This is a genomic window from Pseudomonas sp. C32 (assembly GCF_030417915.1).
GTDB lineage: Bacteria > Pseudomonadota > Gammaproteobacteria > Pseudomonadales > Pseudomonadaceae > Aquipseudomonas.
The window spans coordinates 56,260-110,109 of record NZ_JAUHUK010000021.1 but is presented as its reverse complement, the minus strand read 5'-3'; the positions used below and the strand labels follow the sequence as shown (position 1 = coordinate 110,109).

Annotated in this window: 49 protein-coding genes (1 of these 49 only partly in view); 32 read left to right on the top strand and 17 right to left on the bottom strand. The window is 58.4% G+C overall.

Going from position 1 to position 53,850, the window contains the following annotated elements; translation table 11 throughout:
* Both QYH43_RS22200 and QYH43_RS22195 read right to left on the bottom strand, forming a co-directional pair.
* Positions 1–1,125, bottom strand: coding sequence for a methyltransferase (locus QYH43_RS22200; protein ID WP_095057198.1), 1,125 nt, complete (start codon positions 1,123–1,125; stop codon positions 1–3).
* Between the two features lie 175 nt (positions 1,126–1,300).
* Positions 1,301–2,014: a LuxR C-terminal-related transcriptional regulator gene (locus QYH43_RS22195; RefSeq protein ID WP_301158098.1), complete on the bottom strand. Its 714-nt coding sequence runs from the start codon at positions 2,012–2,014 to the stop codon at positions 1,301–1,303.
* Between the two features lie 303 nt (positions 2,015–2,317).
* Here QYH43_RS22195 and QYH43_RS22190 point away from each other — a divergent pair, with 303 nt between their 5' ends.
* Positions 2,318–3,094, top strand: coding sequence for a ferredoxin--NADP reductase (locus QYH43_RS22190; RefSeq protein ID WP_301158097.1), 777 nt, complete (start codon positions 2,318–2,320; stop codon positions 3,092–3,094).
* A gap of 46 nt (positions 3,095–3,140) precedes the next feature.
* Here the strand turns inward: QYH43_RS22190 and mscL are convergent, their stop codons facing one another.
* Entirely contained in the window at positions 3,141–3,554 is a 414-nt protein-coding gene (gene mscL, locus QYH43_RS22185; RefSeq protein ID WP_095057195.1) for a large-conductance mechanosensitive channel protein MscL, read from the bottom strand.
* Positions 3,555–4,190: 636 nt separating this feature from the next.
* On the opposite strand from mscL, the gene radA reads away from it, so the two are divergent.
* A complete protein-coding gene (gene radA / locus QYH43_RS22180) occupies positions 4,191–5,558 on the top strand; it encodes a DNA repair protein RadA (RefSeq protein WP_095057194.1) in 1,368 nt (455 codons plus the stop codon).
* A 93-nt stretch (positions 5,559–5,651) separates the two neighbouring features.
* Here the strand turns inward: radA and QYH43_RS22175 are convergent, their stop codons facing one another.
* On the bottom strand, positions 5,652–6,020 hold the full coding sequence (locus tag QYH43_RS22175) for a PilZ domain-containing protein (protein ID WP_301158096.1): 369 nt from the start codon (positions 6,018–6,020) through the stop codon (positions 5,652–5,654).
* Positions 6,021–6,177: 157 nt separating this feature from the next.
* Here QYH43_RS22175 and QYH43_RS22170 point away from each other — a divergent pair, with 157 nt between their 5' ends.
* The 5 genes from QYH43_RS22170 to lanM all read left to right on the top strand — a co-directional run bounded on the left by QYH43_RS22170 (position 6,178) and on the right by lanM (position 13,183).
* Positions 6,178–8,244 (top strand): carbon starvation CstA family protein, encoded by a 2,067-nt coding sequence (locus QYH43_RS22170; RefSeq protein WP_095057192.1) that lies wholly within the window; start codon positions 6,178–6,180, stop codon positions 8,242–8,244.
* Positions 8,245–8,259: 15 nt separating this feature from the next.
* Positions 8,260–8,457 (top strand): YbdD/YjiX family protein, encoded by a 198-nt coding sequence (locus QYH43_RS22165; protein ID WP_003182142.1) that lies wholly within the window; start codon positions 8,260–8,262, stop codon positions 8,455–8,457.
* Positions 8,458–8,579: 122 nt separating this feature from the next.
* Positions 8,580–9,551 carry a GTPase gene (yjiA, locus tag QYH43_RS22160; protein ID WP_095057191.1) on the top strand — a complete coding sequence of 324 codons (972 nt, stop codon included), beginning with the start codon at positions 8,580–8,582 and terminating at the stop codon, positions 9,549–9,551.
* Between the two features lie 343 nt (positions 9,552–9,894).
* Complete coding sequence (locus QYH43_RS22155; RefSeq protein WP_177408783.1) at positions 9,895–10,047, top strand: hypothetical protein; 153 nt, start codon at positions 9,895–9,897, stop codon at positions 10,045–10,047.
* Between the two features lie 55 nt (positions 10,048–10,102).
* Positions 10,103–13,183, top strand: coding sequence for a type 2 lanthipeptide synthetase LanM (gene lanM, locus QYH43_RS22150; RefSeq protein ID WP_301158099.1), 3,081 nt, complete (start codon positions 10,103–10,105; stop codon positions 13,181–13,183).
* 113 nt (positions 13,184–13,296) lie between these two features.
* Here lanM and glyA read toward each other — a convergent pair whose 3' ends face one another.
* A complete protein-coding gene (gene glyA / locus QYH43_RS22145; protein WP_301158095.1) occupies positions 13,297–14,550 on the bottom strand; it encodes a serine hydroxymethyltransferase in 1,254 nt (417 codons plus the stop codon).
* Positions 14,551–14,775: 225 nt separating this feature from the next.
* A complete protein-coding gene (locus QYH43_RS22140; RefSeq protein ID WP_301158094.1) occupies positions 14,776–18,624 on the bottom strand; it encodes an EAL domain-containing protein in 3,849 nt (1,282 codons plus the stop codon).
* 289 nt (positions 18,625–18,913) lie between these two features.
* Here QYH43_RS22140 and ettA point away from each other — a divergent pair, with 289 nt between their 5' ends.
* Both ettA and gdhA read left to right on the top strand, forming a co-directional pair.
* Entirely contained in the window at positions 18,914–20,578 is a 1,665-nt protein-coding gene (gene ettA / locus QYH43_RS22135; protein ID WP_095057187.1) for an energy-dependent translational throttle protein EttA, read from the top strand.
* 368 nt (positions 20,579–20,946) lie between these two features.
* Positions 20,947–22,284 (top strand): NADP-specific glutamate dehydrogenase, encoded by a 1,338-nt coding sequence (gene gdhA / locus QYH43_RS22130; RefSeq protein WP_301158093.1) that lies wholly within the window; start codon positions 20,947–20,949, stop codon positions 22,282–22,284.
* Here the strand turns inward: gdhA and QYH43_RS22125 are convergent.
* The 3 genes from QYH43_RS22125 to QYH43_RS22115 all read right to left on the bottom strand — a co-directional run bounded on the left by QYH43_RS22125 (position 22,281) and on the right by QYH43_RS22115 (position 25,460).
* Complete coding sequence (locus tag QYH43_RS22125) at positions 22,281–22,775, bottom strand: GreA/GreB family elongation factor (protein ID WP_301158092.1); 495 nt, start codon at positions 22,773–22,775, stop codon at positions 22,281–22,283. The two genes, gdhA and QYH43_RS22125, sit on opposite strands and share 4 nt — an antisense overlap.
* Before the next feature lie 108 nt (positions 22,776–22,883).
* Positions 22,884–24,737, bottom strand: a complete 1,854-nt coding sequence (locus QYH43_RS22120; protein ID WP_301158091.1) for a DUF4105 domain-containing protein — start codon at positions 24,735–24,737, stop codon at positions 22,884–22,886.
* 234 nt (positions 24,738–24,971) lie between these two features.
* Entirely contained in the window at positions 24,972–25,460 is a 489-nt protein-coding gene (locus QYH43_RS22115) for a DUF3015 domain-containing protein (protein ID WP_095057182.1), read from the bottom strand.
* 276 nt (positions 25,461–25,736) lie between these two features.
* On the opposite strand from QYH43_RS22115, the gene QYH43_RS22110 reads away from it, so the two are divergent.
* Positions 25,737–28,175 carry a Lon protease family protein gene (locus tag QYH43_RS22110; protein WP_095057181.1) on the top strand — a complete coding sequence of 813 codons (2,439 nt, stop codon included), beginning with the start codon at positions 25,737–25,739 and terminating at the stop codon, positions 28,173–28,175.
* A 313-nt stretch (positions 28,176–28,488) separates the two neighbouring features.
* A complete protein-coding gene (locus tag QYH43_RS22105; RefSeq protein ID WP_095057180.1) occupies positions 28,489–28,830 on the top strand; it encodes a hypothetical protein in 342 nt (113 codons plus the stop codon).
* Positions 28,831–28,836: 6 nt separating this feature from the next.
* Here the strand turns inward: QYH43_RS22105 and QYH43_RS22100 are convergent, their stop codons facing one another.
* The gene (locus QYH43_RS22100; RefSeq protein WP_301158090.1) at positions 28,837–30,666 is read right to left on the bottom strand and encodes a hypothetical protein; all 1,830 of its coding nucleotides are present in this window, start codon (positions 30,664–30,666) and stop codon (positions 28,837–28,839) included.
* 171 nt (positions 30,667–30,837) lie between these two features.
* On the opposite strand from QYH43_RS22100, the gene QYH43_RS22095 reads away from it, so the two are divergent.
* The 3 genes from QYH43_RS22095 to QYH43_RS22085 all read left to right on the top strand — a co-directional run bounded on the left by QYH43_RS22095 (position 30,838) and on the right by QYH43_RS22085 (position 32,572).
* A complete protein-coding gene (locus QYH43_RS22095; protein WP_007970904.1) occupies positions 30,838–31,326 on the top strand; it encodes a TIGR00645 family protein in 489 nt (162 codons plus the stop codon).
* Positions 31,327–31,542: 216 nt separating this feature from the next.
* A complete protein-coding gene (locus tag QYH43_RS22090) occupies positions 31,543–31,833 on the top strand; it encodes a DUF6482 family protein (protein WP_095057178.1) in 291 nt (96 codons plus the stop codon).
* Between the two features lie 121 nt (positions 31,834–31,954).
* The gene (locus QYH43_RS22085; RefSeq protein ID WP_301158089.1) at positions 31,955–32,572 is read left to right on the top strand and encodes an FKBP-type peptidyl-prolyl cis-trans isomerase; all 618 of its coding nucleotides are present in this window, start codon (positions 31,955–31,957) and stop codon (positions 32,570–32,572) included.
* 131 nt (positions 32,573–32,703) lie between these two features.
* Here the strand turns inward: QYH43_RS22085 and QYH43_RS22080 are convergent, their stop codons facing one another.
* The 3 genes from QYH43_RS22080 to QYH43_RS22070 form a co-directional block, all read right to left on the bottom strand.
* Positions 32,704–32,961 (bottom strand): hypothetical protein, encoded by a 258-nt coding sequence (locus tag QYH43_RS22080; protein ID WP_301158088.1) that lies wholly within the window; start codon positions 32,959–32,961, stop codon positions 32,704–32,706.
* Between the two features lie 207 nt (positions 32,962–33,168).
* On the bottom strand, positions 33,169–33,510 hold the full coding sequence (locus tag QYH43_RS22075; protein WP_095057175.1) for a zinc ribbon domain-containing protein YjdM: 342 nt from the start codon (positions 33,508–33,510) through the stop codon (positions 33,169–33,171).
* Between the two features lie 165 nt (positions 33,511–33,675).
* Positions 33,676–34,644, bottom strand: coding sequence for a polyprenyl synthetase family protein (locus QYH43_RS22070; RefSeq protein ID WP_095057174.1), 969 nt, complete (start codon positions 34,642–34,644; stop codon positions 33,676–33,678).
* 240 nt (positions 34,645–34,884) lie between these two features.
* On the opposite strand from QYH43_RS22070, the gene rplU reads away from it, so the two are divergent.
* The 5 genes from rplU to QYH43_RS22045 all read left to right on the top strand — a co-directional run bounded on the left by rplU (position 34,885) and on the right by QYH43_RS22045 (position 38,662).
* The gene (gene rplU, locus QYH43_RS22065) at positions 34,885–35,199 is read left to right on the top strand and encodes a 50S ribosomal protein L21 (RefSeq protein WP_003176051.1); all 315 of its coding nucleotides are present in this window, start codon (positions 34,885–34,887) and stop codon (positions 35,197–35,199) included.
* Positions 35,200–35,234: 35 nt separating this feature from the next.
* Positions 35,235–35,510, top strand: coding sequence for a 50S ribosomal protein L27 (gene rpmA / locus QYH43_RS22060; RefSeq protein ID WP_017340859.1), 276 nt, complete (start codon positions 35,235–35,237; stop codon positions 35,508–35,510).
* Positions 35,511–35,704: 194 nt separating this feature from the next.
* Positions 35,705–36,928 carry an Obg family GTPase CgtA gene (cgtA, locus tag QYH43_RS22055; protein ID WP_053162546.1) on the top strand — a complete coding sequence of 408 codons (1,224 nt, stop codon included), beginning with the start codon at positions 35,705–35,707 and terminating at the stop codon, positions 36,926–36,928.
* A gap of 137 nt (positions 36,929–37,065) precedes the next feature.
* On the top strand, positions 37,066–38,184 hold the full coding sequence (gene proB / locus QYH43_RS22050; protein ID WP_095057173.1) for a glutamate 5-kinase: 1,119 nt from the start codon (positions 37,066–37,068) through the stop codon (positions 38,182–38,184).
* A gap of 13 nt (positions 38,185–38,197) precedes the next feature.
* Positions 38,198–38,662, top strand: coding sequence for a CreA family protein (locus QYH43_RS22045; RefSeq protein ID WP_095057172.1), 465 nt, complete (start codon positions 38,198–38,200; stop codon positions 38,660–38,662).
* A 181-nt stretch (positions 38,663–38,843) separates the two neighbouring features.
* Here the strand turns inward: QYH43_RS22045 and rpsT are convergent, their stop codons facing one another.
* Positions 38,844–39,122, bottom strand: coding sequence for a 30S ribosomal protein S20 (gene rpsT, locus QYH43_RS22040; RefSeq protein WP_020798646.1), 279 nt, complete (start codon positions 39,120–39,122; stop codon positions 38,844–38,846).
* Positions 39,123–39,374: 252 nt separating this feature from the next.
* Here rpsT and murJ point away from each other — a divergent pair, with 252 nt between their 5' ends.
* The 6 genes from murJ to ispH all read left to right on the top strand — a co-directional run bounded on the left by murJ (position 39,375) and on the right by ispH (position 46,955).
* On the top strand, positions 39,375–40,913 hold the full coding sequence (gene murJ, locus QYH43_RS22035; protein ID WP_095057171.1) for a murein biosynthesis integral membrane protein MurJ: 1,539 nt from the start codon (positions 39,375–39,377) through the stop codon (positions 40,911–40,913).
* 129 nt (positions 40,914–41,042) lie between these two features.
* Positions 41,043–41,981, top strand: coding sequence for a bifunctional riboflavin kinase/FAD synthetase (gene ribF / locus QYH43_RS22030; RefSeq protein WP_301158087.1), 939 nt, complete (start codon positions 41,043–41,045; stop codon positions 41,979–41,981).
* A 13-nt stretch (positions 41,982–41,994) separates the two neighbouring features.
* Entirely contained in the window at positions 41,995–44,826 is a 2,832-nt protein-coding gene (gene ileS, locus QYH43_RS22025) for an isoleucine--tRNA ligase (RefSeq protein ID WP_095057169.1), read from the top strand.
* Positions 44,819–45,331 (top strand): signal peptidase II, encoded by a 513-nt coding sequence (gene lspA / locus QYH43_RS22020; RefSeq protein ID WP_095057168.1) that lies wholly within the window; start codon positions 44,819–44,821, stop codon positions 45,329–45,331. Before ileS ends, lspA begins: the two co-directional genes overlap by 8 nt.
* Positions 45,332–45,338: 7 nt before the next feature.
* Entirely contained in the window at positions 45,339–45,776 is a 438-nt protein-coding gene (fkpB, locus tag QYH43_RS22015; protein ID WP_177408785.1) for an FKBP-type peptidyl-prolyl cis-trans isomerase, read from the top strand.
* 231 nt (positions 45,777–46,007) lie between these two features.
* Positions 46,008–46,955 carry a 4-hydroxy-3-methylbut-2-enyl diphosphate reductase gene (gene ispH, locus QYH43_RS22010; protein ID WP_095057166.1) on the top strand — a complete coding sequence of 316 codons (948 nt, stop codon included), beginning with the start codon at positions 46,008–46,010 and terminating at the stop codon, positions 46,953–46,955.
* Here ispH and QYH43_RS22005 read toward each other — a convergent pair.
* The gene (locus QYH43_RS22005; protein WP_301158086.1) at positions 46,924–47,481 is read right to left on the bottom strand and encodes a GspH/FimT family pseudopilin; all 558 of its coding nucleotides are present in this window, start codon (positions 47,479–47,481) and stop codon (positions 46,924–46,926) included. The genes ispH and QYH43_RS22005 overlap by 32 nt on opposite strands.
* Positions 47,482–47,589: 108 nt before the next feature.
* Between QYH43_RS22005 and QYH43_RS22000 the strand changes: the two genes are divergently transcribed.
* From QYH43_RS22000 to thiO, 7 genes are read left to right on the top strand one after another with little or no spacing between them, the layout of a single operon-like run.
* Positions 47,590–48,063 (top strand): GspH/FimT family protein, encoded by a 474-nt coding sequence (locus tag QYH43_RS22000; protein WP_095057164.1) that lies wholly within the window; start codon positions 47,590–47,592, stop codon positions 48,061–48,063.
* Positions 48,060–48,509: a type IV pilus modification protein PilV gene (gene pilV / locus QYH43_RS21995; RefSeq protein WP_301158085.1), complete on the top strand. Its 450-nt coding sequence runs from the start codon at positions 48,060–48,062 to the stop codon at positions 48,507–48,509. The genes QYH43_RS22000 and pilV overlap by 4 nt, the downstream gene beginning before the upstream one ends.
* Positions 48,506–49,213, top strand: coding sequence for a PilW family protein (locus tag QYH43_RS21990; RefSeq protein WP_095057162.1), 708 nt, complete (start codon positions 48,506–48,508; stop codon positions 49,211–49,213). Before pilV ends, QYH43_RS21990 begins: the two co-directional genes overlap by 4 nt.
* 35 nt (positions 49,214–49,248) lie before the next feature.
* Positions 49,249–49,689 (top strand): PilX N-terminal domain-containing pilus assembly protein, encoded by a 441-nt coding sequence (locus QYH43_RS21985; protein WP_095057161.1) that lies wholly within the window; start codon positions 49,249–49,251, stop codon positions 49,687–49,689.
* Positions 49,676–50,092, top strand: a complete 417-nt coding sequence (locus QYH43_RS21980) for a hypothetical protein (protein ID WP_301158084.1) — start codon at positions 49,676–49,678, stop codon at positions 50,090–50,092. Before QYH43_RS21985 ends, QYH43_RS21980 begins: the two co-directional genes overlap by 14 nt.
* A gap of 14 nt (positions 50,093–50,106) precedes the next feature.
* On the top strand, positions 50,107–50,508 hold the full coding sequence (locus QYH43_RS21975; RefSeq protein ID WP_301158083.1) for a type IV pilin protein: 402 nt from the start codon (positions 50,107–50,109) through the stop codon (positions 50,506–50,508).
* Positions 50,509–50,563: 55 nt separating this feature from the next.
* Entirely contained in the window at positions 50,564–51,664 is a 1,101-nt protein-coding gene (gene thiO, locus QYH43_RS21970; protein WP_095057158.1) for a glycine oxidase ThiO, read from the top strand.
* A 58-nt stretch (positions 51,665–51,722) separates the two neighbouring features.
* On the opposite strand, the gene QYH43_RS21965 is transcribed toward thiO, so the two are convergent.
* Positions 51,723–53,054 (bottom strand): sigma-54 dependent transcriptional regulator, encoded by a 1,332-nt coding sequence (locus QYH43_RS21965; RefSeq protein WP_301158082.1) that lies wholly within the window; start codon positions 53,052–53,054, stop codon positions 51,723–51,725.
* Between the two features lie 2 nt (positions 53,055–53,056).
* On the bottom strand, positions 53,057–53,850 hold the 3' portion of the coding sequence (locus QYH43_RS21960; protein WP_301158081.1) for a PAS domain-containing sensor histidine kinase. Its footprint extends 787 nt past the window's final position; the window shows 794 of its 1,581 coding nt (coding positions 788–1,581); the start codon falls outside the window, past its right edge; it ends in the stop codon at positions 53,057–53,059.

Genomic DNA, 53,850 nt, shown 5'->3' with positions numbered 1-53,850 from the left:
TTACTTGCGTGCCTTGAGGATCACGAATTTCGGATTGGCCGCCACTTGCTCGACACCACGGAACAACCGCGCCAGTTTGCTGTGATAGCCAAGGTGACGATTACCGACGATGTACAGCGCGCCACCCACGACCAACGCTTCCCGGGCCTGCTGAAACATCCTCCAGGCGAGAAAGTCGCCCACGACCTGTTGTTGATGGAAGGGTGGGTTGCACAGCACCACGTCCAGCGATTGCGGTTCCTGCCCGGCCAGACCGTCATCGGCGCGCACGATCACTTCCCGGTCACTCAGCGCCGCGCGCCAGTTTTCGCCGGCCGATTGCACGGCCATGTACGATTCATCCACCAGCGTGTAGTGGGCTTGCGGATTTTGCAGGGCGCTGGCGATAGCCAATACCCCGTTGCCGCAGCCGAGATCGGCGACCCGCGCCGTACCCAGGTTTTTTGGCAGGTGCGGCAAGAAGGCTCGCGTGCCAATGTCCAGGCCTTCGCGACAGAACACATTGGCGTGGTTGAGCAGTTCAATCGCAGGCGTTTCGAGTCGATAACGAGTCGGGTAGGGTGAAGTGGCGGGCGCTTTGGTTTCGGCTGTTGCGATCAATAAACGCGCCTTTTTCACCGCCAACGAGGCTTGCACCGGACCGATGTAACGCTCCAGCAAGTCGCCCGCCGCCCTTGGTAAATGCTTGATCATGGCACCGGCAATCACTTGAGCGCCGGGCGCCAATTGGCTTTGCAGGCGGATCAGTTGCTCTTCCAGCAGTGCCAGGGTTTTCGGTACCCGGACCAGCACGCGATCGAACGGCCCGACCAACGCTTCGCTGGCCGGCACGCTCGCCACGGCATCAAACGCCAAGCCGTTGCGTACAAGGTTTTTTTCCAGCCCCTGTGCGGCCAGGTACGAATCACCACTGCTGATCACCTGGACTTTTCCTGCCAGACTGGCGGCCAAAGCGCCGAAGCTGTCGTTGAGCACCAACACCCGGGTGTCCGCTGTCGGTTGCTGTTCGGCCAGATAGTTGAGCAGGTATTCGTCAGCGGCATCGAAGGCTTGCAGCGGTTCGTTTTGCTGTTCCGGCTGACGGATCAGGTCAAGGTTGGCGAAAGGTGTTTCGAGCAAAGGCATGGGGCGGGGCTCTGGGTTGTCAACGGATGTTCCGCAGCCCGAGGGCGTTGAAGCGGGCGGAGCCGTCCGAGTGTATTGCGTCGCGAAAGGATCACGCGTCATCACTCAGGAAGGTCGCAAATGGTACTTTTTTTTCGGTGGGATTACTCGCAGCTTTTCCCGCAGGTGAGCGTTTTCAGATGGCTCCGGACCTGGTCGCGGCGATGACTGCCGCCATTTTGTTGTTAACGCCTAGCTTCTGGATGACTTTGTGTACATGAAAATTGACTGTGCGTTCACTCAAACTGAGAATCTTGGAGATCTCAAAGGCGGTCTTGCCATCGGCTGACAGCCTCAATACTTCTATTTCCCGCACCGATAATGGTGATGTCTCGAGGCAGGGCGATTTTTTCGGGTGTGTCCGGGCTGCCAAGGCGTGCAGGTGGCGGCTGATGAAAACCGTGAACCCCATGTTTTCATACAGCTCAAAGGCTGAAATCGGGCAGTGGCTTCTTGCCAGGCTCAGGATGCTGAGCAATCCTGTTTCTTCATCGTGGATCGCTTGCGACCAGCCGTGGTGCAAACCTTGATGTTGCAGCGTTTGCCAAAGCCGTGGCACCCGGGAAAAAAGCTCTTCGCTCCAGAGAATCGGCAGCTCGGATTGATTGCAATGGGCTACTATCGGGTTTTTGTGGATGACGCTGTTTGGTTCAGGCGGATGACTCCTCATACGAGGGAAATTGTTCAGGTTCACAATATTTAAATCTGCCGCACTGCTGTTAGACGTTACTGAAAATCCACAAAATTCGTATCCGAGATTCCTGATAAAATTAAGCGACAATCGGTAGGCAGTATTGATCTCTTGTGTATGTGAAAGCGTTTTAAGCTGTGATTCCTTCCAGATCTCCATTCTTGCTCTCCATTTGCGCGAGTCCTCTGGGTGCTTTCTTGGATCCGAAATCCGGCACGCCACGAGTGTAGGATAATTCCTAGCGCAACGCTGTGACTTTTTTGCTCTTGTAAATAAGAAAAAGTACACCTCTGGTTCTTAATCAGAAGAGTACTATTGAAATGCCATCTGACATTTAATGTTGTTATCGAAGGTGATAATTCAATATCAATAACTTACAGGCATTAAAGACATTACAAACTATGGGTGGTTACGCTCCGGACTTTGCGGGACACTGCCCGTATCTGTTGAATGGAGCTCCCCATGACCGCCAGCGAAGAGAAATTCACGCGTCAGACCTTGCTCGACGTACAGCCGTTGACGGAGAACCTGTTCACGTTGCGCACCACCCGTGATACAGGCTTCCGTTTTCGCGCAGGGCAGTTTGCACGGCTGGGGGTTATCAGAGCGGATGGCAGTACGGTATGGCGCGCCTATTCCATGGTGTCATCGCCCTTTGATGAGTTCCTGGAGTTCTTTTCCATCGTCGTCCCGGGAGGCGAGTTCACCAGCGAGCTCAGTCGCCTGGGTGTCGGCGATACACTGCTGGTTGACCGCCAGGCCTTTGGTTACCTGACGCTTGACCGTTTTGTCGACGGGCGTGACCTGTGGCTGTTATCCACCGGCACGGGCATTGCCCCGTTTCTTTCGATACTTCAGGACTTCGAGGTCTGGGAGAAATTTGAGCGCATCATTCTGGTCTACAGCGTGCGTGAAACCCGGGAATTGGCCTATCAGGCGCTGATTGCCGGGCTGGCACAACGAGAGTATCTGGCGGAGTACGCACATAAACTGCAATTCATCGCGACGGTCACGCGCGAACTGCATCCCGGAACCCTGAACGGACGAATCACGACGCTCATCGAAAATGGCGAGCTGGAGCGGGCGGCTGGCGTAGCGCTGAGCCCTGAGCACTCGCGGGTGATGCTGTGCGGTAACCCGCAAATGATCGATGACACACGCAAACTGCTCAAGCAGCGCGACATGCACCTGAGCTTGAGCCGACGACCCGGGCAGGTGGCGGTGGAAAACTTCTGGTAAAAAAAACGGCGCCTCACGGGCGCCGTTTTTTATCCAGCCAATGCATTCAAGGCCTGTTGTTCTGGGCCTTCAGCAGGTCGCGGATCTCGCCCAGCAACTCTTCTTCCTTGGTCGGAACCGGCGGCAGGGAAGGCGCCACGGATTCTTCGCGCTTCAGGCGGTTGATGGCTTTGACACCCATGAAGATCGCGAAGGCGACGATGATGAAGTCGATGATGGTCTGAATGAATTTGCCGTATGAAAGCATCACCGCCGGGGCGGCACCGTCCGCAGCTTTGAGCGTAATCGCCAGGTCACTGAAGTCCACGCCACCGATCAGCATCCCGATTGGCGGCATGATCAGGTCGCCGACAAACGACGTAACGATCTTGCCGAAAGCAGCGCCGATGATGATGCCGACAGCCATGTCGACCACGTTGCCTTTGACCGCGAAGGCCTTGAATTCATTGAGCACGCCCATAGGTTATTTCCTTGTTACAGATGAGATTGATGAGCGCAGTGTAAATCAGCTGATCGCTTCTTGCTCGAAACAACCTCTCACAGCATTAGCGTGCTATCAGCCAGGCCATCGGTGAAAAGGGCACAGGGAGTGCTCGAAGATGGGGCCCGGGTTGTGGACGGCCCTGAAGTTTCATCATGAATGTGCCGAGCGATATTCAGCGCTATCTGGCAGGTTCGGCCATTTGTATTTATTAGGCGTTTAGACGGCTAATTATCTAAAGAGTTAATTTGCGCAAGTGTTGTGAGCGGTGCATTGAGTTGTTGCGCCGCGTGAAGGTTGTAATGGAAAGGTATGAGGTTTGAATGTCTTGTTTAAAATAATTTAAACAAGAAGCGTTCTCTCTGGCTAGTTGTGCAGTGCATATTGAACTGGTCAAAGGTTGTATAGGTTTTGTGTGGGATCCTTGGTGATCATCGTCGGGTTTGTATAGGTTCCGATACAGAGAAGTTATACAAGAGTTAATTGCGCAGTGATCGTGTCTCGATAAATGCCAGTTAAACGGATACATCATTGAACTCCAAAACATCAGTCATCATCCTGCCGCGCTGATGGGCTCAACCTGAGCTATCATCGCGTTTTTTTCCGGGAGTTCCGATGGCCAAGGCCAAGCGCATGTACGGCTGCACCGAGTGCGGCTCAACCTTCCCCAAGTGGGCTGGCCAGTGCGGTGAATGCGGCGCCTGGAACACGCTCACCGAAACCATGGTGGAAAGCGGCGGGGCAGCGGCGCCCAGCGGTCGTACCGGTTGGACCGGCCAGCAGGCGCAGATCAAGACACTGGCAGAGGTCAGCGTCGAGGAGATACCGCGTTTCTCTACCGCGTCCAGCGAACTGGATCGGGTGCTGGGCGGAGGCCTCGTCGACGGTTCGGTCGTGCTGATCGGTGGTGACCCCGGCATCGGCAAGTCAACCATTCTGTTGCAAACCTTGTGCAACCTCGCCAAAAGCATGCCCGCGTTGTACGTCACTGGCGAAGAGTCCCAGCAACAAGTGGCCATGCGTGCCCGGCGACTCGGTTTGCCCCAGGATCAGCTGCGGGTCATGACTGAGACCTGCATTGAAACCATCATCGCCACGGCCCGGGTGGAAAAACCCAAAGTGATGGTGATCGATTCGATCCAGACCATCTTCACCGAGCAACTGCAATCGGCTCCCGGCGGTGTATCCCAGGTGCGCGAGAGTGCGGCGTTGCTGGTGCGTTATGCCAAGCAGAGCGGTACGGCGATTTTCCTGGTTGGCCACGTGACCAAGGAAGGCGCTTTGGCCGGTCCGCGAGTGCTGGAACACATGGTCGACACCGTGTTGTATTTCGAAGGTGAGTCCGATGGCCGTTTGCGCCTGTTGCGGGCGGTGAAGAACCGTTTCGGCGCGGTCAACGAACTGGGCGTTTTCGGCATGACCGACAAAGGCCTGAAAGAAGTCTCCAACCCGTCTGCGATTTTTCTTACCCGTGCTCAGGAAGAAGTCCCGGGCAGTGTGGTCATGGCGACGTGGGAAGGCACCCGGCCGATGCTGGTGGAAGTCCAGGCGCTGGTGGATGACAGCCACCTGGCTAATCCGCGTCGGGTCACGCTCGGGCTGGATCAGAACCGCTTGGCGATGTTGCTGGCGGTGTTGCACCGTCATGGTGGCATCCCCACCCACGATCAGGATGTGTTTCTCAACGTGGTCGGTGGGGTGAAAGTGCTGGAAACCGCGTCAGACCTGGCGTTGATGGCGGCCGTGATGTCCAGCCTACGCAACCGTCCGCTGCCACACGATTTGCTGGTATTCGGTGAAGTCGGGTTGTCCGGTGAAGTCCGTCCGGTGCCGAGCGGTCAGGAGCGCTTGAAAGAAGCCGCCAAGCACGGCTTCAAACGGGCCATCGTGCCCAAGGGCAATGCGCCGAAGGAGTCGCCGGCAGGGTTGCAGATCATTGCCGTGACGCGACTGGAACAGGCCCTCGACGCGCTCTTCGAATAAAATACAGTCCCTGGTAGGAGCTGCCGAAGGCTGCGATCTTTTGATCTTTCTTTATAAGGTCAAAAAAATGCAGCCTTCGCAGGTCCTACGAGATCAGATTTCGATCAGTTCGCCCAACTCGCGTTCAAGCGCCTGCTCGTCGGCCAGGTTGAGCTCGATCAGTCGACGCAGGCGCTCAATGGACTCCAGGCTTATGTGCCGGCAGACGAAGCCGATCTGGCCGTGTTCTTCGTGGGTCAGGTGCACATCCATGAAAATGTTGATGTCTTCGCTCAAATGAATGTCGACTGAAAAGTCCTGCTCATCATTGCCCAGCCAAGGTTCAGGTCGCTTGATCAGCAAGCCCTTGAGCGACACATCAATCAACTTCACCGGCCAGATGTACTCTCCCTGGCTCAGTTCGGTTCGGGCATCGAACACGATACGTTTGAAGCGACGGCGATCGGCAGCGTGCTCGCTCATGGCGCAATCCTCTTGATGTTCGCTGACTATAGACCCGCATTGTCGGTACCTGCCAGCCAGGGCAGGGCTCTAGACCAACGTTGGGTATGGCCTTTGTCGTCAGGAGCGCTAAACTCGTTGTGGCTGTCTTCTTGTCCACTCTGGCTGGAATAAAAAAATGAAAAATAATAATAGCCTGCTACGCCATTTACCCTGGTTGTTGCTGGCAATCATAGGTGCGTGCGCGCTGGGCGTTGTGGCATTACGCAGGGGCGAGGCGATCAACGCCTTGTGGATTGTGGTCGCTGCCGTGGCCATCTATCTGGTTGCGTATCGCTACTACAGTCTGTTCATCGCCAACAATGTGATGCAACTCGACCCGCGACGGGCCACCCCCGCCGTGCTCAACAACGACGGTCTGGACTACGTTCCAACCAACAAACATATCCTTTTCGGTCACCACTTCGCGGCCATCGCCGGCGCGGGGCCATTGGTGGGCCCGGTGTTGGCGGCGCAGATGGGTTATCTGCCCGGCACGCTGTGGCTGATCGCCGGCGTGGTGCTGGCGGGTGCCGTTCAGGACTTCATGGTCCTGTTCATGTCCACCCGTCGCAACGGCCGTTCCCTGGGGGACATGGTCCGCGAGGAAATGGGCCGCATTCCCGGCACCATTGCGCTGTTTGGCTGCTTCCTGATCATGATCATCATCCTCGCGGTGCTGGCATTGATCGTCGTGAAAGCCCTGGCCGAAAGCCCGTGGGGTATTTTCACGGTGATGGCGACCATCCCGATCGCGATGTTCATGGGCATCTACATGCGCTACATCCGACCGGGTCGCATCGGTGAGATCTCGGTGATTGGCGTGCTGTTGCTGCTCGGGTCGATCTGGCTCGGCGGGCAAATTGCTGCGGATCCGGTGTGGGCCAAGGTCTTTACCTTTACCGGCATCCAGATCACCTGGATGCTGATCGGCTACGGTTTTGTCGCGGCGGTATTGCCGGTGTGGCTGATCCTGGCACCGCGTGACTACCTCTCTACCTTCCTGAAAATCGGCACCATCGTCGCCCTGGCGATTGGCATTCTGGTGACCATGCCCGAGCTGAAAATGCCGGCGCTGACCCAGTTCGTCGACGGCACCGGTCCGGTTTGGAAGGGCGGCCTGTTCCCGTTCCTGTTCATCACCATCGCCTGTGGTGCGGTCTCGGGTTTCCACTCGCTGATCGCTTCCGGCACCACGCCGAAGCTGCTGGATAACGAAACCAACGCCCGTTACATCGGGTACGGAGGCATGCTGATGGAGTCGTTCGTCGCCATCATGGCCATGGTCGCCGCGTCGGTGATCGAGCCAGGCGTGTACTTCGCCATGAACAGCCCTCCGGCCGTGGTCGGTGGTGATGTGGTGGCGGTGGCGCAAGCTGTCAGCAGCTGGGGCTTTGCGATTACGCCAGAGGCGTTGCAAGCGGTGGCCCATGACATCGGTGAAACCACGATCCTGGCCCGTGCCGGCGGTGCGCCGACCCTGGCGGTCGGTATCGCGCAGATCCTGCACAGCGTCCTGCCGGGTGAAAACACCATGGCGTTCTGGTACCACTTCGCGATCCTGTTCGAAGCGCTGTTTATCCTGACCGCAGTCGACGCCGGTACCCGTGCCGGGCGTTTCATGCTGCAGGACTTGCTTGGCTCGTTCGTGCCAGCGCTGAAACGCACCGAATCCTGGACCGCCAACCTGATTGCCACCGCCGGTTGTGTGGCGATGTGGGGCTGGTTGCTGTACCAGGGCGTGATCGATCCGCTGGGCGGCATCAACACCTTGTGGCCGCTGTTCGGTATCTCCAACCAGATGCTGGCCGGTATCGCGCTGATGCTCGGCACCGTGGTGCTGATCAAGATGAAGCGCCAGCGGTATGTCTGGGTCACCATGTTGCCGGCCGTGTGGTTGCTGATCTGCACCACCACCGCAGGCTTCATCAAGCTGTTCGACGCCAACCCGGCGATCGGCTTCCTGGCCCTGGCGAAGAAATACAGCGATGCCCTGGCCAACGGCCAGATCCTCGCCCCGGCCAAGAGCGTTGAGCAAATGCAACACGTGATCTTCAACGCCTACACCAACGCAACGCTGACCGCGCTGTTCCTGTTCGTGGTGTTCAGCATCCTGTTCTATGCGCTCAAGGTTGGCATCGCCGCCTGGGGCAAAAAAGAGCGTACGGATAAAGAATCGCCATTCCAGGCACTGCCGGACGCGTAATCGAGGATTTGCACCATGTTCAATGACCTGAGTCGCCTCGGTAAATACCTCGGTCAGGCTGCGCGCCTGATGGTCGGCATGCCCGACTACGACAACTACGTCGAGCATATGCAGACCAAGCACCCGGACAAACCGATGATGGATTACGAAGCGTTCTTCCGCGAACGTCAGGAAGCGCGTTACGGTGGCAAGGGTGGGCCCAAGTGCTGTTGAAACAAGGCACTTAGGCAACAATCATCTCTGTAGGAGCCGGCTTGCTGGCGATGGCGTTCTGGAAATCGCCATCGCCAGCAAGCCGGCTCCTACAGTTTTTTCTGCACCTTGGAGACCTTATTGTGTCAGCGCCTATTCCAGTCACAATCCTCAGCGGCTTCCTCGGCGCTGGCAAAACCACCTTGCTGCGCCATCTGCTCAAAGCCGAGCACGGCCTGAAAATCGCCGTGATCGAGAACGAATTCAGTGACGCCGGTATCGACACCCAACTGTTGGGCGACGAGCCGGTACAAGTGATGACGCTGTCCAACGGCTGCGTCTGCTGCACCATTCACACCGACCTGACCAAAGCCTTGTACCTGCTGCTCGAGCGCCTCGACAGCGGCGACATCGCCTTCGACCGCCTGGTGATCGAATGCACCGGCCTGGCCGACCCGGCCCCGGTGGCACAGACCTTCTTCATCGACGAGGAACTGCGTGAGCGCTACATCCTCGACGGCATCATTACATTGGTCGACGCCGCGCACGCCGACGTTCACCTGACCCAGACCATCGCCCAGGCGCAGATCGGTTTCGCCGACCGCTTGCTGGTGAGCAAACGTGATCTGGTCGACGAGCCAACCTTCACCGCATTGAGCGAGCGCCTGACCCGGATCAACCGCCGTGCACCGATCCGCGTGGTCGACCACGGCAAGATCGATTTGGCTGAGTTGCTCGACGTGCGCGGTTTCAACCTCAATGCCGACCTCGGAGGCGGCGTGAGTTTGCGTCCGGTCAGCCAGGGCCCCTCCATCGATCGTATTTCCAGCCTGGTGCTGCGCACCGAAAAGCCGCTGGATATCGACAAGCTCAGCGAGTTCATGAACGAACTGCTCGAGGAGCATGGCAAGCAATTGCTGCGCTACAAAGGTGTGCTGAGCATCCTGGGCGAACCACGCCGCATGGTGTTCCAGGGTGTGCTCAAACTATACGGTTTCGACTGGGACACCGAGTGGGCAGAGGGCGAGGCACGTGAAAGCGTGATCGTGTTCATCGCCGATGATTTGCCGGAAGAAAAAATTCGTGAAGGGTTTGCGCGAGTTGCCGCGGATTAAGTAAGCACGAACCCAATGTAATTCAAATAATTGATATCAAGCGCCCGCCTTAAGCGGGCGTTTTTTATGGGGGTATTTCTGTTCTCTATCTTTTGTTTGATGCTTTTGCTTTTTTGTAAGGGTTGATGTGGGGGTTAGTGTAGGCAGGGTTGGTTTTATTGATATTCGGGTGGTGTGGTTGCATTAAGTGTTGCATTAGATTGAATGAGGGTTTTAATCTGTTTTTGATTGTGCTGGCTGGGCTATTTACATTCGGTTTTAAATGATGGGCTGTACGGATCTTTAGTGAGTGGTAAGTTTGCTGGTGCCAACTAAGGCAATTATTTTTGTCAGGAGAAATACCATGCAAGAGCAAATTATGGATCTGTCCGGTGAGCTGGATTCCGAGTTCGAAGCCTATGTAAGTGCTGGCCAGGCTGACGTCGGTGGTGAAACCATGTGCACCAATATGTCGTGCGGGACCCTGAGTTGCACCGTTCTCGGCTGCGGCTGCTGACCTAACCTGAATACAGGGCCGGTTTTTCCGGCCCTGTCTATTTCGAGTGCTAGCGATGTTGACGGATACTCTGAGTTTCAAACAGCGAAAAACCGGGAGTGTTGCAAACGCTCCAGATCATGAGGCGATGCGCAAGACAATTGATCTTCTACACAAAGATGATAAAGGCGTTCTGCGTTACTTTGGGGTTGATCGGCAAGCATTACTGAATGGGTCTGCATTTTTATCGTTGATGGAATGTGAAGGTGATGATTGTTTGCAAACGAGGCATGAGCAGAATATTGGAGTTCTTGCATCGTTACCTTTTGAAGCTAAAGTAAGTGATTGCGACGATTTCGGTGTCTTTTGTGCTCGTTGGTATAATTATCTGAAACATGTTTTTGAAAGCGATCTAAAATATACGCGAACTTGTGAATGGATTAATGCCGAGTCATTTCTGCCCAGCCTTCGCACGAGCATAATCTCCAGTATCAACTATCTATCCGAGAAGTCGCTGGTTCACCAATTGAACAGCCGGATCGCCGAAAGCCCTGATCTTGATCTGCAGGCGTTCAATCGAGAATTCGCAGGTGAGGCGCTGGCGCCGTTCCTGTCTGCCTACCCGGTGTTGACCGATCTGCTGTTTCAGCGGATCGACGACACGGTGGCTTACCTTTACAAGGTCATCGATCACTTCAGCACCAATATCGAGCGGCTCGGTGCGGCTTTCCCGCTGACCGGCAGACGCATCGATTCAATCGTCCTGGGGCTGGGCGACTCCCACGCCAACGGCGAAACGGTCTGCTTCGTTCAGGTCGGCGATCAATCACTGGTGTACAAGCCCCGCAGCAACCGAGAAGCGCTGTTTTACGGTGTACTGCTTGAAAAATTGCACACCAGTAGCGGTCACGTGTGTTTTGACATTTATTCCCCTGTGATGGTCTCGCTGGACGATCACTGCTGGATCGAAAAGCTCGAAAACCGCGCGTGCGAAAGCGTTGGGGACCTGGCGCTTTTCTTTCAGCGACTGGGTGCTCAGGTTGCGTTGATCCATGCCTTGAACGGCATCGACTTTCACTACGAAAACATCATTGCCTGTGGCAGCAGCCCGGTCATGATCGATCTGGAGTGCCTGTTCACCGCGGCCATGATTGATGTGAGGACGCCACTGGCCACTAGCCGCGCGCTGTTCAAAACCATCAAGCTCAATGCACAGTCGGTTTTTTCCAGTGGCTTCGTGCCTTACACCCCGGATGCCGACAATGACTACAGCGGCCTGAGCCGGCAGCGACACTTCACGGGCAAGAGGAAGCAGTTGGTTCGCGAACAACGCTTCTATCGTTTGAAACCTGTTGAGTTCGAGAGCCACCCAATCATCCGACACTTGCCGATTCTCGATGGCGAGACGCACTCGGTCGCCGGTCACCAAGACGCATTTTTCCTTGGTTTTGACCGTGCTTACGATGAATTGGTGAAGCGTCGGGAAGCCGTGCTTGAGTTGTACGCACAGCATGCCGCCACCCTGAAAACCCGCGTCCTGATCAAAAACACCCAGCGTTATGCCGACTTCATCGCGATGATGCTTCACCCGCGGTTTACTCAGTGCCGCCTCCAGCAGCAATTGCTGTTGGCGACGCTGTGGTCGGACCTGCCAGAGACACTCAACGATTATCAAATTCCCCGGCATGAAATCAGAGATCTGGAGAAGGCCGACATCCCTTGTTTCACCCTGCCTTTATTGTCCAGCCACTTGATCAATGCCCACGGCGAGGTGGTCGCTCCAATGGCGATCGAGCGTCCGTTCGACAGTTGTCGCCGCAAGCTGGAGAGCCTTTCGACCAGCGATAAAGCCTTCCAGCGGCATGTATTGCAAATGTGCCTGTTTCCCGTGGCCAATGAAGCGTTGCCGATGAACCGGGAGCATCATCTCAAAGCCGTGCCGGACCTGAGCTCCCGGCAGTACCTGGACGGTGCGATGAGCATTGCCGAGATCATCACAAAGATGCGCATTGACGGTGAGGAGGGCGATGCTGGCTGGCGGTTCATGGACACGCATCCACGCACGAACCGGCACTTCCTTTCGCCTATGGGATGCGGCCTGTACAACGGCATGGGTGGCCTGGCGATTTTTTACTTGAGCCTGTACCGCGCCACCGGCACAACCCGGTACCTGGAGGATGCCGAACGCATTCTTTGCGCAATGGCCAAGTCCCACGGGCATTTTTCCAGTGAGCTGACGGTCAGTGCCTATTTCGGCCTGACCTCCTATGTGTATGTGCTGGTCAATTACCAACTCATGACCGGCCGCCAGACCTATCAGGCAAAGGTCGACGAGTTATTGAGCAAACTGGTAGATGTTCCACACATCGCCGATGACTTCGATTTCATTCATGGCTGGTGCGGGGCGGTGACCGTACTGGTGAACCTCTATCAACTTGAACGGCGTGAAACTTTGCGCCCCCTGATCGAGCGGTTCTCGCAATCCATTCAATCGGCGGTAACGCTGGAAAACGGATTGTTGCTGTTCAAGACCACAGGCAAGCCGCTGTGGACCGGTTTTTCCCACGGTATTTCCGGCGCGCTGTATGCGTTGGGCAAGGTCTGGGGGGTGACCCGCGATCCGCTGCTGGCGCAATTGATAGCGCAATGGGTGCGCGCCGAAAATCGCCTCACCGTCGAGGGGTACTGGCTTGATTTGCGTGAAATCGCCAAGTCCTCGTCCACCATCAAGTGGTGTCATGGCGACGCCGGTATTCTGATTACCCGACGCTGGTTGATCCGGACGATGGGGGAAGCGCTAGACGCCGAAACCAGGGCCTTGCTAGAGCAGGACGCCGAACGTTGTGAACGCCATCTTTGGGAGCAGGGGCTAGGGTCGGGTTACAGCCTGTGTCACGGTGATTTCGGCAATCTGATGTGCTTGCTGAATCTGTATCGCGACACGGATAACGCGCAGGGCATTGCAAGGGTCAAGCGTGCACTCTCTCAAGTCGCGCATAACTTCTTCAATGAAAACTTCCTGGAGGAGCGCAACGTCCCCGACCTGGGCTTGATGCTGGGGATTACCGGCGTCGGTCAGGCCCTGTTGCAGGCGGTGGATAGTACGTTGCCCGATGTGTTGTCCATGGCGTTTGCAGCGCCAATAGCCGTGGCTTGAGGGTTCTGCTGTGCGCCACAGTAGCGACGTCGTTTCCTCTCGAGGCGTTTAAAGGGCGAAAAAAAACCGGCCATCTCTGGCCGGTTTTTCAAGACTGCGATTTAGCGGGCTGATTAAGCGCCGTACACCGGCAGCTTCTTGCAGATGGTCTTGACCTTCTCACGAACGGCATCGATTACCGCTTCGTTGTTCAGATCAGCCAGGATGTCGCAGATCCAGCCGGCCAGTTCCTTGCACTCTGCTTCCTTGAAGCCACGAGTGGTCACAGCCGGGGTGCCGAAGCGCAGGCCGGAGGTGACGAACGGGGAGCGTGGGTCGTTTGGCACGGAGTTCTTGTTCACGGTGATGAACGCTTTGCCCAGTGCGGCGTCGGCGTCTTTACCGGAGATTTCCTGCTTGATCAGCGACAGCAGGAACAGGTGGTTTTCAGTACCGCCGGACACCACGTCGAAACCGCGCTCGATGAACACGCCAGCCATGGCCTTGGCGTTTTTCACCACTTGTTGCTGGTAAGTCTTGAACTCAGGCTGCAGCGCTTCCTTGAAGCAGATCGCCTTGGCCGCGATCACGTGTTCCAGCGGGCCACCCTGGGCGCCCGGGAATACCGCGGAGTTCAGCTTCTTCTCGATGTCGGCGTTGGCGCGAGCCAGGATCAGGCCGCCACGTGGACCGCGCAGGGTCTTGTGGGTGGTGGTGGTCACGACGTCAGCGAACGGAACCGGGTTCGGGTAGACGCCAGCGGCGACCAGACCGGCCACGTGGGCCATGTCGACGAACAGGTAAGCGCCAACCTTGTCAGCGATTGCGCGGAAGCGTGGGAAGTCGAGGATCTGCGAGTAGGCAGAGAAACCGGCCACGATCATTTTTGGCTTGTTCTCTACCGCCAGGCGCTCGACTTCGTCGTAGTCGATCAGGCCGTTGGCGTCGATGCCGTACTGGATGGCGTTGTACAGCTTGCCCGAAGACGAAACGCTGGCGCCGTGGGTCAGGTGACCGCCGTGGGCCAGGCTCATGCCCAGGATGGTGTCACCGGCCGACAGCAGGGCCAGGTAAACGGCGCTGTTGGCTTGCGAACCGGCGTGCGGCTGAACGTTGGCGTAGTCGGCGCCGAACAGCTCTTTGGCGCGATCGATAGCCAGCTGCTCGACGATGTCTACGTACTCGCAACCACCGTAGTAGCGCTTGCCTGGGTAGCCTTCGGCGTACTTGTTGGTCAGTACCGAGCCTTGAGCTTCCATCACCGCAGGGCTGGTGTAGTTTTCCGAAGCGATCAGCTCAATGTGCTCTTCCTGGCGCTGAGCTTCTTGCTCCATGGCGGCAAAGAGATCGGCGTCGTACTTGGCAATAGTCAAATCACGGCTGAACATGGCGGTCCTCAAGGATCGGGGGCAGAAAAGGGGGGCATTCTACCCCAACGCGTTTTGGAAGGCATATGAAACGGCATCATGTCGCAGACAAGTGGCTTTCATGCGGGGATCAGCGGTGAATGTGGCGAGGGAGCTTGCTCCCGCTGGGCGGCGAAGCGGCCCTGAAATCTTGTGAACGCTGCGCACTCAAGCGGGAGCAAGCTCCCTCGCCACATTGATTGCGAATCAGTCGAGCATCAGGAGCGCATCACTGCTGAATTGCATTTCAAACTTGTTGGCCGGCATCGGGCGTCCGAACAAGTAGCCCTGCACCTCGTCACAGCCGTGCTCACGCAGGAAATCAAGCTGCTCCTGGGTTTCCACGCCTTCGGCGATCACCGCCAGGTTCAGGCTGTGGGCCATGGCGATAATGGCTCGGGCAATCTGCGCATCCTGCTCGCCGGACGGCAGGCCGTCGACGAAGGTGCGGTCGATCTTCAGCACGTCGATCGGGAACTGCTTGAGGTAGTTGAGTGATGAATAGCCGGTGCCGAAGTCATCAACCGCAATGCTCAGCCCGAGGTTTTTCAGACCGTCGAGGATCTGCATCGCCTCGCTGACTTCGCGCATCAGGATACTTTCGGTCAGTTCCAGCTCCAGGCACGCCGGCGGCAGGCCGGTTTCCTTGAGGATGGTGGCGATCCGCATGCCGAGCTGGCCATCGGAGAACTGCCGTGCCGAGATGTTCACCGACACCTTCGGTACGCGCACTTTGGCCTGGTGCCAGGACTTGAGCTGACGGCATGCTTCGCTGATCACCCAGTCACCGACATCCACCACCAGCCCGAGCTCTTCGAGCACCGGAATGAAATCCCCCGGCGGCACCAGCCCGCGTCGCGGATGGCGCCAGCGCAGCAGGGCTTCGGCGCCGGTCAGGTGTTTGCCGTCACCACTGAATTGCGGCTGGTAATACAGCACGAACTCGTTTTGCTCCAGGGCGTGGCGCAAGTCGCTTTCCAGCTCCAGCCGCTCCAGCGCGCTGGCATTCATGTCGGCCTGATAGAACTGGAAGTTGTTCTTGCCGCGCTCCTTGGCGTGGTACATCGCGGTGTCGGCGTTCTTCATCAGTTGACTGAGTTCGTTACCGTCCTGCGGGCTCAGGGCGATGCCGATACTGGCGGTAACGAAGAACTCGCGGCCTTCGAGCACGAAGGGTTTCACGAGGCTGGCGAGAATCTGTTCGGCCACATGAATCGCCCGGTTCAGGGCGATTTCACGGTTGGCCCGCGGTTGCAGGAGCAAGGTGAACTCGTCGCCCCCCATACGCGCCACGGTGTCGTCATCGTCGACGCAGCCAAGCAGGCGCGTGGCCATGTCCTTGAGCATGCGATCGCCCGCCGCGTGGCCGAGGGAGTCGTTGATCGGTTTGAAGCGGTCGAGGTCGAGGAACATCAACACGACCCACGACTTCTGGCGCTCGGCGGCTTGCAACGCGGTGTGCAAGCGATCCTGGAACAACGTACGGTTCGGCAGGTGGGTCAGGGCGTCGTAATAGGCGAGACGGTGAATGCGCTGCTCGCTGGCCTTGCGCTCGCTGATGTCGCTGAAGAAACACACGTAACTGGCCAGGTCGCCCTCGTCATCCAGGACGGCGGTGATGCCGACCCAGGCTGGATAGTGTTCGCCATTGCGACGGCGCAGCCACACTTCACCTTCCCAGGTGCTGTGCTGATTGAGTTGCTTGAGCACGTAACGCAGGTGGGCTTCCTGCTTTTCGTCGACGGTCAGCATGTTCGGCAACTGGTCGAGCACCTGCTCCACGGCGTAGCCGCTGACACGACTGAATGCTTCGTTAGCCTGCACGATGTAACCGGCGGGGTCGGTGATCAAAATCGCCGACGTCGAGTGCTCGAATACCGTGGCGGCCATGCGCAGGTCTTTTTCCGCCCGGCGTTGCTGGCTGATGTCGCGACCGACGCCGAGCACGCCTTCGAACGTGCCGTGTTCGTCCCAGACCAGCACCAACCGCAGTTCGATGGGAATCTTGCGCCCGTCGGCCCGCAGGCAGTCGAACAGGAACAGTTGGGTTTGCACCTGGCTGCGCAACAGGGCAAGTTGATCGGCCGAATCCAGCGCTTTGCTGACCCGGTCCATCAGGCTGTAGATGCCCGTCAACTGCTGCGGGTTGGCGATGGTCGATTGCCAGCCGTTCTGGAAAATCCACTCGGTGTCATAGCCCAGCACCGCTTGCACCGATGGGCTGACGTAGTTGAGTGCCAGCCGGCTGTCGGTGGAGAAAATCACGTCGCTGATGCTTTCGGCCAGCATCCGGTAGCGCTGCTCACTGTCGCGCAGGGATTCGCTGGCTTCGATCTGGTCGGTGATGTCCTTGGCCACGCCGATGATCCGCGTGACCTGATTGTCCTTGTCCCGTGCCAGCGCCTGCTCGCGAATCTCGAAACGTCGCCACCGACCATCCTGATGGCGGAAGCGCAACTGACATTGCATCAACTGACGGTAACCGGCCTGGCGCTGGGCTTGACGTGAGCGGTGGTAGTAATCGGCGTCTTCGGGGTGCAGCAGGATTTCCCAGAAGTACTCGCCCATCTGGTGCAATTCGGTGCGGTTGTAACCCAGCGTCTGGCCCAGGTGGTGGTTGCTGAAGATCATGCGCTGGCTGATCACGTCTTGCACATACAAGTGATCCGGGACAGTGCGCACGACGTCCGACCAGAATCCTTCACGTTCCAGCAGTGACAATTCGATGAGTTTGCGGCTGGTGATGTCGTTGATGCTCAGGATCACCGCGTTGTACTCGGCCTGATCCTCCGGCAGGCGCAACACCAGCCACAGGTGCTGATCCCGGCCATTGGCATTTTGCAGCTTGATTTCCAGCTCAAGCTGTTTCTGCTGGTTGAGCGCCGCTTCGAGCACTTGATTGCCGATGGCGGTGCCGTCGAGCGGGTTGCCATCGATCAGCAGCTTCCAGGCCTTGTCGGAGGAATCGACATTGAGCAATTGCAGCGCGACCTGGTTGACCTCGGTGATGCGCAGCTCCTGGAGTAATCGCTGGCGCTGCCCCGGCACGGCCAGCCATTCGTGCAACTGCTCGCTGCTCTGCAGCTGTGCCTTTTGGAAAGCGTTCTGCAGCCCGGACATATCCAGTACGCACAAGGCGACGCCAGTCCCTTCGAAAATATCCTGATAGCGGCGGCGGCCTTCATGCAACTGGCGTTGTCGGCGGCGCATGTTGAGCAGGGCGATGAACGGCAGCATGGAAAACGCCAGGCCCAGCAGGCATTTACCAATAAATGCCGGCAGCAGTTCTTCAAGTACGCGTTGTCGATCGAACAACCCGCGCAACTGCCAGTCGCTGCTGCTCAAGGGAACGGTCAGCACACTGTTGGCAACATCGTCTTCGGTCAGGGTGCCCGGGTTGACCGAAGGCATCGATTCATCGCGGCTGATGATCTGATGATTGATGCGGTTTTCCACCAGCCACAGCGGACGATCACTGGCTTGTGATTGCTTGGTCAATGATGAAAAGAACGTGGGTGTCAGGCGCAAGGCCCAGTAACCGCGGGAACTGCCGCTGGCCTGGTGCAACAGCAAATGCACCATCGAGCCATCGCTGGCGTTGCTGAAATAATGCGCCTGGGCATGACTGCGACGAACCAGTTCGGCCAGGTAGTCGGTGTCATCGTTGTTGATAGCGCTGTCGCTGATGACCTTGCCCGAGGGGCTGAGCAACGCCAGGCTGCGCAAGTCCGGCAAGGACTGTTGCAGCTTGCGCAACAGCGCCTGCAGTTCATCGGCGTCCTGCGGCTGTTCGATGATCGGTAGCAGGTTGAGCGCGATCTGGGCGTTTAGCGCCATGTTCAGGCTGACTTGAGCGGCCAGATCGGCGGTGTAATCGATGGTGTACTGGCGCTGGTTCTTCTGGGTTTCGCGCAGTTGATCAAACAACTGCCAGAACAGCAGTGCGAGCAGCAGCAAAACGAGAGTTGCCAGGGTACCTTTCAATGTCCCGCGCAGAGGGGAGCCGGGCGCGGTGGTCGGCGCACTGGAAGTCAGGGACGAAGGAACGTTGGACAAGCTGTCATCCTGCGGTTTGGCTGGACTGGCGCGACGTGCACTATAAGCCGGACGCCCGAAGGGCGGTTAGCATGCCTTGAGTTGTGGCGAAGTGCCAGCCCCTGTCCGTCGGCTGGACTGCCACTGGTCAATCAGGTAGCTTTGCCGGTTACGCGGGAGCGTTCCAGCTCCTAGACTCAGACTTTTTCAGCGCGCACGTATTGATAGCCTCAAGCGAGCGACGCGCACGGTCTGGCCGGGCATCCGCCTGCGCACCAATCATTCATCTGTCACTGACCCAAGGTTCTCCATGGCTCAATACGTATTCACCATGCATCGGCTGGGCAAAGTTGTTCCGCCGAAGCGGGAAATCCTGAAAAACATTTCTCTGTCTTTCTTCCCGGGCGCCAAGATCGGCGTTCTCGGCCTCAACGGTTCGGGTAAATCCACGCTGCTGAAAATCATGGCTGGCGTCGACACCGAGTTCGAGGGCGAAGCCCGTCCGATGCCGGAGCTGAACATCGGCTACCTGCCGCAAGAGCCACAACTGGATCCGACCAAGACCGTGCGTGAAGTGGTCGAGGAAGCGGTCAGCGTGATCAAGAACGCCCAGGCGCGCCTGGACGAGGTCTACGCGGCTTACGCTGAAGAAGACGCCGACTTCGACAAACTGGCTGCTGAACAGGCCAAGCTCGAAGCCATCCTGCAGGCCAGCGACGGTCACAACCTCGATCGTCAACTGGAAGTCGCCGCCGACGCGCTGCGTCTTCCGGCCTGGGATGCCAAGGTCGAATTCCTCTCCGGTGGTGAAAAGCGTCGTGTGGCCCTGTGCCGCTTGCTGCTGTCCGCACCGGACATGCTGCTGCTCGACGAACCAACCAACCACCTGGACGCCGACTCCGTTGCGTGGCTTGAGCATTTCCTGCACGACTTCCCGGGCACCGTGGTCGCGATCACGCACGACCGTTACTTCCTCGACAACGTCGCGGGCTGGATTCTGGAACTCGACCGCGGCGCGGGCATTCCTTACGAGGGCAACTATTCGGGTTGGCTCGAAGCCAAGTCCGATCGCCTGGCTGCCGAATCCAAGCAGCAGTCGGCTCACGAAAAGGCCATGAAGGAAGAACTGGAGTGGGTGCGCAAAGGCGCCAAGGCCCGCCAGTCGAAATCCAAGGCTCGTCTGCAACGCTTCGAAGAAATGCAATCGCAGGAATTCCAGAAGCGCAGCGAAACCAACGAGATCTACATCCCGGCCGGCCCACGCCTGGGCGACAAGGTCATCGAATTCAAGAACGTCTCCAAGGGCTACGGCGATCGCGTGCTGATCGACAACCTGTCGTTCTCCATGCCTAAAGGCGCCATCGTTGGCGTGATCGGCGGTAACGGTGCCGGTAAATCGACCCTGTTCCGCATGCTGATGGGCAAGGAACAACCGGATTCGGGCAGCATCGAAGTCGGCGAAACCGTGCAGCTGGCTTGCGTGGACCAGAGCCGCGAAGACCTGGACGGCAGCAAGACCGTGTTCCAGCAGATCTCCGACGGTTCGGACCAGATCCGCATCGGCAACTACGAGATCCCGTCGCGTACCTACGTCGGTCGCTTCAACTTCAAGGGCGGCGATCAGCAGAAGTTCGTCAAGGACCTGTCCGGTGGTGAGCGCGGTCGCTTGCACCTGGCCCTGACCCTGAAAGAGGGCGGCAACGTCCTGCTGCTCGACGAACCGTCCAACGACCTCGACGTTGAAACCCTGCGTTCCCTGGAAGAAGCCCTGCTGGACTTCCCGGGCGCCGCCATTGTGATCTCTCACGATCGGTGGTTCCTTGACCGTGTCGCGACGCACATCCTGGCGTACGAAGACGACTCGCAAGCAGTGTTCTTCGAAGGCAACTACACCGAGTACGAAGCCGACCGTAAAAAGCGCCTCGGCGAAGCCGCTGCACAGCCGCACCGTGTACGGCACAAGAAACTGGCCTGATTTCGGGTTGGTTGCATAGAAAGCGGAGCCTTCGGGCTTCGTTTTTTTTTGCGTTTTTTCAGTGAGACCGGGTTGGATTCATCGCTGGCAAGCCAGCTCCTACAGGTTTTGTGCAATGCCTCGATGGTGTGAGCAACCACAAAAATGTAGGAGCTGGCTTGCCAGCGATGACGGTGTAACTGTTGGTGCATGACTTGGATCTGATCTCCCTATTCAGGTGCAGTAATCTCCAAAAAACCGGTTAATTTATATCCAGCGCACCATTTAATTTCATAAATGCGACGTTCTGCGCTGTTCTTGTGCGTGAATCCTTTGTTACAGTCCGGCCAAATCTCCTCCAACGACAATAAATTTTCCGAGACATTTCCATGATCGAATCCGTCGAGTCCTTCCTTGCGCGCCTGAAAAAACGCGACCCGGACCAACCCGAGTTTCACCAGGCAGTCGAAGAAGTCCTGCGCAGCCTGTGGCCGTTTCTTGAAGCCAATCCGCATTACCTGACCTCGGGCATCCTGGAGCGCATCTGCGAGCCGGAGCGGGCGGTGGTGTTTCGGGTTTCCTGGGTCGACGATCAGGGCAAGGTCCAGGTCAATCGCGGCTTTCGCATCCAGATGAACAGCGCCATCGGCCCGTACAAGGGCGGCTTGCGTTTCCATCCGTCGGTGAACATGGGCGTGTTGAAATTCCTCGCCTTCGAGCAGACCTTCAAGAACTCCCTGACCTCGCTGCCGATGGGCGGCGGCAAGGGTGGTTCGGACTTCGATCCGAAGGGTAAGAGCGACGCGGAAGTCATGCGCTTCTGTCAGGCCTTCATGAGCGAGCTGTACCGTCACATCGGCGCGGACGTTGATGTACCGGCCGGTGACATCGGCGTCGGTGCCCGTGAAATCGGGTTCCTGTTCGGCCAGTACAAGCGCCTGAGCAACCAGTTCACCAGCGTGCTTACCGGCAAAGGCCCAAGCTACGGCGGCAGCCTGATTCGCCCGGAAGCCACCGGTTTTGGTTGCGTGTATTTCGCCGAAGAAATGCTCAAGCGTCGTGGCTTGGCGGTGGAAGGCAAGCGTGTGGCGATCTCCGGCTCCGGCAACGTTGCGCAATACGCGGCACGCAAGGTCATGGACCTGGGCGGCAAAGTGATTTCGCTGTCCGATTCCGAAGGCACGCTGTACTGCGAAAGCGGCTTGACCGAGGAACAATGGCTGGCCGTGCTGGAGTTGAAAAACGTACAGCGCGGGCGCATCCGTGAGCTGGCCAGCCGTTTTGGCCTGGAATTCCGCGCAGGTGAACTGCCGTGGAACCTGAGCTGCGACATCGCCTTGCCATGCGCCACGCAAAACGAACTGGATGCCGATGCTGCTCGCACCTTGCTGCGCAATGGCTGCATCTGTGTCGCAGAAGGCGCGAACATGCCGACCACGCTTGAGGCCGTCGACTTGTTCATCGAGGCGGACATTCTGTTCGCACCGGGCAAGGCGTCCAACGCCGGCGGCGTTGCGGTGAGCGGGCTGGAAATGTCGCAGAACGCCATGCGCCTGCTGTGGACCGGTGGTGAGGTGGACAGCAAGCTGCACGCGATCATGCAATCGATCCACCATGCTTGCGTGCACTACGGCGAAGAAAAAGGCCGGGTCAACTACGTCAAAGGCGCCAACATCGCCGGCTTCGTTAAAGTGGCCGATGCCATGTTGGCCCAAGGCGTGGTTTAAGCCGGTTCGATGCGGATCACTTCAATCAGTTGATCCCCGGCAGGGCGCTGCCACAGCACTTCATCATTGAGTTGTGCTCCCAGCAGTGCCCGACCCAGCGGCGAATCCCAATTGATCAGGTCATGGGCGGCATCGGCCTGATCCTCGCCCACCAGCTGCACCCGGCGCTCGGTGTCGTGTTCGTCGGCAAAGGTCACCCAGCTGCCGATCTGCACCTTCTCGGTCGAGGTCGCGGCTGGTACCACCTGCGCACTGCCCACGCGCTGTTTGAAGTAGCGCAAATCACGCTCCAGGTCGGCCAGACGCTGCTTGTCGGCTTGATCTCCCTTGGCCGATTGCTCGGCATGCAGGCTTTGCAGCTCGGCGACTTTACCCTGCAACAGGCTCAGGCCTTGCGGGGTGACGTAGTTGGGCTGCGCACTGACCTGCCGCTCGACGGGCTGATCGGCTTGTGCGGCGGCATTATCTTCATTGACGAAAGCACGGCTCATGGCTTCCTCCCGTAATAGAGGTTGGGCCATGTTCGCAGGCCTTTGGTTTCACTGAATGTCGCTTAAAAATCCAGAAGTGAAGATCAAAAGATCGCAGCCCAATGTCGATCAATAGTGATACCACTTCAGCTCAAGCATCACTTCGTTCTCGGGCGTGGCCCAATGGCTGAATTCGCGCTGTGCACTCAAGCGTAGCCCGAGGTTACGGGACAACTCCCACTGCTGATTCAGGCTCAAACTGCGGCGCACTTCGCCATTGGTGAAGAAGTCGCCCTTGGCCTCCAGACTGAGGTTGCCCAGCGGGTTTTTCCACAGCACGCCTGTGTTGAAACCCGCCGCCGGGGAAATGAATTCAGCGAAGTCATTGTTGTGCTCCACGCGCACGGTGCCCAGGGCGAAACCGAGCATGTCATCGGCCAATTGCCAGGTGCCGCCACCGCCGCCGTTGACGTGGCTGACCAGGTTTTCGTCATCATGTTTGCCCGGCACCCGCTCCAGGCCGCCGGTGACTTGCCAGGACCACGGTTGCAACAACTCATTGCGCGGGGTCAGCGAGCGGATGGTTGCCAGGTCCAGTTGCTGGACCTGCCAGTCATTGCCTTCGTATTGGCGCAGTTTCAGTTGCAGGATTTCGATCTGCGCGCCGAGGGGAAAGCTTTCGGCGTTGTCATTGAGGTCGTGGTAGGCCATGCGCAGGCCATATTCCCCGAAGGCTTTGTCGCCGCGCGTGCCGACGCCGAGTTGCCAGGTCCTGGACTCATGACCGTCTTCGGGCAGGCCGGGTTGCGGGATGTCCAGCTCCGGCGCCGGGTTCTGGTTGATCGCCCGCAGCAATTCGAAACTGCGCTGGGCGCGTTGCGGATCGCGTTCCTGACCGTTGGCGCGGTAACGCTCCAGGCGATAAGACGCATCGATGATCAGCGCCTGACGGTCGCGGGGCTGCGCTTTGAATTCCGGTGTTTGCAGTTGCTTCTGGTCAGCGCTGACTTTCAGCACCCACTGTTGCTCTTCATCAGACAACGGCTCGGCACGGCTGAGCAGTTCACGCTCCCGCGACGGACGATACTCGATGGATTCCACCAGCCCGGCGTCTTTCACCGCTTTGACGGTGTCGGTGGGAATCGCCGTGATCGGGAATTGTTCCGTCAGGCGCAGGCCCGGGCGTGCCACTTGCAGCAGTTCGAGCAGGCGATAGGAGCAGTTTTCGTCGAAGAAGAAGTAGTCGAATTTGATCTGCTTGAGTTCCCAGACGTGCTCGACCATGCGCGCGGTTTCTTGCTGGGTCAGGTTCAGTCGGTATTCCCACAGGTCGCGGTTTTCGAGGCTGCGGTATTCCGAGAGTTTTTCCTGATAGGGCACCAGCGCGAACAAACCGGGATAGCCGCCCATCAAGCCTTTCCACGCGTAAAGAATGCTGTTGTCCGAGCCTTCGATGTAAGCGCCGAAGTTGATCGCGTAACTGAGCAGTGAGGTCTTGTCGCTTTGCACATCGGCCTGGTCGATGCGCAGCAGGGTGTGACCGAACATCGAGGATGGACTGTTCAAATAGGCCGCCGGGAAGATCATCACCGCGCTGTGGGGCGAGACGTCCTTGAACCACTGCTTGAACTCGGCGCAGTCCGGCGCCGGCAAGTCGGTCAGATTGAGTTGCGTTTTCACCCAGCGGGTGCGGGCCGGGTAAACGCATTGCGCATGCTGTTCGCCCTTGCTGACGGGGGCGTAGAGCGCCTGCACCGTGGCGGCCAGTTCATGGTCGGGATGCTCATTGCCATCGGCAGCGAGGAAAAATTTCGGGTCGCTGACATAACTGCGCCAGCCACCGAGCTTGGCGGTTTCGTAATGGCCCAGGGATATCCAGAAGGGGTCGTTGGCCAGTTGCTGCAAACGTTGAGGGTCGATCTGAGGCGCGGCGGACAGCGGGGCGCAGACACACAGCGCCAGCCAGGCAAGGCGTTTGAGCATAAATGGCAACTTAAGTCGAAAAGAAACAAAGACCCGGCGCGGTGGGAGACGTTGGTCTTGTAGGCGCTGGCTTGCCAGCGATGGTCGTTAACGATAACGCGTGTCGTCTGAATAAACACAGCGCCTTTGAAAACATCGCTGGCAAGCCAGCTCCTACAGACTGCGGCGTTACCCAAAGGGGATCACGTCCAAAAAACAAAACCCGCTTCCCGAAAGAAGCGGGGCGGATCGAGCTTAAGCCTGGGTGGCGTACTTGGCCAGTCGAGGGTCGTTCTTCAGAACGGCCAGTGTGTTGGTATGCACATCTTCCGCCGTCACATCAGCCTTGCTGAAGATCTGCTGGAAGTGCTCGTGAGTCACCGCGGCGAAATGCGCACGGTCTTCCGGCGCCACGCCCAGTACCACGGCATAAGTGGTCAGCGCTTCGCCTTGGCCTTTGGCCATGTCTTCGGACAGCTCGTTCATCATGCCATTCATGGCAAACCAGGATTTGCCGCCATAAGTCAGCGACGAGTTGGTTGCACAACCGTTGGTACCGGACGTCATACCGAAGGTTGCGTTGCCGGAAGTGCCGTTGGTGGTGGATGCCAGGAAGTGAGCCGGAGTACCACGCTGACCTTCGAACAGCATGTTGCCCCAACCGCAATCCGGGCCGCCTGGTGCTTGTGCCATAGCGTTGATGGATACAGCGGTGAAAAGAGTACCGAGAAGAATCCGTTTCATAGCTTTGTTCTCTTTATGTGCATACCAATGGACAAAGTCTGGCCCGTACTGGTGCCAGTGGGCCGGTCATTAGTCCAGCCGCGCAGCTTGGAGTTTAGGCACGATCACGAGGTTCCGTGATTTTTTGCATAACATTCGTTGGAAACTGTGATTTTCGCCCGCTCTGCCTGGGGATATCGGCTTGTCTTTGCTCTGGCCTGCGGCGCTTCTTGCCAGTCGGGTGCGGGCAGCGCCAGAATGCTGCCATCTGCCCCGCCTGATTGTTAAGGAAGCCCGATGCCTGATCCTGTTGCTGCCAGCTTGCGTCTAGCGCCCGAAGCGCTGACCCGTCCGTTTTCCGCTGAACAGTTCAGCTTCTCTACCACCAATGATCTGGAGCCCTTTCGCGGTGTGCTTGGCCAGGAACGTGCGGTCGAAGCCTTGCAGTTCGGTGTGGCCATGCCACGCCCCGGTTACAACGTGTTCGTCATGGGCGAGCCCGGCACCGGCAGGTTCTCGTTCGTCAAACGCTACCTGAAAGCTGAAGGCAAACGTCTGCAGACCCCAGCAGACTGGGTCTACGTCAATAACTTCGATGAACCGCGTGAGCCGCGCGCCCTGGAGTTGCCGTCGGGCACCGCCGGTGCTTTCATCGGCGACATCAACGGGTTGATCGACAACCTGCTGGCGACGTTTCCGGCGGTGTTCGAGCACCCGTCCTATCAACAGAAGAAAAGCGCCATCGACCGCGCTTTCAACCAGCGCTACGACAAAGCACTGGACGTGATCGAACGCCTGGCCCTGGAAAAGGACGTCGCGCTCTACCGCGACGCCAGCAACATCGCATTCACGCCGATGAGCGACGGCAAGGCACTGGACGAGGCGGAATTCGCCCAGTTGCCGGAAGCCCTTCGCGAGCGCTTCCACGACGATATTTCGACGCTGGAAGAGCGCTTGAATGAAGAGCTCGCCAGCCTGCCGCAGTGGAAGCGCGAGTCGAGCAATCAATTGCGTCACCTCAACGAAGAAACCATCACCCTGGCCTTGCAGCCGTTGTTGTCGCCGTTGTCCGAGAAGTATGCCGAGAACGCAGCCGTGTGCGGCTACCTGCAAGCGATGCAGGTGTACTTGCTCAAGACCGTGGTCGAGCAACTGGTGGACGACAGCAAAACCGACGCTGTTGCACGCAAAATGCTGGAAGAGCAATACGCACCGAGCCTGGTGGTCGGTCACTCGTCCAGTGGTGGTGCGCCGGTGGTTTTCGAACCGCACCCAACCTACGAAAACCTGTTCGGCCGCATCGAATACAGCACTGACCAGGGCGCGATGTACACCACCTACCGCCAGCTGCGGCCGGGTGCGCTGCACCGGGCCAACGGCGGGTTCCTGATTCTTGAAGCGGAAAAAATGCTCAGCGAGCCATTCGTATGGGACGCGCTGAAACGTGCCCTGCAATCGCGCAAACTGAAAATGGAATCGCCACTGGGCGAACTGGGTCGTCTGGCCACCGTGACCCTCACGCCGCAGCACATTCCGTTGCAGGTCAAGGTCGTCATCATCGGTGCCCGCCAGCTCTATTACACGCTGCAAGACCTCGATCCGGACTTCCAGGAGATGTTCCGCGTCCTGGTGGATTTCGACGAAGACATCCCGATGGTCGACGAGAGCCTGGAGCAGTTCGCCCAGCTGCTCAAAACCCGAACGTCCGAAGAAGGCATGGCGCCGCTGACTGCCGATGCCGTGGCGCGTCTGGCGACGTACAGCGCGCGTCTGGCGGAACATCAAGGACGTTTGTCGGCGCGTATCGGCGACCTGTTTCAGCTGGTCAGCGAGGCGGATTTCATCCGTCACCTGGCCGGGGATGAAATGACCGACGCCGGGCACATCGAACGTGCGCTCAAGGCCAAGGCCACCCGCACCGGACGCGTGTCTGCGCGGATTCTCGATGACATGCTCGCCGGTATCATCCTGATCGACACCGATGGCGCGGCGGTCGGCAAGTGCAACGGTTTGACGGTACTGGAAGTCGGCGACTCGGCCTTCGGTGTACCGGCGCGGATTTCCGCCACGGTTTATCCGGGCGGCAGCGGCATCGTCGACATCGAGCGTGAAGTCAACCTCGGTCAGCCGATCCACTCCAAAGGCGTGATGATCCTCACCGGATATCTGGGCAGCCGTTACGCCCAGGAATTCCCGCTGGCGATATCCGCGAGCATCGCGCTGGAGCAGTCCTACGGTTATGTCGATGGCGACAGTGCGTCCCTCGGTGAGGCATGCACACTGATTTCAGCGCTGTCGAAAACCCCGCTCAAACAGTGCTTTGCCATCACCGGTTCGATCAACCAGTTCGGTGAAGTGCAGGCAGTGGGCGGCGTGAACGAGAAGATCGAAGGGTTCTTCCGCCTCTGTGAGGCCCGCGGGCTGACCGGTGAGCAAGGGGCGATCATCCCTCAGGCCAACGTCGCAACGCTGATGCTCGACGAGAAAGTGCTGGCGGCAGTGCGTGCGGGGCAGTTCCATGTCTACGCCGTGCGTCAGGCCGACGAAGCCCTCAGCCTGTTGGTCGGCGAGCCGGCCGGCACGCCGGACGAGAACGGCGAGTTTCCTGAAGGCAGCGTGAACGCGCGAGTGGTTGAGCGCCTGCGGGTTATCGCGGAAATGATCAGCGAAGAAGACCTGAAGGAAGCCGAGAAAGACGCCGCACTGGAAGCCTTGGTCGAAGCCAAACCGGCTTGAGGCAGTACTTGAACCGTTGAACTGTGGGAGCAAGCTTGCTCGCGAAGACGGACTGACATTCACCTCTGTGGTGACTGAAACTCCGCCATCGCGAGCAGGCGCGCTCCCACATTTTTTTTGTATGAAAGTGTGAAAAAGCGCCGTCGAAATGACGTCAATATTCACACTGTGACCGCTCGGCGCCTTCTGGTCTTGTTGGGCGTCCGCGGCAGACTTTTCTTCTATTCTCAGCTCAGGGATGTCGACAGTAATCACTGGATCGAAACAGCCTTCCCGTGGGGGCTGAATAACCGCTCTACCGAGGGTCGCCGCCATGTCGCGCAACCTCTGCCTCACCCGTCAATGCCTGGGCCTTGTGACCCGTATCGAGTGCGCCGTCCGCCCATTGGCGGGGGACACGGGCATGTGGACCTTGCTGTTCGCTGCCGGAATGGCCGGTGAACAACCTTCGGCCATCAAAGCCCAAGGCCCGTTTCATGGCCCGTTTGTGGCCGAATCCATTCTCGACACCATCGTAGAAAGCCTGACCCTGCACGGTTACGAACTGGCTGACGATCCACAAATCTGGTGCCTGCACCTGCAAGCCCAGCTGCGTGAAATCAACGGCGGCCGCTGCCGCAATCTGGGTGGCTTCGAGTTTCGCCCCGAGCATTGAGTCGCACTATTGATCAAGGCGAGACATGTCGGCCTGGTCGAGTTTGACCTCATAACCATATTGCACGGTGGTGAGGTCAGTGCGTTGATAGGTTTCCAGGCGCGTTGGCTGGCCGTAGAAATAATGCACGGCAAACAGCGCCGGACCTTGTGCGCTGGCTTCATGGTTGACCGATAGAATTTCCTTCAAGTAATGACCGCTGTCGTCCTTGGCGAAAAAACGCCAGTCCTGGGCGGGAAACGCCTTCAGATCGACCACCAGTGCATTGCCTTTGAGCTCCAACCCTTTGGGTAATTGATGAGCATCGACGGTTTTTTTGTCGACCGTGGCCAGGAACAGGGGCATGGAGCCCACTGCATAGGCCGGTGCTTGTGGGAACAGGTTCAGGTCGTAGGTGATGGTCCCGCGCAAGGGATCGATCTGATAAGCCTGCGACGGCAACTCAATCGGCTCGTCCCGTTTACCGTGACTGTCTTCGGTAAAAAAACTCACCGGACTTTCACCGGGGCTGAACGAGGTGCCGAGCAGTTCATCATTGAAACTGCGCAGGTGACTGAACTCGATGCGTGCAGCGCTGGGGTCGTCGACCGACTGGGTGATACTGACGCCTTTCTTCAGTTGCTCCTCACTCAACGTGGCCCCTTTGAGCCAGGTCGGCGCCTGGTCGTCATACACCACGACGGACAGGTCCAGCGGCTGGAGGGTTTTTGCCGTGGTGCTGGCTTCGAAATGCCGGACCGGCAGATTCAGGTCTTTGCGGGTCACGGTGGCGGTGGAAAAGTCGAGCAGGCTGACTTCGAGGGTTTCGATTGTTCCGTTGAAGTACACCTTGGAATAGTGCCGCGCTTGCTGCTTCTCAAAGGTGCGCTGTTCTTCGTTGAGCTGCTTTTCCAGGGCCGGGCTCCAGCTCTTCTGCTGCTGCATTTTCGCGAGTTGTTGTTGATAGAAGGCAATTTGCGTGGCGGTTTCGTTGATCGAGCCGGCGCGTGTGATGAATTGGCCAGTGCTGTCCCTCGCCTGGACAATCAACGGGTTCAGCGGTGTTTCGCTGACTTCCGACGCCAGCGGCAGGCTGTTGTTGTATTCGATTTCTGCGTAGTTGTTGGTGAGCTTCAGCAAGGTGACGCTCAGGTTGTCATTGGTGTGCGTCTGCCCGACATCCTTTTTCGTCAGGTCGAAACTGTAGAGCCGGCGCGGTGCAATGACCTCGACTTTACCCTGCAGGCTCACCGGTTGCGGCTGCTGCTGTTTGTCGACGTCGAGACCGTCGATGAAGGGGTAGGCCACGGTCAGGTCATCGGGGTTGGTCAGGTTGGAACTCGACGGGCTCAGCTGAATGCCGGGATCGGTTTCCGACCATTCCGGCTGGAACGGGATCACCCGTTTGTTGCTCAGGGTGACCGATTGCCATTCCAGCCCGTGGGGAAACAGAAACGCGGCGGGAATACCGAATGTAAAAGGGAACACCGGTTGCAGGTCGATCAGGTAGTCGGAGCTGGAGTCTTTTTGCAGCACGAACAAGCCGTTGATATAGGTGTCGACCAAGGCTTGTGGCGTGGGGTAATGCTTGAGAATGGCAAGCACGTCTTCGCCGTAATCGGTTTCCGCCGGTTTGGTGTCGAGTTTGAGTTGTGCGCGTTCAAGCAGCAGCAGCGATCCGCCCAGCTCCGCCACGGCGTCCTTGAGTTTCGGGTCCGTAATGGTATCCAGCGACTGCTCGAACTGCGCCGTTTTTTCTTCGAGGCTGACCTGGCGCTTTTCATCGCTGGGTGAGCAGCCACTTAGCAGCAGCGCCAGGCAAATACCGGCACTCGTTAAAGGCAATCGCACATCCATTTCCAGTCTTCCTGTCGGATACCGCTGGGCGGTCAATGATTTGGACACTAGCAGAAAAACGTTGATACACCGGCGCAGGTGACGGATTTTTCGATAGTTTCTGGCAGCTTCTGGCTATTGACAGGGGGCTGGTATACTCGCGGCGATTTCCAGACCAACATGTGAGATTCAATGGAACGCTTTATCGAAAATGCGATGTACGCCTCGCGCTGGCTGCTGGCGCCGATCTATTTCGGCCTGTCCCTCGGGTTGCTGGCGCTGGCGCTGAAATTCTTCCAGGAAGTTTTCCACGTCATTCCCAATGTCTTCTCGATGGCCGAATCGGATCTGATCCTGGTGCTGCTGTCGCTGATCGACATGGCGCTGGTGGGCGGCTTGCTGGTGATGGTGATGATTTCCGGTTACGAGAACTTCGTCTCCCAGCTGGATATCGACGACAGCAAGGAGAAGCTCAACTGGCTGGGCACCATGGACTCGTCATCGTTGAAGATGAAAGTGGCCGCGTCGATCGTGGCGATTTCGTCCATTCACCTGCTGCGCATCTTCATGGATGCCAAGAACGTCGATCCCGAGCATTTGCAGTGGTACGTGATTATCCACATGACCTTCGTGGTATCGGCATTTGCCATGGGTTATCTGGATAAAGTCACCAAGCACTGATCCGGACCAGCTCCCTTGTGGCGAGGGAGCTTGCTCCCGCTGGATTGCGTAGCGATCCCGCTTTTATTGGGGCCGCTGCGCAGCCCTGCGCGAGCAAGCTCGCTCGCCACAAAATACCCCGATAACAGATAAATGGTCTGTCCAGAGACTTGTACTTTGCCGCCCCGAGGCATATCCCTGTAGGGGTAATGGCTCGTCACTGCGGGAGGTGCGTCCATGAACCTGCAAGAGTTGAATGCTTATGCCATCGCCGGGAAGGTCGATGAGCTGAACCTGATCTCGATGGAGGGAGGCATCTACCTGCTGGAGGCGCGGATGCACGGTGCGGCGTATCCATTGAGCGATACACACGGCCACATGATGAGCCTGCGTTCAGTGGAGCATGCACGTGATGTTCTGCGATCCTTTCCCAAGTTGCATTTCAACCTGGTGCATACCGTGGTTCATGACGAGATGTGCGGGTTGGTTGTCGATGTCGAGGAAAACCTGAAGGTGCCGATCGCCTGACGTCCCTCATCAACGCCATGACAACTGTGCTAGTCTGCTGGCCCTTTTGGTTCCGGGCGCTCCGGGACGCGCTGTGCACGCACGGCATGTCTCCGGGCCGTCCGCACAGCGGAGCAGTGTCATGTCCGAAGTAAATCTGTCCACCGACGAAACGCGCGTCAGCTACGGTATCGGCCGTCAGCTGGGCGACCAACTGCGCGACAACCCGCCACCGGGCGTTAGCCTGGACGCAATCCTGGCAGGCCTGACCGACGCGTTCGCCGATCTGCCAAGCCGTGTTGGTCAGGAAGAAATGTCCGCCAGCTTCAAAGTGATCCGCGAAATCATGCAAGCCGAAGCTGCAGCCAAGGCTGAAGCGGCCGCTGGCGAAGGCTTGGCCTTCCTGGCTGAAAACGCCAAGCGTGATGGCATCACCACCCTGGCTTCCGGCCTGCAGTTCGAAGTTCTGGCTGCCGGTGAAGGCGCCAAGCCATCCCGAGAAGACACCGTGCGTACTCACTACCACGGCACGCTGATCGACGGCACTGTGTTCGACAGCTCCTACGAGCGCGGCCAGCCTGCAGAATTCCCGGTTGGCGGCGTGATCGCCGGCTGGACCGAAGCCCTGCAACTGATGAACGCCGGCAGCAAATGGCGTCTGTACGTGCCGAGCGAACTGGCTTATGGCGCTCAAGGCGTTGGCGGCATTCCACCGCACAGCGTACTGGTGTTTGACGTCGAGCTGCTCGACGTTCTGTAAGACCCGGCCTGTCTGCATGACTGGCTGATGTGGGAGCCAGCCTGCTGGCGATAGGGGCGACCGGTTTTTTCTTCAGGACCGCGTTGATACCATCGCCAGCAGGCTGGCTCCCACAGTTTTTTGCGAGCTGCTCATACTTCGATCTTGTTGTGCAATTCACTCGTCGGGCGCAACGCCCGGGCATAGCAGAACAGAAACAGATTGCGCACCAGCTCCTTGAGCACCACCGGTTCGCTGGAACTCAAACCGTTGAGGTCCAGATCACCTTGATCCTGCAATTCGTTCAAGGCTTCCTCTTCCAGTACCGCACAGACTTCCCCGGTTTCCCGATGCAAAATCCTGAGGTAGGGGTGCGGACGGTCCAGCCAGGCGTCGATCAAATAAGTCATGAGTTCTCATCTCCATTGATTGGTTTCAATGAGAATAATTCCTATTCAATAAATAGCAAGGCCCTATTGGCGGTTTGGACTTTTTTGTGGGTAAAGATTGCGTCAGGTCAAAACGGCTGGCGTTTGGCTAGTGCGCGGATTTGCGAGGCGAAACGGAGGAGGGTGAAGCACCATCCCGCGTCGGGCGCGGGATGGAGTACAGCGGATTCAGACTTTTCTGACGAACTCGGATTTGAGCTTCATCGGGCCAATGCCGTCGATCTTGCAGTCGATATCGTGATCGCCATCGCACAGGCGGATGTTCTTGACCTTGGTGCCGACCTTGACCACCAGCGATGTGCCCTTGACCTTGAGGTCCTTGATCACGGTGATGGTATCGCCGTCCTGCAGGACATTGCCGACCGAATCTTTCTTCACCGCGTCATCAGACGCAGCTTCGGCTTCGCCACCGGCGGACCACTCGTGGGCGCACTCGGGGCAGATCAGCTGAGCGCCGTCTTCATAGGTGTATTCGGAATTGCATTTCGGGCAGGGTGGCAACGTGCTCACTAAGGCTCCTTGGATTCAGGATCGCTAAAAGCGCACATTATATAGGGTTTTAGAGCCGGAAGGTGGGACTGTAGGAGCCGGCTTGCTGGCGATGCATGCAACTCGGTGTGTCAGGAACGCCGGGATGATGCAATCGCCAGCAAGCCGGCTCCTACAGAGCGCGTATCAGTGCGTGCGCGCGACCGCGAACTCGCTCAGTTCAACCAGTGCATCGCGGTATTCGCTGGCAGGCAGCGCGTCGAGGCACTTGATCGCACGAGCGACGTAATCACGGGCCAGTTGTGCGGTGTACTCCAGCGAACCCGAGGCTTCCACGGCTTCGCGGATGCTTTCCAGGTCTTCGATACCACCTTTCTGGATCGCCTTGCGCACCAGGGCGGCCTGTTCCGGCGTCCCTTCGCGCATGGTGTAGATCAGCGGCAGGGTCGGCTTGCCTTCGGCCAGATCGTCACCGACGTTCTTGCCCAGGGTTTGCGCGTCGCCCTTGTAGTCCAGCAGGTCGTCGACCAACTGGAAGGCCACACCCAGATGGTCGCCAAACGTGCGCAGGGCTTCAGCCTGTTCCGGCGTCGCTTCGCACAGGGCCGCAGCACTGTGGGTCGAGGCTTCGAAGAGCATCGCGGTCTTGCCGCGGATGACTTCCATGTAGGTTTCTTCGGTGGTGCTGGCGTCACGGACCTTCGACAGCTGCAGCACTTCACCTTCGGCGATGATGCGTGTGGCTTGCGACAGGATCTTCATCACCGGCATCGAGCCCAGTTCGACCATCATTTCGAACGAGCGCGAATACAGGAAATCTCCCACCAGCACGCTCGGCGCGTTGCCCCACATGGCGTTGGCAGTCGAACGGCCACGGCGCATGCCGGACATGTCGACGACGTCGTCATGCAGCAGTGTCGCGGTGTGCAGGAATTCGATGGTCGCGGCCAGCAAACGCAGTTCGTCGCCTTCGCGACCCAGTGCCTTGCCACACAGCAACACTAATAGAGGGCGAAGGCGTTTGCCGCCAGCCGAGGTAATGTAGTCGCCGATTTTCGATACCAGCGGCACTCGGGAAGTCAGCTGCTTCTTGATGATGCCGTCGACGGCGCTAAAATCGTCCGCCACCGCGCGGTAGAAAGCTTGGGGTTGCATCAGAGACAGTCGCTCCAGAGGGGTTGCGCGGCATGCTAGGACCCACGCTTGCAGGTGTCAAGGCGCGATAGACGGCCCCTTGCAAGCCGGGCGTGGCTTGCGTACAATCGCGCACCCTGAACTTCCTGGGCAGCACCTGCCTTACGCAATTGCAAGCGGGCCTTCCAGCCCCATGCAGCCATGCCAGCCAATACCTCTTCTTATAAAGAGCTGGGTGAGCAGGATTATCGGAGAAATACCATGTCTTATGCAGTAATCGTTACTGGCGGCAAGCAGTACAAAGTCGCCCCAGGTGAATACCTGAAGATCGAAAAACTGGAAATCGCTACCGGCGAATCCGTTACCTTTGATCGCGTTCTGTTGGTTGCCAATGGCGACGACGTGAATATCGGCGCTCCAGTTGTTGCTGGCGCTACCGTTGTGGCTGAAGTGATCTCCCAAGGTCGTCACGATAAAGTCCGCATCATCAAGTTCCGTCGCCGTAAGCACCACATGAAGCGTATGGGCCACCGCCAGTGGTACACCGAGATCAAAATCACCGGTATTCAGGCTTAATTTCAGCCTAATTCCTCACTAGGAGAATTGAACTCATGGCACACAAAAAAGCTGGTGGTAGTACCCGTAACGGTCGCGACTCAGAAGCCAAACGCCTTGGCGTGAAGATGTATGGCGGCCAGGTTATCATTCCGGGCAACATCATCGTGCGTCAGCGCGGCACCCAATTCCACGCTGGCTACGGCGTTGGCATGGGCAAAGATCACACTCTGTTCGCTAAAATCGACGGCGTGATCAAGTTCGAAGTAAAGGGCGCCTTCGGTCGTCGTTACGTAAGCATTGTCCCGAAGACTGAAGTCGTCGCGGCATAATTACGTGGTTGCTGGAAAAGCCCTGTCTTGCGACGGGGCTTTTTCGTTTGTGGGGTGAGTCTCTTGCAAAGCTGTTTGAAGGTGGGCTCCAGCGCTGTATTCGCGGTCGTTGATTGAGGTCGCTGCGCTCATTTTTGCAAGAGTCTTATGTCTAGATTTTTTCGGCTCGTCCGTATGGCGAGAGGCGTTTTGTTATGAAGTTTGTTGATGAAGTATCGATTCGAGTAAAGGCCGGTGACGGCGGCAACGGTTGCATGAGCTTCCGTCGCGAGAAATTCATTGAGAACGGCGGCCCGAACGGCGGTGATGGTGGTGATGGCGGCTCGGTCTACATGATCGCCGACGAAAACCTCAACACCCTGGTCGACTACCGTTACACCCGGCACTTCGATGCCGAGCGTGGCTCCAATGGCGGCAGCACTGACTGCACCGGTAAAAAAGGTGAAGAGCTGGTGCTGCGCGTGCCGGTCGGCACCACGGTGATCGACTCCGCCACTCAGGAGGTGATTGGCGACCTGACCAAGGCTGGTCAGAAGTTGCTCGTGGCTCATGGTGGCTGGCACGGTCTGGGTAACACCCGATTCAAATCCAGTACCAACCGTGCGCCACGCCAGACGACCCCGGGCAAGCCAGGCGAACAGCGTGACTTGAAGCTGGAAATGAAAGTGCTGGCGGACGTGGGTCTGCTGGGCTTGCCGAATGCCGGCAAGAGCACATTCATTCGTTCGGTGTCGGCCGCCAAGCCGAAAGTCGCTGACTACCCGTTCACTACCTTGGTCCCGAACCTGGGTGTGGTCAGTGTCGATCGCTGGAAAAGCTTCGTGGTTGCGGACATTCCGGGCCTGATCGAAGGTGCTTCCGACGGCGCAGGCCTGGGGATTCGCTTCCTCAAGCACTTGTCGCGTACGCGTCTGCTGTTGCACCTCGTCGACATGGCGCCGCTGGATGACACCAGTGCGCCGGACGCGGCGGAAGTCATCGTCAACGAGCTGACCAAGTTCAGTCCGTCCCTGGCTGAGCGTGATCGCTGGTTGATCCTGAACAAGTGCGACCAGATCCTCGATGAAGAGCACGATGCTCGCGTCAAGGAAATCGTTGATCGCCTGGAGTGGACCGGTCCGGTCTACGTGATCTCGGCCATCGCCAAGCAGAACACCGAGCGCCTGTGCCACGACATCATGCGTTACCTGGAGGATCGTGCCGATCGTCTGGCTAACGACCCGGCCTACAAGGAAGAGCTGGCTGACCTCGATCAGCGCATCGAAGACGAAGCCCGTGCTCAGTTGCAGGCGCTGGATGATCAGCGTGCCCTGCGTCGCAGCGGCGTGAAGTCGGTCCACGACATCGGCGATGATGATTGGGACGAAGAAGATGTGGATGACGAAGACGGTCCGGAAATCATTTACGTGCGTGACTGATTCGTTGCGATAAACTTAAGCGCCGCTCAATCGAGCGGCGTTTTAGTATCTGGAAATCGATTGTTGGTCACGAATAACCACGAATAACGTCACGGGCAGTGCTAGGTCGCGCTGCCCTCAAGCTAAGGTTGAAGATGATGCGGAGCAAGGTGACAGGTGCGCAGCGTTGGGTCGTGAAGATCGGCAGCGCTTTGCTGACGGCGGACGGCAAAGGCCTGGATCGCGCGGCAATGGGTGTCTGGGTTGAACAGATGGTGGCCTTGCACGAGGCGGGTGTCGAGTTGGTGCTGGTGTCCTCCGGGGCAGTGGCTGCTGGCATGAGCCGTTTGGGCTGGACTGCGCGACCCAGTGCAATGCACGAGCTTCAGGCCGCTGCTGCCATCGGTCAGATGGGGTTGGTGCAGGCGTGGGAATCGAGCTTTGCCGAGCATGGTCGGCACACCGCGCAGATTCTTCTGACTCACGATGACCTGTCCGACCGCAAGCGCTACCTGAATGCCCGCAGCACCTTGCGTGCGCTGGTCGAGCTGAAGGTTATCCCGGTAATCAACGAAAACGACACCGTGGTCACCGACGAAATCCGTTTCGGCGACAACGACACCCTGGCGGCATTGGTCGCCAACCTGGTCGAAGCTGATCTGCTGGTGATCCTCACCGATCGTGATGGCATGTTCGACGCCGATCCGCGCAACAACCCGGATGCCCAGCTGATTTATGAAGCGCGGGCCGACGATCCTGCGCTCGATGCGGTCGCGGGCAGTACGGGTGGTGCGTTGGGTCGTGGCGGCATGCAGACCAAATTGCGTGCGGCGCGTCTGGCTGCGCGTTCCGGTGCTCATACCATCATCGTTGGTGGGCGTATTGAGCGCGTGCTGGATCGCCTCAAGGCGGGCGAGCGCATCGGTACGCTGCTTTCGCCTGAGCGCGGCATGCTCGCGGCGCGCAAGCAGTGGCTGGCCGGGCATCTGCAAACCCGCGGTACCCTGGTGCTCGATGCGGGGGCGGTGACGGCGTTGTCCCAAGGCAACAAAAGTTTGCTGCCGGTTGGCGTCAAATTGGTCCAGGGCAGTTTCCGTCGCGGCGAAATGGTTGTGTGCGTGGCGCCGGACGGTCGTGAAATTGCGCGTGGCCTGGCCAACTACAGCGCGCTCGAGGCGCAAAAAATCATCGGTCAGTCGTCTGATGCGATTGTCGGTCTGTTGGGTTACATGGCGGAACCGGAACTGGTTCACCGCGACAACCTGATCCTGGTCTAAAAGGAATAACTGAATGCGCGTGGCAAAAGGATTGTTGGGGTTGCTGTTGGCGATGCCGCTGCTGGCTTCGGCCGAAGAGATTGGTCAGGTGTCGACGGTGTTCAAATTCGTCGGGCCGAATGACCGGATTGTGGTCGAGGCTTTTGACGATCCCAAGGTCGAAGGTGTGACCTGCTATCTGTCCCGCGCCAAGACTGGCGGCATGAAGGGTGGTCTTGGTTTGGCCGAAGATCGTGCCGAGGCGTCTATCGCTTGTCGTCAGGTTGGGCCGATCAGCTTCAAGGGCGAGCTCAAGGATGGTGACGAGGTGTTCAAGGAGCGTACCTCGCTGGTCTTCAAGACCATGCAGGTGGTGCGCTTCCTCGACAAGAAGCGCAATACGCTGGTGTATCTGGTGTACAGCGATCGCTTGATCGAAGGCAGCCCGCAGAATGCGGTGACGGCGATTCCGATTTTGCCGTGGGCTCACGCTCAGTAATCGGACGTCAATCGAACTGTAGGGGCGAGCTTGCTCGCGATAGCGGATATCCAGCCAGCACAAATGCTGAATGTTAATCCGTCATCGCGAGCAAGCTCGCTCCTACAGTTTTTTGTGTGTCCGCCAAATCGCAGGCAATAAAAAACCGACCCTGAGGTCGGTTTTTTAATGAACGAGTCGCTTAGGCAGCAGCGGCAACGTTCAGGGCCTTAACGTGGCCATTCAAACGGCTCTTATGGCGAGCAGCCTTGTTCTTGTGGATGATGCCTTTATCGGCCATGCGGTCGATAACTGGCACAGCCAGAACGTATGCAGCTTGAGCTTTTTCAGCGTCTTTTGCGTCGATGGCCTTAACTACATTCTTGATGTAGGTACGAACCATGGAACGCAGGCTGGCGTTGTGGCTGCGACGCTTCTCAGCCTGTTTTGCACGTTTTTTGGCGGAAGGTGAGTTGGCCACCGTCGAGCTCCTCGAAAGACTTTTTAGGAAATAGCAAACAAAATAGGCCGCGAATCATGCCGATGAGTTGAGGTCTTGTCAAGGGCGGTTGAGACGTTCCGCTAAGTGGTAGGTGATGCAAGCTTGGAGATTTCTTTCCAGCGTGCGACCTGTAAACTCGCGAGCTTTGGCTCTGTGCTGTTGCGGCGCAGAGTATCGCATAAGTGGGCGCTTTATTCGCCTGCTGTTTATCGACAGGCACAAACTCTTTCAATGAATCTGCTCAAATCGTTGGCCGCCGTCAGCTCTATCACAATGCTTTCCCGGGTTCTTGGGTTTGTTCGTGACACCCTCATTGCGCGCACATTTGGCGCGGGAATGGCGACTGACGCCTTCTTTATCGCCTTCAAACTGCCCAATCTGCTGCGCCGGATTTTCGCCGAGGGGGCGTTTTCTCAAGCATTCGTGCCGATTCTTGCCGAATACAAGAGCCAGCAGGGTGAGGAGGCGACACGAACCTTTATCGCTTATGTCTCGGGCCTGCTGACGCTCGTGCTGGCGCTGGTGACGGTGCTGGGGATGATTGCTGCGCCGTGGATTATCTGGGTGACGGCACCGGGTTTCACCGATACACCGGAAAAATTCGAGCTGACTACCAGCCTGCTGCGGGTCACCTTTCCCTACATTCTGCTGATTTCCTTATCCTCACTGGCTGGCGCGGTCCTCAATACCTGGAACCGTTTTTCGGTGCCGGCCTTTGTGCCGACCCTGCTGAACGTCAGCATGATCATCTTTGCGCTGTTTCTGACGCCGTACTTCGATCCTCCCGTGATGGCGCTCGGCTGGGCCGTATTGGCGGGCGGATTGGCGCAGTTGCTCTATCAGCTGCCGCACCTGAAAAAAATCGGCATGCTGGTGCTGCCGCGCCTGAGTCTGCGCGACAGCGGCGTCTGGCGGGTGATGAAGCAGATGTTGCCGGCGATTCTCGGCGTGTCGGTGAGCCAGATCTCGCTGATCATCAACACCATTTTTGCTTCGTTCCTGGTCGCCGGCTCCGTGTCGTGGATGTACTACGCCGACCGTTTGATGGAATTGCCGTCCGGCGTACTGGGCGTGGCGCTGGGTACGATTCTGTTGCCAACGCTGGCCAAAACCTATGCCAGCAAGGATCGCCACGAGTATTCGCGCATCCTCGATTGGGGGCTGCGCCTGTGCTTTGTGCTGGTGCTGCCGTGTTCCCTGGCGTTGGGGATTCTGGCCGAGCCATTGACGGTTTCGTTGTTCCAGTACGGCCAGTTCAGTGCGTTTGACGCGGCGATGACCCAGCGTGCCCTGATTGCCTATTCGGTCGGATTGCTGGGGATTATTGTGATCAAAGTGCTGGCTCCCGGCTTTTATGCGCAACAAAACATCCGGACGCCGGTAAAAATCGCGATTTTCACGCTCGTCGTGACTCAGTTGTTCAACCTGATGCTGATCGGGCCGTTGGCTCACGCGGGTCTGGCGCTGGCTATCAGTGCCGGTGCGTGCCTGAATGCGGGTCTGCTGTTCTATCAACTGCGCAAGCAGCAGATGTACCAGCCGCAACCGGGCTGGGCGAAATTCGGCTTGAAGCTGGTGATCGCGGTCTCGGTGATGTCTGGCGTACTGCTGGCCGGGATGCATTTCATGCCGGCCTGGGGCGAGGGGCAGATGCTCGAGCGTTTCCTGCGCCTGGGTGCCTTGGTGGCCGCTGGTGTGGTGACGTATTTCGGCATGTTAGTGTTGATGGGCTTTCGTTTGCGCGACTTCAATCGCAAGACGCTGGGCTGAGGTTCGGGCCTCAATAAACAGGGGCGAGCCGACGGTTTGGTCGGCTCGATCACTTTGGGTTACGGTGTTGCCTGTCGTCGGCCGCCGGGTGTGGTTATAATCGACCACTTTATGAGCAAGAAGCGCGTTATGCAGCTGGTTCGAGGCCTCCACAATCTGCGCCCCCAGCATCGGGGCTGCGTCGCCACTATTGGCAACTTTGACGGTGTACACCGTGGCCACCAGGCTATCCTGGCGCGGCTGCGTGAGCGTGCGCTCGAGTTGGGCGTGCCCAGCTGCGTGGTGATTTTCGAGCCGCAACCGCGCGAGTTCTTTGCTCCGGACACCGCACCGGCCCGTCTGGCCCGCCTGCGGGACAAACTGCAGTTGTTGGCCGCCGAAGGCGTTGATCGCGTTTTGTGCCTGGCTTTCAACCAGCGTCTGAGCAAGCTCAGCGCCAGTGAGTTCGTCGATACCATTCTGGTGGACGGCCTCGGCGTGCAGCATCTGGAGGTCGGTGACGACTTCCGTTTCGGCTGTGACCGGGCAGGGGATTTCGATTTTCTGCTGCAGGCCGGCATGGTTCAGGGTTTTACCGTTGAAGCGGCGCAGACAGTCGAACTGGATGGCATCCGTGTCAGCAGTACGCAGGTGCGTAACGCCCTGGCGGCCGCTGACTTCGCCCTGGCCGAACGTCTGCTGGGTCGACCTTACCGGATCGCCGGTCGGGTGTTGCATGGTCAGAAGCTCGCCCGGCAGTTGGGTACGCCCACCGCCAATATTCAACTCAAACGCCGTCGTGTGCCGTTCACCGGGGTGTACCTGGTCGACGTCGAGATCGACGGCAAGACCTGCCCCGGCGTCGCCAATATCGGCGTGCGGCCTACGGTCCAAGGTGATGGCAAAGCCCACCTGGAAGTACATCTTTTAGATTTTGCCGGCGATCTGTATGACCGGCGGTTAACGGTGGTTTTCCACCACAAGCTGCGTGAAGAGCAGCGTTTCGCCTCTCTGGAGGCGCTGAAAACGGCGATCAGCGCGGATGTCGCCGCCGCCCGTGCACTAGCCGCACCTAGCGCCCATCGCTAATGAAGAGCCTTAAATGACCGACTATAAAGCCACGCTAAACCTTCCGGACACCGCCTTCCCAATGAAGGCCGGCCTGCCACAGCGCGAACCGCAGATTCTGCAGCGCTGGGACAGTATTGGCCTGTACGGAAAGTTGCGCGAGATTGGCAAGGATCGTCCGAAGTTCGTATTGCACGACGGCCCTCCGTACGCCAACGGCTCGATTCACATCGGTCATGCGCTGAACAAGATTCTCAAGGACATGATCATCCGCTCGAAGACCCTGTCTGGTTTCGATGCGCCTTATGTTCCGGGCTGGGACTGCCACGGTCTGCCGATCGAGCACAAAGTCGAAGTGACCCACGGCAAGAACCTGGGCGCGGACAAGACCCGCGAACTGTGCCGGGCCTACGCCACCGAGCAGATCGAAGGCCAGAAGTCCGAGTTCATCCGCCTCGGCGTGCTGGGCGACTTCGCCAACCCTTACAAAACCATGGACTTCAAGAACGAGGCCGGTGAAATCCGCGCCTTGGCCGAAATCGTCAAGGGCGGTTTCGTGTTCAAGGGCTTGAAGCCTGTGAACTGGTGCTTCGACTGCGGTTCGGCCCTGGCTGAAGCGGAAGTCGAGTACGAGAACAAGAAGTCCTCGACCATCGACGTGGCGTTCCCGATTGCCGATGAAGCCCAACTGGCTGCCGCTTTCGGCCTGCCGTCGCTGGCCAAGCCTGCCTCGATCGTGATCTGGACCACCACCCCGTGGACCATCCCGGCCAACCAGGCGCTGAACGTTCACCCTGAATTCAACTACGCCCTGGTCGATGTCGGCGACAAACTGCTGGTGCTGGCTGAAGAGCTGGTCGAGTCGTGCCTGGCGCGCTACTCGCTGCAAGGTTCGGTCATTGCGACCACGACCGGTAAAGCACTGGAACTGATCAATTTCCGTCACCCGTTCTACGACCGTCTGTCGCCGGTTTACCTGGCCGACTACGTTGAGCTGGGCGCTGGCACTGGTGTGGTTCACTCCGCTCCGGCCTATGGCGTGGACGACTTCGTGACCTGCAAGAAGTACGGCATGGTCAACGACGACATCCTCAATCCGGTCCAGAGCAACGGTGTGTACGCGACCTCGCTGGAGTTCTTCGGCGGCCAGTTCATCTGGAAGGCCAACCCGGCCATCGTCGACAAGCTGACCGAAGTCGGTGCGCTGCTGCACACCACCATCATCGAACACAGCTACATGCACTGCTGGCGCCACAAGACCCCGCTGATCTACCGCGCCACCGCGCAGTGGTTCATCGGCATGGACAAGCAGCCAGTGACTGGCGACACCCTGCGCCAGCGCTCGCTCAAAGCCATCGAAGAGACTCAGTTCGTTCCGGCCTGGGGCCAGGCGCGTCTGCACTCGATGATCGCCAACCGTCCTGACTGGTGCATTTCCCGTCAGCGCAACTGGGGCGTGCCGATCCCGTTTTTCCTGAACAAGGAAAGCGGCGAGCTGCACCCTCGTACCGTTGAACTGATGGAAGAAGTCGCCAAGCGCGTTGAAGTCGAAGGCATCGAGGCCTGGTTCAAGCTGGACGCCGCCGAGCTGCTGGGCGATGAAGCGCCGCAGTACGACAAGATCAGCGACACCCTGGACGTCTGGTTCGATTCGGGCACCACGCACTGGCATGTCCTGCGCGGTTCGCACCCGATGGGCCACGAAACCGGTCCGCGCGCCGACCTGTACCTGGAAGGTTCGGACCAGCACCGTGGCTGGTTCCACTCGTCCCTGCTGACCGGTTGCGCCATCGACAACCACGCGCCGTATCGCGAGCTGCTGACTCACGGCTTCACCGTCGACGAGTCCGGCCGCAAAATGTCCAAGTCCCTGGGCAACGTCATTGCACCGCAGAAAGTCAACGACACCCTGGGCGCCGACATCATGCGTCTGTGGGTTGCATCGACCGACTATTCGGGCGAAATGGCCGTTTCCGAGCAAATCCTGCAACGCAGTGCGGACGCCTACCGGCGTATTCGTAACACCGCGCGCTTCCTGCTGTCGAACCTGACCGGCTTCAACCCGGCGACCGACATCCTGCCAGCCGAAGAAATGCTCGCGCTGGACCGTTGGGCCGTGGACCGCACCTTGCTGCTGCAACGCGAGCTGCAAGAGCACTACGGCGAATACCGTTTCTGGAACGTGTACTCGAAGATCCACAACTTCTGCGTGCAGGAGCTGGGTGGTTTTTACCTCGACATCATCAAGGACCGCCAGTACACCACCGGCGCCAACAGCAAGGCCCGTCGTTCGGCGCAAACCGCGCTGTTCCACATTTCCGAAGCGCTGGTTCGCTGGATCGCACCGATCCTGGCCTTCACCGCTGACGAGCTGTGGCAATACCTGCCGGGTGAGCGTAACGAGTCGGTAATGCTCAACACCTGGTACGAAGGCCTGACCGAATTGCCGGAAGGCTTCGAGCTGGGTCGCGCGTATTGGGACCGGATCATGGCCGTGAAGGTTGCGGTCAACAAGGAAATGGAAATCCAGCGCGCCGCCAAGGCTGTCGGTGGCAACCTGCAGGCCGAAGTGACGCTGTTCGCCGAAGACGCGCTGAGCGCCGATCTGGCCAAGCTGAGCAACGAGCTGCGCTTTGTACTGATCACCTCGACCGCCGCTGTTGCACCGCTGGTGCAAGCACCGGCCAATGCCGTGGTGACCGAAGTCGGCGGCTTGAAGCTGCAAATCGTCAAGTCGAGCCACGCCAAGTGCGCCCGTTGCTGGCACTGCCGTGAAGACGTCGGCGTGAACCCGGAGCATCCTGAAATCTGCGGCCGTTGTGTCGATAACATCAGCGGCGCAGGCGAGGTTCGTCACTATGCCTAATGCCATTGGCCGTTTCGGACGGCTGAGCTGGCTTTGGTTGAGCCTGCTGGTTCTGGTCATCGACCAGGCCAGCAAGTTTTACTTCGAAGGCAAGCTCGAGATGTATCAGCAGATCGTCGTGATTCCCGATTTGTTCAGCTGGACCCTGGCCTACAACACTGGCGCTGCGTTCAGCTTCCTGGCTGACAGCTCTGGCTGGCAGCGCTGGTTGTTTGCCCTGATCGCCATCGTGGTCAGTGCAGTGCTGGTGGTCTGGCTCAAGCGTCTGGGACGCAACGAAACCTGGCTGGCAGTTGCCCTGGCACTGGTGTTGGGTGGCGCGCTAGGCAATTTGTATGACCGCATTGCCCTGGGCCATGTGATCGATTTCATTCTGGTGCATTGGCAGGATCGCTGGCGTTTCCCGGCCTTCAACGTTGCCGACAGCGCCATCACGGTTGGTGCGGTAATGCTGGCACTGGACATGTTCAAAAGTAAAAAGACCGGAGAAGCCGTAAATGACTGAACAGGTATTGGCTGAGCAACGCATCGGCCAGAACACGGAAGTCACCTTGCACTTCGCATTGCGCCTGGAGAACGGCGACACGGTGGACAGCACCTTCGACAAAGCCCCGGCGACCTTCAAGGTCGGTGATGGCAACCTGTTGCCAGGTTTCGAAGCGGCATTGTTCGGTTTCAAGGCCGGTGACAAGCGCACGCTGAACATCGAGCCGGAAAACGCTTTCGGCCAGCCAAACCCGCAAAACGTACAGATCATCCCGCGTTCGCAGTTCCAGGACATGGAGCTGTCGCCCGGTTTGCTGGTGATCTTCAACGATGCGGCCAATACTGAATTGCCTGGCGTGGTGAAAGAGTTCGACGATGCTCAAGTGACCATCGACTTCAACCACCCGTTGGCTGGCAAGACCTTGACCTTTGACGTGGAAATCATTTCCGTCAAAGCGCTGTAATGTAACTGATCGGACACGATCAAAAATGTGGGCGCGAGCCTTTGTGGCGAGGGGGCTTGCCCCCGTTGGGGTGCGAAGCGCCCCTGAAACCGGCCGCGTCGCTTCTGAATGAGCCTGCGGTGTCTGTTTACGATTGCTACGCAATCGAACGGGGGCAAGCCCCCTCGCCACAGCAGGCTCGTTCCCACAATGGTTTTTCATTGTTTTCGCGCGCAAGACACGAGGCACAGCATGCAAATCAAACTCGCCAACCCCCGTGGCTTCTGCGCCGGTGTGGACCGGGCGATCGAAATCGTCAACCGCGCCCTGGAAGTTTTCGGGCCACCGATCTATGTGCGCCATGAAGTGGTCCATAACAAGTTTGTCGTTGAAGACCTGCGCTCCCGTGGCGCGATCTTTGTCGAAGAGCTGGATCAGGTGCCGGACGATGTCATCGTGATCTTCAGCGCCCACGGTGTTTCCCAGGCCGTGCGTACTGAAGCGACGGGGCGTGGGCTGAAAGTATTCGACGCCACGTGCCCGCTGGTGACCAAAGTCCATATCGAAGTCGCGCGGTACAGCCGTGACGGCCGTGAATGCATCCTCATCGGCCACGCCGGTCACCCGGAAGTCGAAGGCACCATGGGCCAGTACGACGAGGGCAATGGCGGCGCGATCTATCTGGTCGAAGACGAGAAAGATGTGGCTGCGTTGCAGGTGAATAACCCGGAAAAACTCGCGTTCGTGACCCAGACCACGCTGTCGATGGACGACACCAGCCGCGTTATCGACGCACTGCGTGCGCGTTTCCCGGCCATTGGTGGTCCGCGCAAGGATGACATCTGCTACGCCACGCAAAACCGTCAGGACGCAGTCAAGCAACTGGCCGACGAGTGCGATGTGGTATTGGTGGTCGGCAGCCCGAACAGCTCCAACTCCAATCGCCTGCGCGAACTCGCCGAGCGCATGTCTACGCCGGCCTATCTGATCGACGGCGCCGAAGACCTGCAAAAGAGCTGGTTCGACGGTGTCGAGCGCATTGGCATTACCGCCGGAGCCTCCGCACCTGAAGTCCTGGTGCGTGGCGTGATCCAGCAGTTGCAGGCTTGGGGCGCCACCGGTGCCGATGAGCTGGCTGGGCGCGAAGAGAACATCACGTTCTCGATGCCTAAAGAGTTGCGCGTCCGCTCGCTGCTCTGAGTTTCTTCCCTTCTGTGCATAACGCCTGTTCAGCCTTGTCGCTGCGCAGACTGACGCGACCGGAGGGCGCCAGCACGACTTGCTGGTGGCTCACCGGTTCGCGGGCTGCGCAAATGTGTAACGTCCCCGCTTGAAAGCCCCCTTTGGCGAACTGCGGTTCGCCCAAACTGCTGAACCTGACGAAATGCCGGACAGTTTGATTCCCGGCAACGGGCACTTGCGCAGCGCTCAGACGCTCGGCCAGCAGCGGATTTTGGCTGTCCTTATACCCCTTGCCACTGATATCCAGAATGATCCGCCAGCCCTGGCTCCAGTCGCCGTTGATGCCGTAGATCACCACGGCCTGATTGCGGGTGATGGCTTCGGTCCTGGCGGTGCGTATTCCACCGTAAAGCGACTGTGCGGCTTGCTCGCGATGGTTCGATTCATTGAGTGCAGCGAACGCCGGGCTGACCAATTGCAGAACAATTCCGGCAATTGCCAGTCCCATGAGCAGTTCAATCAGGCTGAAACCTCGTTGATGCATGACGTCCTCCTCCCTGGAGTGCTGTGGCTTACGCGTTCCTTGTGTGAGCGCCGGCCGAATGTGCAGGCGTGTTAATGCAGGTATAGCCGACGGCAACGGAGGACATCGATGGATCATCGTACAAAAGGTTTCACGCTGATCGAGTTGCTGCTCGCAATTGCGATCTTGCTGGTACTGATGACGCTGGCCGTGCCGGCATTTACCCGGTCGGCGCAATCGACCAAGGCTGATACCGAAATCAATGATCTGCAACGCGGCTTGAACTTCGCCCGACTCGAGGCCATCGATCGAGGCGCCACTACGCGGCTTCGACCGATGGCAGGGGACAGTGTCTGGACCGGGGCGCTGGCGGTTTATGACGGTACTGGCAAATTGGCCAATGTGTTGCGGGTTATTCCGGCGATGAGCAGCGGTGCAAACCTGACGCTAACCTCAGAGGTCACTGCCATCGATTTCGATCCACTGGGCGGGTTGTCATCACCGTCCACAGGGGTGGTGATCAGTCATGTGCTGGGCGAGCAAAGCAGGACGCTGAATGTGTGTTTGAACGGACGGATTCTTTTGGGTGGAAGTTGCGGATGAGGGCAGGGAGCAGGTCTGTACAAAAGGGCATGACGCTGATCGAGGTCCTGGTGGCGTTGTTGATACTCGGCGTGGGGTTGCTGGGGGCGGCGGCATTACAGCTCAATGCGCTGAAGTACACGGACAGTTCACGCATGAGCAGCCAGGCGAGCTTTATCGCCTACGACATGATGGACCGCATTCGCGCCAACGCGACTGCCGATTACACCGTTGCGCCACCCGCGTCGGGCAACCTGAACGTTACCCGGGATCAGGATCTTTACGACTTCAACACCAATATCATCGGTTTTGGCGGCCCCACTGCCACCGGCAGCATCACCGTCAATCAACGGGTGTACACGATCACCATCGAATGGGACGACTCGCGAGCGGCCAACATGGCTGATTCGCGACGCAGCTTCGTCCTGACCAGCCGCGCAACCGTCGACCCGGTGATGACCCCGTGAGCCGCGGCAGCAAAGGCTTTGGCCTCATCGAATTGCTGATCGCCCTGGCGCTGAGCCTGATCGTCGTGCTGGGTGTAGTGCAAGTGTTCATCGCGTCCAAAAACACGTATCTCAGCCAGAACGCCGCAGCCACCATGCAGGAAGATGCGCGTTTCGTGCTGAGCAAACTGATCCAGGAAATCCGTATGGTCGGCATGTTCGGCTGCCAGGGGACGATCACCGATTCGAGCTTGAAAAAGGACTTCGCGGCAAGCCAGATGTCGCCGATTCGTTGGGACAACTCCGCCCGCAAATTGACGTTGATAACGGCGGATGTCGGCAGCAATGGCGGCAAGCCCAGCTGGACGGTGATTTCCGATTGTCGCAACAGTGCAACGGCACATAGCGAGGCCTCGACGCCCCCACCGGGGCAACTGGCGTTTCCGATCCGGCGGGTGATTTACCGCTTCAGCAACAATCAACTGTCGATGGGGAGCGGAGAGGGTGCACAACAGGTGCTGGTGAATAATGTCAGCGCGTTCGATGTGAGCTTCGGTCTCGCCAGTTCCGCCACTGACATCGGCGCGTCCAGTTACAGCAGCAACCCGACGGACCCTGCGCGCATCCGCAGCGTTCGTCTGACGCTGACGCTGTATGACCCCAACCACAGGGTCCGTGATCAAACCTTCAATGTGGTTGCCGCCTTGCGCAACCGCTTGCTGTGAGAGGGCGATCAATGAGTTGCCAATCCGAGCGCGGCATGGCGCTGCTGGTCAGTCTGGTGTTTTTGTTGTTGCTGACGCTGATCGGCATTTCATCGATGCAGAGTGCCACGCTGCAGGAAAAAATGGCCGGCAGTGTGGCTCTGCGCAATCAAACGTTCCAGAGCGCCGAAGCCGTGCTGCGAGTGGGCGAAAGCGCAGTGCAGCGAGACAGCTATTCGCTGCCGGTGTGCAGCGGTGTTCGCCAATGCGCGCCACCGGCTGAGTCGTCGGTGATAACGGCAGCAGGGTTCAATACCACGTCGGGGGTGACGTGGATCGCATCCGGCAAGGGCTTTTATGGCGTGCAAAATTTAGGTGTCGTACGAAATGTGGTGAACGTGCCGATCAATACGCCAGCGACGCTGTACCGGGTAACAGCGGTAGGCATTGTGGGCAGTTCTCGCAGTGTGGTGGAGAGCACTTATGCGAAATATTGAGCAGCGCGTAGGTTTTCGGATTCGTGTGTGCGGCGCTGTTTTGGCGATGTGTCTTGCAGTTCCCGCCTGGTCCTTTTCACCGCCGGACAAGCCCGCCCTGAACCGGAAGCGTTGCCTGGCCTCTGGTCACTGGTATGGTTTCTATCATGACAAAGTCGGGCTCAGGCCAATCTGCCTGAAGCTGCCCGAGGCGTTCAGCGTTAAGATGCTCGACAGTAATGGCGATGGCGTGGTCGATAACCCCGATGCGATTTCAAGCGGGGTTGTGTTTGTCGGAGAGGACACAAGCGCCATTGACGATGACAACACCGAAATCGACAGTGACTCCAGTGGCGACAATGCCCAAGGGGTGGAAAAAACCGGCGGCGGCAGCCGTCGCATCATGTGGCGACAAATACAGTAAGTGAGAGTTGAGGTATGCACAGATTCAACCGCGGCTTTACCCTGATCGAAATCATGATCGTGATTGCAATCATCGGTATTGTCATGACCATTGCTGCACCGAGTTTTACCGAATATCTGCAGAAAGGGCGACGCGCCGAAATGGCCGGGCTGCTGTCTGAACAAGCGCAGATGCTTGAGCGCTTCTATTCGCAAAAAAATGCCTACACCGGTGCTGCCGGCCTGAGCCCCGGCAACGACTACTACACGATTACTTCGACGCTGACCGACCAGTCCTTCCTGCTGACGGCTGTGCGCAAGGCGGACGGCAGCATGGCCACAGACAAGTGTGGTGATTTCACCATCACCAACACCGGTGTGCTCGGCATGGTCAACGCCGCATCCGGCCTGACCACCAAGGATTGCTGGGGGCGTTGAGATTTCTTTCGGGTGCCTTTTGCGCCCTATGTCTAATGAATGGTTGGATCAGAACATGACCAGGCAACAGCAAGTGGTGATTGTCGGCGGCGGTGTGATTGGTTTGCTGACGGCATTCAATCTGGCGTCCGAAGTGCAGAGTGTTGTGCTGCTGGATCGTTCGAGCGTCGGCCAGGAATCTTCCTGGGCCGGCGGCGGGATCGTTTCGCCACTTTACCCGTGGCGCTACAGCCCGGCAGTGACTGCGTTGGCTCATTGGTCCCAGGATTTTTATCCACAGCTGGGCGAGCGCTTGTTTGCAGCGACTGGCGTCGATCCTGAAGTGCATATCACTGGCCTGTACTGGCTCGACCTGAATGACGAGGCCGAAGCGCTGGCTTGGGCCGTTCGGGAAAACCGTCCTTTGAGGGCTGTGGATATCTCGGCGGCTCACGACGCGGTTCCGGTGCTGGGCGGCGGTTTTTCCCGGGCGATCCACATGGCCGATGTGGCCAATGTGCGTAATCCACGCCTGGTGAAGTCGCTGAAGGCCGCGTTGCTGGCGCTGCCGAACGTGACGATTCATGAGCAATGCGAAGTCAGCGGGTTTGTTCGTGACGGCGATAAAGTGGTCGGCGTGCACACGGCCACTGGTGTCATCCATGGCGATCAAGTGGTCTTGACCGCAGGCGCATGGAGCGGTGATCTGCTCAAGGGCCTGGGCCTTGAACTGCCCGTCGAGCCCGTGAAAGGGCAGATGATCCTCTACAAGTGCGCGGCGGATTTCCTGCCGAGTATCGTTCTGGCCAAGGGGCGTTATGCGATACCCCGGCGCGATGGTCACATCCTGATCGGCAGCACACTGGAACATGAAGGTTTCGACAAGACACCCACCCGGTCGGCGCTGGAAAGCCTCAAGGCCTCGGCGGAGGAATTGATTCCTGCCCTGGCCGACGCCGAAGTGGTCGGACATTGGGCCGGATTACGCCCGGGATCGCCGGAGGGCATTCCTTACATCGGTCGAGTACCGGGGTTTGAAGGGCTCTGGCTCAACTGCGGGCACTACCGTAACGGGTTGGTGCTGGCGCCAGCATCGTGCCAGTTGTTTGCCGATGTGATGCTGGGGCGGGCGCCGATTATTGATCCGGCGCCGTATGCGCCGAGCGGGCGGATCTGACGTACAGTCAAAAGATCGCAGCCCTGTAGGGGCTGCCGAAGGCTGCGATCTTTAATGCTTAATCCAACCCTAATTTCTTCAATCGATACCGCATCGACCTGAACGAAAGGTTCAACCGCTGAGCCGCCGCCGTACGGTTCCAGCGGGTTTCTTCCAGCGCCTGAAGCAGCAACTGGCGTTCGACGTTTTCCAGATAGGTTTCCAGATTGTCGATCTGCGTCAGATCCGGCAGGCCGCCTTCGACGGCGCAGTTGCCTTCGGCCAGGCGCAAGTCGCTCGCTTCGATCTGCTTGTTCTCGCACAACGTATGCGCACGTTCGAGCATGTTTTCCAGCTCCCGGACGTTGCCAGGGAAGCGGTAGCTTTTCAGCGCATCGAGGGCTTGCGGGTGGAGTTTTGCCGCAGGTTGACCGGTGTCGGCGGCGAGGCGTTTGAGCATGTGACTGGACAGTGTTTCGATGTCATCGCGGCGCTCGCGCAAAGGTGGCACTCGAATCTCGATGACGTTCAAGCGGTAGTACAGATCCTGTCGAAAGCGCTCGGCGGCGACTTCGGCATCCAGGTCCTTGTGCGTTGCACAAAGGATGCGTACATCAACCACCGTCTCCTGCTGCCCGCCGACACGGCGCACGGCTTTTTCCTGAATGGCGCGCAACAGTTTGACTTGCATCGCCAGTGGCAGATCAGCCACTTCGTCGAGGAAAAGGGTACCGCCTTGGGCCGCCTGGAACAGGCCGGGCTTGTCTTCGATGGCACCGCTGAAGCTGCCTTTGCGGTGGCCAAAAAACTCGCTTTCCATCAGTTCCGACGGAATCGCTCCGCAGTTGATCGGAATGAACGGTTGGTTGGCGCGGGGGCCCTGGTCATGGATCAGGCGCGCGACCAATTCTTTACCGCTACCGGATTCGCCACTGATGTACACCGGTGCCTGACTGCGCGCCAGTTTGGTGATGTGCTTGCGCAGCGTGCGCATCGGCAATGAATCACCGAGCAAACGTCGGTCAATGGCGACCTCTGCAACGGGGAGCAGCAGGGCGTTGGTGACCAGTTCGCGCAGGCGGGTGAGGTCCACCGGTTTGGTCAAAAAGTCGAAGGCCCCGGCCTTGAGCGCATTGATCGCGGTGTCGAGGCTGCCATAAGCCGTGATCATCGCCACGGGCACCTGTGGATAACGTTGCTGGATGTATTGCACCAGCTCAAGGCCGGAGCCGTCCGGCATACGCATGTCGGTCAGGCACAGGTCGAAGGTCTCGCGTTTCAATAGCGCCAGCGCCTCGGCAACATTGCGGGCACTGAAGGTCTCGAGTTTCATCCGTCCCAGGGTGATTTCCAGGAGTTCGCGGATGTCCGGCTCGTCATCGACGACCAGGACTTTTTGCCGTAGTCCCATGTTCAACTTTGTTTCCGTCCGTGAGCAAAGGTGATGCGAAAGCAGCCGCCCTCTTGGTGTGGCTTGAAGTCCAGGCGGGCCTGATTGCTTTCGCACAGCTCACGGGACAGATACAACCCCAGGCCTGTGCCTTGCGGGCTGGTGGTGAAAAACGGTTCAAACAGATGCGTTTGCAACTCCGGGGCAACTCCGGGGCCGTTGTCGAGGATGTCGAGGGTCGGTAGTTGGCTGTCGCGGTCGATGAACAGATCAAGCCGAACCTGCGCTTGCTCCTGGCTGCTGTGGCGCCAGGCATTACGCAACAGGTTATCGAGGATCTGGCTCAACTGGTTCGGGTCCATCAGGGTTTTGAAATCCCCGGCGCCGATGTTCAGATGAATGTGCTGGTTCTGGCTTGTTACTTCGCGGGCCTGCACCACGAAGTGCTCCAGCCACGGTTTCAGGTCGAGCCGTTGCGGCACGGTTTGTTCGCGGCGGGACAATTGCAGGACGTTTTCGATGACACGATTCATGCGCTGGGAGTGATCTTGAATAATCTGCGTCAGACGGCGATCGGCAGCGTTCAGTTCCTCTGATTCGCGCAACAGTTGTGCGGCATGACTGATGGCGCCCAGCGGATTGCGGATTTCATGGGAGATGCTGGCGGTCAAACGGCCCAGGCCTGCGAGCTTCAATTGCTGGGCCTGCTGTGCGATGTGGGCAAGGTCTTCGAGGAAGACCAGCGTCTGGTGTTGTGGGCTTTGGTCTAGCGCTATGAAGTTCGGTTGCAACTCCAGGCCGGTGCGTTCGATTTTAA

What these genes read in the sequence shown, in the direction of transcription:
- QYH43_RS22195 (WP_301158098.1), bottom strand. Translation starts at nt 2,014, where the DNA reads ATGGAGATCTGGAAGGAATCACAGCTTAAAACGCTTTCACATACACAA.
- QYH43_RS22125 (WP_301158092.1), bottom strand. Translation starts at nt 22,775, where the DNA reads ATGAGCCGTGCTTTCGTCAATGAAGATAATGCCGCCGCACAAGCCGAT.
- QYH43_RS22080 (WP_301158088.1), bottom strand. Translation starts at nt 32,961, where the DNA reads ATGACTTATTTGATCGACGCCTGGCTGGACCGTCCGCACCCCTACCTC.
- lanM (WP_301158099.1), top strand. Translation starts at nt 10,103, where the DNA reads ATGTTGACGGATACTCTGAGTTTCAAACAGCGAAAAACCGGGAGTGTT.
- QYH43_RS22005 (WP_301158086.1), bottom strand. Translation starts at nt 47,481, where the DNA reads ATGCATCAACGAGGTTTCAGCCTGATTGAACTGCTCATGGGACTGGCA.
- murJ (WP_095057171.1), top strand. Translation starts at nt 39,375, where the DNA reads ATGAATCTGCTCAAATCGTTGGCCGCCGTCAGCTCTATCACAATGCTT.
- QYH43_RS22110 (WP_095057181.1), top strand. Translation starts at nt 25,737, where the DNA reads ATGCCTGATCCTGTTGCTGCCAGCTTGCGTCTAGCGCCCGAAGCGCTG.
- thiO (WP_095057158.1), top strand. Translation starts at nt 50,564, where the DNA reads ATGACCAGGCAACAGCAAGTGGTGATTGTCGGCGGCGGTGTGATTGGT.
- glyA (WP_301158095.1), bottom strand. Translation starts at nt 14,550, where the DNA reads ATGTTCAGCCGTGATTTGACTATTGCCAAGTACGACGCCGATCTCTTT.
- QYH43_RS22085 (WP_301158089.1), top strand. Translation starts at nt 31,955, where the DNA reads ATGTCCGAAGTAAATCTGTCCACCGACGAAACGCGCGTCAGCTACGGT.
- ileS (WP_095057169.1), top strand. Translation starts at nt 41,995, where the DNA reads ATGACCGACTATAAAGCCACGCTAAACCTTCCGGACACCGCCTTCCCA.
- QYH43_RS22175 (WP_301158096.1), bottom strand. Translation starts at nt 6,020, where the DNA reads ATGAGCGAGCACGCTGCCGATCGCCGTCGCTTCAAACGTATCGTGTTC.
- ribF (WP_301158087.1), top strand. Translation starts at nt 41,043, where the DNA reads ATGCAGCTGGTTCGAGGCCTCCACAATCTGCGCCCCCAGCATCGGGGC.
- rpmA (WP_017340859.1), top strand. Translation starts at nt 35,235, where the DNA reads ATGGCACACAAAAAAGCTGGTGGTAGTACCCGTAACGGTCGCGACTCA.
- QYH43_RS22115 (WP_095057182.1), bottom strand. Translation starts at nt 25,460, where the DNA reads ATGAAACGGATTCTTCTCGGTACTCTTTTCACCGCTGTATCCATCAAC.
- ettA (WP_095057187.1), top strand. Translation starts at nt 18,914, where the DNA reads ATGGCTCAATACGTATTCACCATGCATCGGCTGGGCAAAGTTGTTCCG.
- proB (WP_095057173.1), top strand. Translation starts at nt 37,066, where the DNA reads ATGCGGAGCAAGGTGACAGGTGCGCAGCGTTGGGTCGTGAAGATCGGC.
- QYH43_RS22090 (WP_095057178.1), top strand. Translation starts at nt 31,543, where the DNA reads ATGAACCTGCAAGAGTTGAATGCTTATGCCATCGCCGGGAAGGTCGAT.
- rplU (WP_003176051.1), top strand. Translation starts at nt 34,885, where the DNA reads ATGTCTTATGCAGTAATCGTTACTGGCGGCAAGCAGTACAAAGTCGCC.
- QYH43_RS22100 (WP_301158090.1), bottom strand. Translation starts at nt 30,666, where the DNA reads ATGGATGTGCGATTGCCTTTAACGAGTGCCGGTATTTGCCTGGCGCTG.
- QYH43_RS22165 (WP_003182142.1), top strand. Translation starts at nt 8,260, where the DNA reads ATGTTCAATGACCTGAGTCGCCTCGGTAAATACCTCGGTCAGGCTGCG.
- QYH43_RS22200 (WP_095057198.1), bottom strand. Translation starts at nt 1,125, where the DNA reads ATGCCTTTGCTCGAAACACCTTTCGCCAACCTTGACCTGATCCGTCAG.
- QYH43_RS21975 (WP_301158083.1), top strand. Translation starts at nt 50,107, where the DNA reads ATGCACAGATTCAACCGCGGCTTTACCCTGATCGAAATCATGATCGTG.
- QYH43_RS22120 (WP_301158091.1), bottom strand. Translation starts at nt 24,737, where the DNA reads ATGCTCAAACGCCTTGCCTGGCTGGCGCTGTGTGTCTGCGCCCCGCTG.
- QYH43_RS22155 (WP_177408783.1), top strand. Translation starts at nt 9,895, where the DNA reads ATGCAAGAGCAAATTATGGATCTGTCCGGTGAGCTGGATTCCGAGTTC.
- QYH43_RS22095 (WP_007970904.1), top strand. Translation starts at nt 30,838, where the DNA reads ATGGAACGCTTTATCGAAAATGCGATGTACGCCTCGCGCTGGCTGCTG.
- QYH43_RS22070 (WP_095057174.1), bottom strand. Translation starts at nt 34,644, where the DNA reads ATGCAACCCCAAGCTTTCTACCGCGCGGTGGCGGACGATTTTAGCGCC.
- QYH43_RS22045 (WP_095057172.1), top strand. Translation starts at nt 38,198, where the DNA reads ATGCGCGTGGCAAAAGGATTGTTGGGGTTGCTGTTGGCGATGCCGCTG.
- radA (WP_095057194.1), top strand. Translation starts at nt 4,191, where the DNA reads ATGGCCAAGGCCAAGCGCATGTACGGCTGCACCGAGTGCGGCTCAACC.
- QYH43_RS22105 (WP_095057180.1), top strand. Translation starts at nt 28,489, where the DNA reads ATGTCGCGCAACCTCTGCCTCACCCGTCAATGCCTGGGCCTTGTGACC.
- QYH43_RS22170 (WP_095057192.1), top strand. Translation starts at nt 6,178, where the DNA reads ATGAAAAATAATAATAGCCTGCTACGCCATTTACCCTGGTTGTTGCTG.
- QYH43_RS22000 (WP_095057164.1), top strand. Translation starts at nt 47,590, where the DNA reads ATGGATCATCGTACAAAAGGTTTCACGCTGATCGAGTTGCTGCTCGCA.
- lspA (WP_095057168.1), top strand. Translation starts at nt 44,819, where the DNA reads ATGCCTAATGCCATTGGCCGTTTCGGACGGCTGAGCTGGCTTTGGTTG.
- QYH43_RS21980 (WP_301158084.1), top strand. Translation starts at nt 49,676, where the DNA reads ATGCGAAATATTGAGCAGCGCGTAGGTTTTCGGATTCGTGTGTGCGGC.
- cgtA (WP_053162546.1), top strand. Translation starts at nt 35,705, where the DNA reads ATGAAGTTTGTTGATGAAGTATCGATTCGAGTAAAGGCCGGTGACGGC.
- gdhA (WP_301158093.1), top strand. Translation starts at nt 20,947, where the DNA reads ATGATCGAATCCGTCGAGTCCTTCCTTGCGCGCCTGAAAAAACGCGAC.
- QYH43_RS22190 (WP_301158097.1), top strand. Translation starts at nt 2,318, where the DNA reads ATGACCGCCAGCGAAGAGAAATTCACGCGTCAGACCTTGCTCGACGTA.
- mscL (WP_095057195.1), bottom strand. Translation starts at nt 3,554, where the DNA reads ATGGGCGTGCTCAATGAATTCAAGGCCTTCGCGGTCAAAGGCAACGTG.
- pilV (WP_301158085.1), top strand. Translation starts at nt 48,060, where the DNA reads ATGAGGGCAGGGAGCAGGTCTGTACAAAAGGGCATGACGCTGATCGAG.
- QYH43_RS21965 (WP_301158082.1), bottom strand. Translation starts at nt 53,054, where the DNA reads ATGGGACTACGGCAAAAAGTCCTGGTCGTCGATGACGAGCCGGACATC.
- QYH43_RS21985 (WP_095057161.1), top strand. Translation starts at nt 49,249, where the DNA reads ATGGCGCTGCTGGTCAGTCTGGTGTTTTTGTTGTTGCTGACGCTGATC.
- ispH (WP_095057166.1), top strand. Translation starts at nt 46,008, where the DNA reads ATGCAAATCAAACTCGCCAACCCCCGTGGCTTCTGCGCCGGTGTGGAC.